Here is a 54,418-nt window from a genome sequence, read left to right on the forward strand (position 1 = left end):
AAGTTGAGCAGCACCTGCCTGACCCTTCCCGGATCCGCGGTGATCATCTGCGGCACGTCGGGTTCGACATGGCAGCCAAGGCCGATATTCTTGGCGAAGGCGCGCGCCGCCAAGAGTTCGACGATGTTGTCGGCGATCTCGCGCACCGACATTGGCTGCGGTTCGGGATCGAAGCGGCCGGCCTCGATCTTGGAATAGTCGAGCAGATCTTCGATCAGCGCCAGCAGCGCGCTGGCCGAGGTCGAGACGGCGCCGACATAGGTCCGTTGTTCGGGTGAGAGATTGGTGTCCGCCAGCAGCCTGGCCATGCCCATGATGCCGTTCATCGGCGTGCGGATCTCATGGCTGACGGTGGCGAGGAAGCGCGATTTGGCCTGGCTTGCATATTCGGCTCGCTCACGGGCGGTGATCAGCGACGATTCGGCATGCTTGCGGGCGGTAATGTCGCGGGCGATGGCGCGATGCGAGACGGCGCCGCTCTCCTTGTCGCGCACGGACAGTTCGATCCATGAGAACCAGCGCGGGCCGCTCGGCGTGCTAATGGCGACGTCGGTGGAGCTCAGGCATTCGTGGTCGGAAAAAGCGGCATCGGGAACGATGCCGACGTCGATGCCGAGTTCGGCCAGGGTCCTGCCGGCAAGATCGCGCTGGTCGGCTCCGACAAGATCGGCGAAAACCTTGTTGGCATAGACGATATGGCCGTTACGGTCGCGGTGGACGACGAGATCGCCAAGCGCGTCGATCAGCCCGTGGAAGCGTTCCTCGCTCTCCTGCATCTCCCACATGCGGTCGGCCAGGGTCTCGACCTCGGCGCGGCTGCGAGCTGCGGTCTCGCCAAGGATGGCAACCGTGCGACGCTCCGTGCGCCTGGCACGCAGATGCAAGGCGAGACCGGCCATGCCGGTCGCCAAGAGGCCAACGGTGATGAAGATCGGCGCGCCGGTCAGGTGCGACAGCCCTGCCAGCACGACGATGCCGACAAGCGTCAGGAACGGCAGGCCTTCGCGATTGGCGGCGGGCAGTTCGGGCGCCAGTGGCGGCGCTGCGATATTCTGCCGCCTTGGCGCCTCCGGGCCGATCTCGTCGACGCTTTCGGCGCTCTCTGTTTCTCTGATGCCGGATTCCGTGATCATGCGGAATCCTTGCCAGACAGAAATTATGGAAAATTGCGGCCGATCGTTCGAATTTTATCGGTCGCGCGGTTTTTTGCCTTTCTTTCGTGCAAAACGGCAGACGCCAGAACTCACATATCCACCACTACGCGGCCACGGATCTTGCCCTCGACGATGTCGTGCGCGGCGTCGATGATGCCGTCAAAGCCGATGGTCGTGGACAGGCTGGCGAGCTTCTGGAGGTCGAGGTCCGTGCCGATGCGGCGCCACGCCTCCATGCGGACCGGCTTTGGCGCCATCACCGAATCGATGCCGAGCAGGCAAACGCCGCGCAGGATGAACGGGGCGACGCTCGCCGGCAGATCCATGCCGCCTGCAAGGCCGCAGGCGGCGACGGCGCCGCCATAGGAGGTCATCGAAAGGACGTTGGCCAGCGTGTGACTGCCGACCGCATCGACGCCGCCGGCCCAGCGTTCCTTGGCGAGCGGCTTTGCCGGCTGGGCAAGCTCGTCGCGCGAAATCACTTCCGCAGCACCCAAGTCGATCAGGTAGGGGCTTTCAGCGCTGCGGCCGGTCGAGGCAATGACATGATAGCCGAGGCTGGACAGGATCGAGACCGCGACCGAGCCGACGCCGCCGGCCGCGCCCGTCACCACCAACGGGCCGCGATCGGGCACGATGCCGTGCCGTTCCAGCGCGATGACGCAAAGCATGGCGGTGTAGCCTGCGGTGCCGATCGCCATGGCATCATGCGGGCTCATGCCCTGAGGCAGCGGCACCAGCCAGTCGCCCTTGACTCGGGCGCGCCCGGCATAGGCGCCAAAATGCGTTTCGCCGACGCCCCAGCCGTTCAATATGACCTTGTCCCCCTTGCGCCAGTCGGCATGGGAAGACGAGATGACGGTGCCGGCGAAATCAATGCCCGGCACCAGCGGCCAGCGGCGGATCACCGGCGCCTTGCCTGATATGGCGAGCCCGTCCTTGTAGTTCACCGTCGTCGCCTCGACGGCGACGGTGACATCGCCTTCCATCAGGTCGGCCTCGGTGAGGTCGGTCACCGCGACCGACTGCTTCTTCTCGGCATCGCGCGAAACGAGGATGGCTTTGAAGGTTTTGGGCATGTCTTCTCCTCGGGCTTTTCGAATGGCCACTGTATGGCGGCAGAAGGCCAGGTCAGTCGCTTGAGGGCTTGGCCTCGCGCCGCCAACCGATGAGTTCGTCGAAGACGACCACCACCGCGCCGACCGCGATGAAGGCATCGGCGAGGTTGAAGATGGCAAAGGACCATACCGGGGTGTGGAACAGGATATAGTCGATCACGTGACCATAGGTAGCGCGGTCGAACAGATTGCCGAGCGCGCCGCCGACGATCAGCGCGAAGCCGATGCGGGTAAGCACGTGGCTGGGCGGGGTGCGCGCCGCCAGATAGAGCACGAATGCGACGACGAAAGCGGCGATGACCACCAGGCCGGTGTCGCCGAAGGACGAAAACATCGAGAAGGCAATGCCGGTGTTGTAGGTGCGGTACAATGCCAGGAACGGCACAAGATCGACCTTTTCCTGGAAGGCGAGGCCGGTCTCGACCAGATATTTCACCCACTGGTCGAGCGCTATCGCGGCTGCGACCAGCAGGATGTAGGGGAACCACGATTTTGCCGTTTGAGATTTCACCATTTGGGATGTCACGGTCTGGCGTCCTCCGGGGCAAGTTTCAGCGCGCCGCGCCGGATCTCGAAAAGCATAATACCGGTGGCAACCGCGAGATTGAGCGAATCGGCCCGGCCGGCCTGAGGAATCCGCAGCAATCTGTCACAGCTTTCGGCTAGGCTTTCGGGCAGGCCCTGCTGTTCGTTGCCCATCATCAGCAGCACCGGGCTTTCGGAAAAGTCGACCGAGCGGTAATCGACCGCACCTTTCAGATGTGTGCCGGCAACGAGGCCAGGAAAGCTTTTTCGCCACGCGAGGAAGGCGTCCGGCGTCGCCTTGGCGACCGGCACGGCGAAGATCGAGCCCATGGTGGCGCGCACGGTCTCGACGGAAAAAGGATCGGTGGTCTCGCCGACCAGTATGACGCCCTTGGCGCCAACGGCATCGACGGTGCGGATGACGGTGCCGAGATTGCCTGGGTCGCGCACGCGGTCGAGCGCCACCCAGACGTCGCCGTCTCGAGCGCGGATGTCCTTCAGCGGCAGGAACTTCTGCGAAAAGACGCCGACCACCATTTGCGGGTTATCGCGGCGGGTGATGGCGACGAGCACTTTTTCCGAAACTTCGAGCACGGTGCCGCCGGCGGCAACCGTGCGCGCCGCGACCTTTTCGACTGCCGCGTTGCCGCGTCCGGCCTTGGCGAAGACCAGCGTCCGGATCGACCAGCCGAGGTCGAGCGCATCGATGACCAGCTTCAGCCCCTCGGCCATGAAGGCGTTCTGCTGGTCGCGGAATTTCTTCAGGGCGAGAGCCTTGATGTCCTTGATCAACGGATTGGCGAGGCTGGTGACCTCTTTCACCTGCCCTGGCGCGCCGGCGTGCCGCTCGCTCATCAGGCCACCCAGCGCGAGAACAGCGACGTCGACAGCGCCCGGCCGGCGGATTTCTCGCGGATGATCAGTTCGCCGGATTCGACCGTGCCGCCCATGCCTGCGAAAGTGTCGCGCATTAAGGCATGGATGGCGAAGAAGGAGGCGCGGATCGAATAGGCGGTCAGCACGACAGCAAGCGGCTTCGGCGTTAGGATCGAGCGGCAGAGGTCGGTCAGATCAGGCAGGTCCTCGAACAATTGCCAGACCTCGCCCTTGGGGCCACGGCCATAGGCGGGCGGATCGAACAGGATGATGTCGTAGCGGCTGCCGCGGCGCTCCTCGCGCTCGGCGAATTTCATGGCGTCATCGATGATCCAGCGGATCGGCTTTTGCGACAGGCCCGCCATCTCCTGGTTCTCCCTAGCCCAGCCGATCGCCTTCTTGGACGCATCGACATGGGTGACCTCGGCGCCGGCGCGCGCCGCCACCAGCGAGGCAAGGCCGGTATAGCCGAACAGGTTCAGCACCTTGACCGGTCGCTTCGCCGCCGCGATCAGCCCGGCCATGTGGTCCCAGTGCGAGGCCTGCTCGGGGAAGACGCCGACATGGCGAAACGAGGTGAAGCGGCCGAGATAGTCGATGCCGTCATGCTTCATCGGCCAGGTCTCGCCGAGCGGCGTCTTGGGGAAGCGCCAGCGGCCGATGCCTTCCTCGTCGGTGTCGCCGGTGAAAATTGCGTCGGCGCGATCCCAGTTTTCGGCCGGCAACGCTTTTTGCCAGATCGCCTGGCCTTCGGGCCGGACGATGCGATAGGGCCCGTACTGCTCGAGCTTTTGACCGGCGCCGCTGTCGAGCAGCGCATAGTCGGCGTTGGGCGCCACTTCGAGGATCAGCGGCAGGTGTTCGGCGGGCAGGGCGCCGTCGCGGCGGGAAATGACGTGCGGCGCGGCTTTCGGCTCGGTGCGGTTGCCCGATGCTGTGCCGGTTGCGCGCGGCGCCTGTTCCGCCCCGCCCTTTGCGAGCTGATGCGAGCGGCTGTCGCGGCGTTTGTCGCGAAAAGGTTTCAAGAAGAGCATCTCCGGGGCGACTTGGCCCGCTTCTGCCACAGCACATTCACCGGTGCAACAAACGCGGTCGCTGGACATTTCCGAAACGGTCAGCCGCGCCTGATCCAAAGCAGGGCGACAACCAGCGATACGAAACCGACGGCCTTGAAGCCGGCGACGATCATATGGCCGGTTTCCCAGCGCAGTCGGATCGCTTCGAAATTTTCCGGGATCGGTCCAGGCACCCAGGTGGCCAGAATATCGTTCGCCGGCTTGACGAGAGCAAACCACATCGCAAGAGACACCGCATAGAGCACGGCAGCGGCCAACGTATACCAGAACGCCGGACGGTCATTGCGCAGCATCCATGCGAGCAGTCCCGGACAGCCGATCGCGGCCACGTCCAATGGCGCGCCAATGACGGCAAACAGCTGGAACTGGGCGTTGAAGACAGTCGTCTCGCGCCAGAGAGAAGGTGACCACTTCGTCAGCCGAGGAGCCGATTCCAGGACATGGGCGAAGGATGGTCCAAGGCTGAGCGCAGCCATGACGCCGGCCAAGATGGACCAGAACAACAGGAACCCGCGTATCTCCATAACGCCCGAACAACGGCTCGACGCCGGAGACGTTCCCGACGATCGGAACAGGGGAGTAGGGGAGTAGGGGAGTAGGGGAGTAAGGGAGTAGGGGAGTAGCGGAGTAAGAGAGTAAGTGAATAGGGGAAACATGACTGGCACGAAGCCGCAAGATTGGTACGGCTTCCCTACTTCCCTACTTCCCTACTTCCCTACTTCCCTACTTCCCTACTTCCCTACTTCCCTACTTCCCTACTTCCCTACTTCCCCTACTTCCCAGCGCCTTGTACACCGCAATGCCGGCGGCGAGGTCTTCGAGGGCTGCGCCGACCGATTTGAACAGCGTGATCTCACCGGGGCTCTGCCGGCCCTTCTTCTGGCCGCGTGCCAATTCATGCAGGTCGGCGACGATGGCTTGCGGCTTCAGCACGCCCGAGGCCAGCGGCTGGACGATATCGCCCGCCTCCTTGGCGGCGCCTGCCCGGGTATCCACGTAGACGCGAGCACGCGCAATCGCATCGTCGTCGCTTTCGCGCATGACCGGCGTGAAGCCGCCGACCAGATCGACATGGGTTCCCGGCTTCAACAGCGCGCCCTTGATCAGCGGCGTGGTCGTGATGGTCGCCGACGAAACGATGTCGGCCTGGCCGAGTTCGGCGTCGAGATCGTTCGCGGCGGTGGCCGCCAAGCCCTCGGCGCGCAATTCCGCCGCAACCTTTTCGGCATTGGCCGGTGTGCGGTTCCAGATGCGGATGGCGGTGATCGGCCGCACCGCCGAATGCGCCCTGGCGAGGAACGGCGACAGCGCGCCGGCGCCGACCACCAGCAGCCGCTCAGCGTCCTCGCGGGCCAGATAGGAAGCGGCCAGCGCCGAGGCGCAGGCCGTGCGCCACTGCGTCAGCCGCTGGCCATCGATCATGGCTTCAGGCTCGCCGGTCGCGCCGTCGAGCAGGAGGTAAAGCCCCATCACAGCGGGTTTGCCTACGGTGTTGTTGTCGGGCGACACCGTGACGATCTTGACGCCGATATGGCCGCCTGCCGACGTGCCGGCCGCATTGAAGTCGGTCCAGGCAGGCATCAGGAGCAGCGTCGAGGCCGCGCCGTCGGGCCGTTCGACCGTATGGTGATGCCTGACCGGTTGTACCGCGCCATCGCGAAAGGCCGCGCGCAGCGTCTCGACCAGGCCGGGAAAGGTCAGCGCTTGATCGACCTCGGCCGCCGAAATGGTCAGCATGGGAAACTCCGTGGAGAGAAATACGCCTAACGCTAACCGAAAATGGTACAGCGTTCTTTGCGCGTCCCAAAGGACGTGCGGCGCTGTGTTGGCTCAGCTGGTCGGCTTCGGCAAGGCGGGGCCTTGTGGCGCCGCCGGTGCGCGGCTGACTGCCTGGCGCAGGTTTTCGGCCTCGACGCCGCGCTGGCGCGCCAGCTTGCGATAGCGGCCCTGCTTGACCCAAGTCGCCAGGCTGCCGACGATCATGCCGATGGCGAGAGCCAGGAACAGGAAGATGAAAAGCGGCAGCGTCACCGTCAGCGCCGGATTGCCGGGGTTGAACGGGTCCAGGGTGAAGGCAACCGGATCTCGGTTGGCGACGGCCAGCGCGATCAGAATGACGGCCAGCGGCACGAAGACCACGATGAGCATGAAGCGATTGAACATGGAATTCCCTGTCGAAGGCGGGCCCTACCGCAGGCCTACTGAAAAGGCCGGCATGCTGCACGAGCTCGCGCGGCGCCTATTTGCCGCCGTTCAGCCTTTCACGCAATTCCTTGCCGGTCTTGAAAAACGGCACCCATTTCTCCTCGACCTCGACGGATTCGCCGGTGCGCGGGTTGCGGCCGGTGCGGGCGGGGCGGTTTTTCACCGAGAAAGCACCGAAACCGCGCAGCTCGACCCGGTTGCCTTCGGCAAGCGCGTCGGTGATCTCGTCGAAAATCGCGCCGACGATGTTTTCGACGTCGCGCAGAAAAAGGTGCGGGTTGCGTGTGGCAATGATCTGCACAAGTTCGGATTTGATCATGAGAAGGCTCCCCGTGAAAACGCTGCAGTCAAAATTATGAGGATGATTTTATTTGCTTTTTTCACTCGTCTCAAGGGTGCCAGACGGAAACGAGACCGTCAAGAAACAAGCGGTCGGCACCAAGTTCGTGAATGATCTCGCCGCCATAGTCGGGCAGGCCGAGCGCACTGCCAATGGTTCGCGCCATCGCTTTCGAGAACAGGAAGCCGCCGCTTTCCGCGTCCTTCCACTCCACCACCTTGAGCTTGGCGTCGACGCCCTTGGTCGCGAGCCAATCGATCGCTTCGGTCTCGCCGCCGACCGCGTCGATCAATTTGTTGGCAACAGCCTGCCGGCCGGTGAAGATCGACCCGTCGGCCAGGGCCAGTGCCTCCGGCTTGGTCATGTTGCGTCGTTCGGCGACGACGCCGACGAACCAGTCGTAGCTATCCAGGATGAGCTTGCGGACCATGGTGCGCTCGTCGTCATTGGTCGGCTTGAAAGGCGATGGCGAGGCTTTCAACGGCGAGGATTTCACTTCCTCGAGCTTGATGCCGAGCTTGTCCATAAGGCCGCTGACGTCCGGATACTGGATCAGCACGCCTATCGAGCCGACGATCGACGATTTGCGCGCGACAATATGATCGGCCGCGGTGGCGATCATATAGCCCGCCGATGCGGCCAGCGTGCCGACCTCGGCCACCACCGGCTTCTCGGCGGCCAGCTTGCGCACTGCCTCGTAGATCGATTCGCCCCCGACGGTGGTGCCGCCCGGTGAATCGATCGACAGGATCACCGCTTTCACCCTCGAGGATTGACGGATGGTCTCCAGTTGTTTGATCAGGTCTTCGTCTTCGGTGATGGTGCCCTCGATCTTGACCTTGGCTATATGGTCGACCGCCGTGCCGGTGAAGTCGTCACCGTAAATCCAGCTCGAAAAGGCAATCAGCCCGGCTGCTGCGACAACGAGCGCTGCAACGCGCCAGAATGTCAGCTTGCGGCGCAAGCGGCGGCGGTCGATCAGGTCGTCGGCTCTCAGTGCCATGGTCAGCCTCATAGTCGGTGGAAGCAGATGCTTTTAAAGCAACCATCCGCGCCCGGCTACCGATTCCTGACGAGCTTGCGCCAAAGACAGGTCTCGACGTTCGCGAACCGGGGTTTCAAGAGACGTCAAGACCAATCCACAGGCCCCTAACGCTGCCCGCCTGTATCTGGTATGACATGCAAGTTGTGCCGGTTTCATTTTCGTTTGTGCAACAGCAACCGTCACACTTTTGCGGTTTTCCTCCGCTTGTGCTTGCTTGAGGGCGCCGGCATCCCACCTATAGGGGTGCTTGGCGGCAGGGGTTTAAAAGAAAGCAGTTATGTTAGCGCGACCGATCGAACCGACCAACACCGAGACGGAGTTGGCTCCCCCGGACGTAGGCCCGGCGCGGGTCGACGCCTTCGGCATTGCCCAGCGCCATTCGCGCCGCGTGCGGATATTGAAGCTGGCGGTGCCGATGGCCGCTGCCGCGATCGCGGTCGCCTTCCCGGTCTATTCCTATCTCGCGGCGCCTGGCTCAATCCAGGTCCAGGCCGACGGCAGCGCCTTCGCCAATGGCAAGCTGGTGATGGCCAATCCCAAGCTCAACGGGTTCACCAAGCAGAAACTGCCCTATTCCATGACGGCTTTGCGCGCCATACAGGACGTGACCAAGCAAGGAATCATCAACTTGGAGGGCATCGACGCCAAGCTGCCGATATCGACCGACAATGTGGCGGCCATCAATGCCTCGCACGGCACCTATAATCGCGACGGCAACACGATGAGCCTGACCAGCGATGTCACCATAACCACCACCGATGGCTTGGCGGCAAAATTCAAATCAGTCTTTCTCGATATGGGCAAAGGCACTATGAAGACGAACGATCCGGTCGACGTCAGCCGCGGCGGGTCGCGGATCACCGCAGAGTCGATGTCGATCCAAGACAACGGCAAGATCGTGGTTTTCGAGAACAGAGTGCGTGTCAACATCGATCCCGCCAGCTTGAAGGCGGCAGAGGCAATGAGCGGAGAATCCAATGCGGTTCAGTAGTTCGACACGGCTCATGGCCGCAGCTTCGGCGTTGCCGGCCCTTGGGTTGGCTTTGGGGCTGGTCCTGGGGTTGGGGACGGCGCCGGCTCTGGCGCAGTCCAAGGCCACCAGCCAACTGTCGGGCCTCAAACTGTCCGGCGACAAGCCCATCCAGATCGAAAGCGATAAGCTCGAGGTCCGCCAGGCGGATAGCGTCGCGGTGTTCACAGGCAATGTAAGCGTCGTCCAGGGTCCGACCTTGCTCAAGGCCGGCAAGATGACGGTCTATTACGTCAAGGACGCCGACGCTGACGCCAAGGATGCGCAGGCCGCAGGTGCCGCGATGACCGGCTCGGCCAACATCGACCGCCTGGAGGTCGCCAACAAGGTCTATATCAAATCGGACGACCAGGTCGCCACCGGCGACAGCGGCACCTTCGACATGAAGACGGAAGTGCTGGTGCTTTCAGGCAGCAAGGTCGTGCTTTCGCAAGGTGACAATGTACTGGTCGGCTGTAAGCTCACCGTGCAGATGAAGAGCGGCCTGGCTCAGGTCGACGCCTGCGGGGGCCGCGTGATGATGTCGATCACGCCGCCGGCGAAGTCGGGAGCGGCGAACCCCTGATGGTCGACGTAGCATCGCTGATGGCGCGTCTTCCAGGACGCGTCGCCAGCAAACTTGCGGCACCGGCCACGGTCAGCGTCGACCAGGTAAAGTTCAAGGGAACCTTGATCGCCAAGGGCCTGACCAAGAGCTACAAGGGCCGCAAAGTTGTCAGCGGCGTGACGATCGGCGTGCGCGCCGGTGAGGCGGTCGGACTGCTCGGTCCCAACGGCGCCGGCAAGACGACCTGTTTCTACATGGTCACCGGCCTTGTGCCGGTCGACGAAGGCACAATCGAAATCGATGGCTTCGATGTCACCTCGATGCCGATGTACCGCCGCGCCCGCCTCGGCATCGGCTATCTTCCTCAGGAAGCGTCGATCTTTCGCGGCTTGAGCGTCGAGCAAAACATCCGTGCCGTGCTCGAAGTGGTCGAAAAGAACCGCGAAAAGCGCGAACACAGTCTCGACGAACTGCTCGATGAGTTTCACATCAGCCATCTGCGCAAAGCCCCGTCGCTGTCGCTTTCCGGCGGCGAGCGGCGGCGCCTTGAAATCGCGCGCGCACTGGCGACCCGCCCCGCATACATGCTGCTCGACGAACCTTTCGCTGGCATAGATCCGATCGCCGTCGCCGATATCCAGCAACTCGTGCGCCATCTGACGGCGCGGGGCATCGGCGTGCTCATCACCGATCACAATGTTCGCGAGACGCTCGGCCTGATCGATCGCGCCTACATCATCCATGCCGGCCAGGTGCTGACCCATGGCCGGGCCGATGAAGTGGTCGCAAACCCGGATGTGCGGCGGCTTTATCTCGGTGAGGGATTTACACTCTAAGCGGGAAAGCTCACCTCAAAACGCGATTTTGGCGCGAGACGAGCCTTTTTCTCCGATTTCTCGTCCAGATAAAGCACCGACAGGCGAGTTTTGATCGCCGTCGCCTTGACAAGCAAAAGCCGGGCCAGTTTCTATGCCCGACTCCTTCCGGCAGTCCGGATGCGCAGACAGGGCGTTAGAAACCGAACCATGGCGTTGGCGGCAAAACTACAACTACGACAGTCCCAGTCGCTGGTGATGACGCCGCAACTCATGCAGTCGATACGGCTGCTGCAGTTCACCCACATCGAACTGGAACGCTTCATTGACGACGAGATCGAGCGCAATCCTCTGCTCGATCGCGCCGAGCCGCAGGACGATGCCGTCAACGACCAGGCGACCCAGAAGATCGATGCCGCGCCGGAAACGGCTACCGACGGCGACTGGTTCGAGAAGGAAACGGCGTGGAGCGCCGAGGCGATCTCGGAAAAGCTCGATACTTCGCTGGAAAACCTGTTTCCCGACGACCCCGGCGCCAGCGAGCGGCTCGGTCCCGACCTGACGGCTCAATGGAAGTCGGTCTCCGGCAACGGTTCCGCGTCCTCTTCCGACGGCTTCGATGTCGGAGACATGGCCGCCGCCGCCATCACGCTGCGCGAGCATGTCGGCGAACAGGTTGCGCTTGCCTTCGCCGACCCGGCAGCACGCCTGATCGCCAGCGAACTGGCCGATGGTCTCGACGAGGCCGGCTATATGCGCGCCGACATGGCCGAGATCGCCGCCCGTCTCGGCACCGACCGAGCGGCGGTGGCGAATGCGCTCGCGGTCTGTCAGACATTCGAGCCCGCCGGCATCTTCGCCCGCGACCTCGCCGAATGCCTGTCGCTGCAGCTTGCCGTCCGCGACCGGCTAGACCCGGCGATGAAGGCTTTGATCGCCAATCTCGAACTCTTGGCGCGGCGCGATTTCCAGACCCTGAAACGGATTTGTGGGGTCGACGAGGAGGATCTGCTCGACATGCTGGCCGAGATACGTGCGCTCGATCCGCGCCCGGGCATGGCGTTTTCGGGGGGCGCCAGCGACGCGATCATCGCCGATGTCGAAGTGCGGACGGCTAATGACGGAAGCTGGGTGATCGATCTCAACCCCGAAACGCTGCCGCGCGTGCTGGTCGACCATATCTATTTCGCCCAGGTTTCACCGCATGCGAAAAACCAGACGGAAAAGGATTTCCTGGCGGAATGCCTGCAAAACGCCAACTGGCTGACGCGCAGCCTCGACCAGCGGGCAAAGACCATTCTTAAGGTTGCCTCAGAAATCGTGCGCCAGCAGGACGCCTTCCTCGTCCATGGCGTGCGTCACCTGAAGCCGCTCAACCTGCGCACGGTGGCCGACGCCATCGGCATGCACGAATCGACCGTCAGCCGGGTCACCGCCAACAAATACATGCTTACGCCGCGCGGCGTGTTCGAACTGCGCTATTTCTTCACCGCCTCGATCGCTTCGTCGGGTGGCGGCGATGCGCATTCGTCTGAAGCGGTGCGCGACCGCATCAAGCAGTTGATCGATGAGGAGAAACCTGCCGACGTGCTTTCCGACGACGCGATTGTGGATATGTTGCGGGAAAGTGGCGTCGATATCGCCAGGCGCACGGTCGCCAAGTATCGGGAGGGCATGAATATTCCCTCGTCGGTGCAGCGGCGGCGTGAAAAACGCGCTTTGGCCAGCGCCGGACGTTGATCTCCGACGGAATTTCCACAACTTTCGCACTTCATTGACAAGCCGCAATGAAGTGGCTAGAAGCCCGCCCGCATGGGACGGGCTACTGCCCGCATGCGGATGGTCCGTCACGACTTCGGCCACGGGACGGTCAAGTAGGCGGCTTGTGATCAACCGGAAAGTTCGGATTTAAAATCGGCGCAAGTGACGCCGCAAAGCTTGTGCGCACAGACCACGGGTATAAACTCGGGACAGTTTGAAGCCTGAGCAAGGAAGGTCAGTTTTCAGATGACACTGCGCATATCAGGAAAACACATGGACATCGGCGATGCGTTCCGTACGCGCATCAACGACCGTGTCGGAGAAGTGATCGGGAAATATTTCGATCGGGGCTTTTCAGGGCAAATTGTAGTCGTCAAATCGGGGTCGCGCTACACGGCCGATTGCATGATCCGGCTGGATTCCGGCGCTTCGCTGCAGGCGACCGGTGAAGCCCAGGATCCGACGCTCGCTTTCGAGGCGGCGGCGGATCGCCTCGAAACCCGCCTTCGGCGCTACAAGCGTCGGCTGAAATCACATAATTCAGGCAATGCCAACGGCGAGCTCACCGACATCGCCTATACGGTGATGGCGCCGCTTGCCGACGACGACGAGGAAATACCGGAGAATTTCGCGCCAGCCATCGTCGCCGAATCAACCATGACGCTGCGGACCATGTCGGTGGCGTCAGCCGTGATCGAGCTCGACACCAAGGACAGCCCGGTTCTCGTCTTCCGCAATGCCGGAACCGAGCATCTCAATATCGTCTATCGCCGGCCGGACGGAAATATCGGCTGGATCGACCCGTCTACGACCAAGGTCGCGCAGGGATGACGGCCAAGGCCGCACTGGGATAAGGCACCAAGCCGCACGCGAGAGTGAGGGCTGGCGACGGTAGGCGAACAAGGGATTTCAAGTATGGATCTGAGCGATCTTATCAACGTTCCGGCAATCTTGCCGGCGTTGAAGGCGAACTCCAAGAAGCAATTGCTGCAAATGCTGTCTGAAAGGGCGGCGGCGATTGCCGGCATTCCGGAACGGGAGGTGTTCGACACCATCCTGCAGCGTGAACGGCTGGGCTCGACCGGTGTCGGCAACGGCATTGCCATTCCGCATGGCAAGCTGGCGGGGGTGAAGCGGATCGCCGGGGTTTTCGCCCGGCTGGAGACGCCGGTTGATTTCGAGGCGCTGGACGACCAGCCGGTCGATCTGGTGTTCCTGCTTTTGGCGCCCGAAGGCGCCGGCGCGGACCACCTCAAGGCGCTGTCGCGCATCGCGCGGGTGCTGCGCGACGCCGACACGGTGGCCAAGATAAGGGGCACCCGCGACGCCGCCGCGATCCACGCGCTTTTGTCGGACACGCAGGCCTCGCATGCAGCCTGAGCTTTTTTGATCAGATCCGTTGAAGGGCCGCCGTGAGCGGCCCTGTCCGTTTCCAACCAGATCGCTGCGCCGTTAGTGGATGGCGACGGGGGTCAGGTCGTTTTCCAGGGCGCCAGCCAGCGCTCTTTCACGAGCGTCTGAAAGCAGGATCGGCTGGCCATTGGCGGCAAACAGGGCCCACAGTTCCAGGCCGGGCGCGATTTCGCCGAGGCCCGGGAAACGGCCACGGAGATCGTCGCTCGACACTTTCCTGAGATAGGCGACCGAGCCCTCGCCGAGATGGGCGAATTCACCGCTGGTCATGATGAGGTTTTCGTCAGTTCTGGTCATTTAAGCCTCCTTGCCGCGAGGACGCCGTTCAAGGCCGCCTCGCATGAGAGCCATTAGAGCGCCGTGTGTCCAATTGGACGCTCTAACACTTCAATTTGCTGCATCGTGCTTTCGGAAAATCGACTCCGATTTTCCGGCCGATGCAGTGGTAAAGATCAGTCTTTCACCGATATGTTTATTTTTCGTACCAGCCGTTCGGACTCAGGCCGATCGAGATCGATCGACAAAAGGCCGTTCTTCAGCTCCGCCGCGATCACCCGCATGCCGTCGGCCAGCACGAAACAGCGCTGGAACTGGCGCGCGGCAATGCCGCGATGAAGAAATTCGCGCTCGGTATCGTCGTTCTGACGGCCGCGCACCACTAACTGGTTCTCCTCCGTGGTCACATCGAGATCGATTTCCGCGAAACCGGCGACAGCGAGCGTGATACGCAGCCTTTCGGCCTTGCCGTCGGCACCGCTGAGGCGCTCGATGTTATAGGGAGGGTAGCTGTCACCCGACTTCGCCAAACGTTCCAGAGTCTTTTCCATGGCGTCGAAACCCAGGAGCAGCGGGCTGGAAAAAGGCGTCATTCGGCTCATGTTACACTGTCCTCTCAAGAGCGACATAAAGTGGAAAAACCCAGATGGCATTTTTCCCGATGGTCTTGATATGGTCCGCCCCGCGGTCAAGTTCAAGCCGTTAAAAGCCCCGCCCAAAAAGACTCCCCAAACAAGGAATTGAAATGCCCCAATCCCGCAAGATCATCATCGACACGGATCCCGGCCAGGATGATGCCGTCGCCATATTGCTGGCACTCGGCAGCGCCGAGCTGGAGATCGTCGGTATGACCGCCGTTGCCGGCAACGTGCCGCTGAGGCTCACCGAAAAGAACGCACGCAAGATCTGCGAACTGGCCGGCAGGCCAGACATCAAAGTCTATGCCGGCGCCATCCGCCCGCTGGCACGTGAACTGGTCACCGCCGAGGAGGTGCATGGCGAGACCGGTCTCAATGGACCGCAATTGCCCGAACCGACAATGAAGCTGCAGGACCAGTATGCCGTCGATTTCATCGTCGAGACACTGATGAAGGAAGAGAGCGGCACGATCACGCTCTGCGCGCTCGGACCGCTCACCAACATAGCGCTGGCGCTGATCCGCGAGCCGAAGATCGCGCCGCGCATCAAGGAAATCGTGCTGATGGGCGGCGGCTTCTTCGAAGGCGGCAATGTCACCCCGACCGCCGAATTCAACATCTATGTCGACCCGCATGCCGCCGATGTCGTGTTCAAATCCGGCATTCCGATCGTCATGATGCCGCTCGACGTCACCCACAAGGCGCTGACCACGGCCAAGCGTACCCAGGCCTTCCGCAAGCTCGGCACCAGGGTTGGCACGGCCACTACAGAGATGCTGGAATTCTTCGAGCGCTTCGACGAGGAGAAATACGGCACCGATGGCGGACCGCTGCACGACCCTTGCGTCATCGCCTATCTGTTGAAACCGGAGCTGTTCAGCGGCCGCAACTGCAACGTTACCGTGGAAATCACCTCGGAACTCACCATGGGCATGACCGTGATCGACTGGTGGGGCGTGACCAAGCGGCCCAACAACGCCATGGTGATGCGCGACATCGACCACGATGCGTTTTTCGCGCTGCTGCTGGAAAGGCTGGGGCGGCTTTAGGGCCGCTCACTCACTCATCAAGCAATTGGTATGTTTCGGTGCCATTGCGACGGTACTGCCGCTCGATCGAAACTTCTGATCCGATAGCTCGCGGCGTTGCTGCGTTACCATATACGAATACCAGGAGGTCATTTTCGTTGAGACGGATTCCGTACTGATAACGGAATCCTCTTCCGATCCACGCTTCCGGACTCGGAGGAACATTGAGAACGTTGACCACAGTGCCAGTCGTAGACTCCACATCGATGATTGGGCTGCTCCGCCTTGCAATCAGTGCGCCGATTGCCAGAATGCAGACACCGACCACAAGGCTGGTGATGACGATGCCCCGGAGATTTTCCCGCAGGAGCATGAAGGTGAGGGCGAACCGCGCTTTTGCCTTGGGGTTCAATGTGCAAACCGGTAGGACACGGAACCGTTGTTGCGTGTAACGCGCTCAAGCCTGGCGTTCGAGCCGATCAGGTGCGGTTGCTCGTCTTCAACGAGTATCAACGAACCGTTGTCGAGGAACAGCGCATAAGTGCGGCCATAGCCCTTGCCCCAATAGACCGTTTTGATTGTGGCATCGACCGCGTCAACGGAGCGGATTGGGCTTGCTTCATTTACCCACTTGTTTAGCGCGACCGTGATTGCCATTGCGAAAAACCCGCCGATGAAAACCATCCAAAACGTGCCCCACAGCAACTGCCAATGAGTACGCGACACTGGTTCCGTCCCTCCACCCAGATCCATATGGTGGCCAGAAAGCGGGCTTTCAATTAGGTGTTGTCCAAATGATGTTCGTTCTGCAAGCTACAAAGATGCGAGCATTCAACAGGTTGCCCATTCGGGTCGAGCTGAGATTTCATCTAATAAGAGAATTAACGAAGAAAAAAACAGGCGATTACGCCGAAAATCATGACGATCGTGCAATACTCCACGAGGCGCAAGAATCGATTCTTCGGGCGGAAGGATGCTCCAATTCCGCCGCTTAGAATTTCCAGACTTTCGAACATCGTAAATTCTGTCTCTCAACTTTGCGGTGTTTCTACAGCCGTTTATTTGAGTAGAGCAGATGTCGATTTCAATAGGTCGGCACTAACGATGCCACTGATTACTTCGCCTTAGAAAACGCCAGCCACAGGCCGCCGCCGATCAGGAAACTGCCGCTGATTCTGGACATGAGCTTGATGCGGCCGGCCGAGAGCAGGCGTCCGGCGCGGCCGGCGGCCAGCGCGAAGGTCGAATCCGACACGGCGGCGAAGATCAGTGCGGTGAGACCCATGACGACGATCTGCAACGCGTAGTTGCCTTCAGGGGCGACGAACTGCGGAAAGAAGGCGCCGAAGAACACCAGCGTCTTGGGATTGCTGATCGCCACCAGCAGGCCTTGGAGGAAGAAGCCGCCGCGCGGTGCCTTCGCCGATCCGTCGGCGTTCAGCTTGCCCTTGGAGCGGAACATCTGCACACCCATCCAGATCAGATAGGCAGCGCCGATCAGCCTCACCCATTCGAACCAATGGCCCATGCCCGCGATCAGCGAAGTCAATCCGATGCCGACAATGGCAATCATGATGGCCAGCCCGGCCTGCGTGCCGGCGACGTTGGCGAGGCCGGCGCGGGAGCCATGGCGGATGCTGTTGGCGATGATCAGCGTGACCGTCGGTCCAGGCACCAGGACAATGACGATACAGGCAACGACATAAGTAGCGTAGAGTTCCAGCGACATGGTTTTCCTCGACAGTATGCGGCTTGCGACGCGACCGACCGTGATCAATGCATGACAGTAACGCAGGTGCAAGCCGGCAGCACATGTCGCTGGCAGCCCTGACCTGGATTTTAGGCTCCGGCCTGCCATGGCAGCGTCGTCTCGTAGGCCGCCGCCGCTCTCAGCACGGCCATGTCGCCGCGCGGCCGTCCGATCAATTGCATGCCCATCGGCCGGCCTCTGGCATCGAAGCCCGCCGGTACGTTGACCGCAGGGCAGCCGCCCAGCGTGGCGAACGCTGAAACCTGCATCCAGCGGTGATAGCTGTCCATGGCACGCCCGGCCACTTGCGTCGGCCAGTGGGTGGAGACCTCGAAGGGGAAGATCTGCGCAGTCGGCAATGCGACGAGGTCGAAGCGGTCGAAGAGCGATAGTAGGGTTTTGTGCCAGGACGAGCGCCTCACCGTGGCGGCGTGGATTTGCGGCGCCGCGAGCTGCAGCGCATGTTCCACCTCCCACACGGCCTCCGGCTTCAGAAGACTGCGTTTCAGGGGATCGTCGTAATGCGCCTTGAGCGCACAACCGCTGCTTGCCTGGCGCAGCGTCACAAAGGCTTGCCACAGCGCTTCGTAGTCGAAATCCGGTACCAGCGCTTCGGTCTGAAAGGATACGTCGGCGAACCGGCCGAGAGCGGCCTCGCAAAGATCAAGGATGTCGGGTTTGACCGGCAGATGACCACCGAGATCGCCAAACCAGGCGATGCGGCCGCCGGGCGCTCCCGTTTGCAGGCCTTCGAGGAACGAACCGTGCTTGTGATGTGAGAGCGGCGCGCGAGGGTCGTAGCCAGCCTGCTCGTCGAGCAGCAGCGCCATGTCGCGCACGCTGCGGCCCATTGGCCCTTCGACGCCCATCTGCGCGTGAAAGACGTCGAGGTCAGGGCCGGCAGGGACAAGTCCCTGGGAGGGACGGAAGCCATAGACATTGTTATAGGCGGCCGGATTGCGCAGCGAGCCGCCAAAGTCGCTGCCGTCGGCCAGGGGAAGCATGTCGAGCGCAAGTGCGACCGCCGCGCCGCCGCTCGAACCGCCGGCGGTCAGGGCCGGATCGAAAGCGTTGAGCGTCGGACCGAACACGGTGTTGTAAGTGTTGGAGCCAAGCCCGAATTCGGGAACGTTGGTCTTGCCGATGATGATGGCGCCGGCCTTGCGGATGCGTTCGACGAAAAAGTCGTCTTCCTCAGGCAGGAAATCGGCGAAGATCGGCGAGCCGAAAGTGGTCCTGAGGCCCTTGGTCTGCGCGAGATCCTTGATGGCGATCGGCAGGCCGAACAGGGGCCCGGCATGTTCTGCACGCGCCAGATGGGCGCCTGCCTCGTCGGCCTCTTGCAGGATGTTGGCACGGTCGCGCAGCGAGACGATGGCGTTGACCAGCGGGTTCACTGCTTCGATCCGGTCGAGGAATGCCGTCACCACCTCGCGCACGGAAAGCTGACGGCGCCGGATCGCGTCGGCAAGCTCCACAGCGGACAGACGGCAGATATCGCCGGCGGGCGGCACGGCGTGTTTCGTGGCAGGGCGCACGGCTCTCACCTAGCTGGCGGATTTTTGCAGCGCCGCGTCGACTTCCTTCGCCAGCGGGATCGCCGGCTGGGCGCCGGGCTTCAGGCAAGCGAGCGAACCAGCGGCTGAGGCGCGGGCGAGCGCCTGATCGAGCGGCAGGCCGGATGACAGCCCGGCGGCGAAATAGCCGCAAAACGTGTCGCCGGCGCCGACCGTATCGACCGGAGTGATCATCAGCGCCGGGACCATCAGAAGATCGGCTGGCGTGGCAGCCAGAACGCCGTCACCGCCGAGCGTGACGACAATTGTACGACCAGTCTTCCCGGCGTAATCGCGCATCCGCGCCGGGCGATCGCGGCCGCTCAGTGACAGCGCCTCGCCATAGAGGTCGAATTCGCTTTCGTTGGCGACGACATAGTCGGCCTTGCCGAGGAGGGCGGCCGCCTCGCCGCGGAACGGTGCCGTGTTGAGCACGGTAACCGCGCCTGCCGCCCGTGCCGCGTCCAGTGCTGCATCGATAGTCTGTAGCGGGATCTCCTGCTGCAGGAGCACGACGTCGCCCTTCTTCATGAAAGCCTTGGAAAGGTCGCCGGTCACGACCGAATCATTGGCCCCCGGCACCACGGCAATGACGTTCTCGCCGTCGTCGGCGACCATGATCAATGCCGTGCCGGTCGAGGCGAAGGTTTCACCGACACCGGACAGGTCGATCTTGCCATCCCGCAGCAGCGCCAGCGCTTCAGTGGCGAAGTTGTCCTTGCCGACCGCGCCGACCATGCGCACCTTGGCGCCGGCGCGCGCGGCGGCCAGCGCCTGGTTGGCGCCCTTGCCGCCGGGTGCGGTGGTAAAGCCGGAGCCCCGAACCGTCTCGCCCGGTGCCGGCAAGCGGTCGACATTGGCGATAAGATCGAGGTTGATCGAGCCGATAACGATGATCAAGTGGTGCCTCCCTGCTGACGCATCGTGCTTTCCGAAAATCGGAATCGGTTTTCGGAAAGCACGATGCATAGAATTAAAGTGTTAGAGCGTACTTTGTGCGTCCGAATGGACGCACGTCGCTCTAATTGCGCGGGAAGCTACTCCGTTAGGCCGCTGCTTGCCAGACCGGCGCGACATGAAACCCGCGCGCTGCTGGCCCGAACCTTTGGGCGCATCATCAAGACCCGACCTGTCCCGCTTCCCAGCCAAGGATGGCGCGCTTGCGGGTCAGGCCCCAGTGGTAGCCGGTGAGCGCGCCGGACTTGCCGAGAGCCCGGTGGCACGGCACCACGAAGGACATCGGATTGGCGCCGACCGCGGCGCCCACCGCCCGGCTGGCGCTCGGTGCGCCGATGCGGGCGGCGATCGAGGAATAGGTGCAGGCCTTGCCCATCGGAATGCGCAGCAGAGCCTCCCAGACGCGGACCTGAAAGTCGGTGCCGATCAAGACGACGCGCAGCGGCTGGTCGGCGCGCCACAATGCCGGGTCGAAGATGCGCGCGGCATAGGGCGCCGTCGCCGCCATGTCCTCGACATAGTTTGCGTTCGGCCAGCGGCCGGACATGTCGGCGAAGGCCGCCCGCTCGTCGCCGGCATCGCTGAAGGCGAGGCCGGCAAGCCCGCGGTCGGTGACCATGATCAGGGCGATGCCGAAAGGCGAGATGTGGTAGCCATAGCGGATCGTCAGCCCGGCGCCGCGCGTCTTGTAGTCACCCGGCGACATCGCCTCGTGGGTGACGAAAAGGTCGTGCAACCGGCCAGGGCCTGACATGCCGACCTCGAAAGAAGCCTCGAGCAGCGGCATGCCGGAATCGAGCAGTTTGCGCGCATGGTCGAGCGTGACAGCCTGGAGGAAGGCCTTGGGCGACAGGCCGGCCCAGCGGGTGAAGAGCTTCTGCAGACCGGTCGGCGTCTCGCCAACTTCCTCGGCCAGGACCTCAAGCGAGGGCTGGTCGCGGTAGTCGAGGCTGATCTTCTCAATGGCGTGACGGACGATTTCGTAGTCGCCGCCTTCGGGCGTGATGTCTTTTTCAAGAATAGCTGTCTGCGCGTTCATAGGACTATCTCCTTGAGCATGAATATCGTCCTTCGCGGCTCCGATCACCACCCGAAACTTGCCTTCTCGCCTTGTGCACCCAGATAGATTTGGCTTCGAGGAGGGAGCCGACGATGGCTGGCGAAAAGGTGCATCTCACCAAGGAGAAGGAGACGCTGCTAATTACCGTTTATGGCAAGGCACTGGAGAGCCGGTTGCCTCAATCGCTGCTGAAAAACCCGTTTCGCGGACGAGGCGGTTCGCTCACATTCAGCGCGCTTTCGCGGTCGCCAGGGCACGCGAAAAGGCTGACGCAAAACTCTCGCGGTCGTCGGGATTGAGGAAGCCGCCGATCGGCACATTCTGCCCTTGTGCTTCCACCGCCATCCTGGTGATGCCGATCTCGGCGTGGCGGGCGACCGAAAAACGCGCCCAGAACGGATTGAAGCGATGCGCTTCCGATTTGCCTGACGGCGCGGTCTTGCGGATGTCGAGGCTGGTGCGCGAGACCGACACTTCCTCGCGGGCGCGGGCGGCACGATAATTGGCGCGAAAGGCGATGTAGACGGCAATCACATCGAGGCCGAAGAAGCCGAATACCGGCCAGGCGCCGCGCGACAGGAAAAACGCTCCGGTCACCAACGAGCCGAACAGCAGAGCGCCCATCAGGATGGCAAAGCCGGTTTTGCCCAGCGACCGATGCGGTATCAGCAACGCCTGGAAGAATGGCTCGTCGGCCTGAAATGAGGCGTTTGTGTCGCTCATGACGGGATATTATAGGAAGGGGATGACGAGCCCCAAGCCCAAAAATTCCTCTACACCCAAAAATGAACCGCTCCCCGGCCGACGCGACGGCGCGAACGTCAAACCGCGTGCCCGGCGGGTGCGGTCCCCCTACAGCCCGGCCGAGGTGCACGAGATTTTCCGACGCTTTTCCGTTCAGCGGCCCGAGCCGAAGGGCGAGCTCGAACATGTCAACGCCTTCACGCTGCTGGTGGCGGTGGTGCTTTCGGCACAGGCGACCGATGTCGGCGTCAACAAAGCAACGCGGGCGCTGTTCAAGGTCGCCGACACGCCGCAAAAGATGCTGGCGCTCGGCGAGGCCAAGGTCGGCGAGTATATCCGCACCGTCGGGCTTTGGCGCAACAAGGCCAAGAACGTCATTGCGCTGTCGGAAGCGCTGATCCGCGACCATGGCGGCGAGGTGCCTGATGACCGCGACCAGCTGGTCAAGCTGCCGGGCGTCGGGCGCAAGACCGCCAATGTCGTGCTCAATATGGCCTTCGGCCAGCACACGATGGCGGTCGACACGCATATCTTCCGCATCGGCAATCGGCTGGGACTGGCGCCCGGCAAAACGCCGGAGCAGGTCGAGCAGGGGCTGTTGAGGATCATTCCGGACGAATATATGCGCCATGCGCATCACTGGCTGATTCTGCATGGGCGCTATGTCTGCAAGGCGCGCAAACCGGATTGCCCGCTCTGTGTCATCGCCGACATCTGCAAGGCCGAGGAGAAGACGAATAATGTTCCGGCGCCGCTGGTCGAAATTGCGCCGCTCGAACCGGTAGGCGAAATTCAGTAGCCGTAGCCGCGCGCCATCGCCGCGGCGAAGACCGGGATCAGCAGGAAGATGAAAGCTTCGGCGCGGACATAAGTTCGAACGGATGCAAGTTGCGCCGCCGGCACTTGAAAACCGGGGCTGGCCGAGGCCTGCCTGTTCCAGGAAACAAAGCGGATCGTCGGGATAATCGACAACAGGCCGACGGTGACAAAGGCCGCCATCTTTGCCCAGAACACCCAGTTGTAGACGTAGAATTCCCAGCCCTTCAGGCCGTAGATGACGCGGCCGATGCCGACGACGATGATCAGCATGGCGATGATGCCATAATGGCGATCGATGCCGACAAGCCGCCGGAGCGTCGCGGCGGGCAGATCGCCGCGGATCAGGACAAATTCGGCGCCGATGATGCCCGCCAGCGAAAACACCAGCAGATGATGAAAGATGGCAAGCAGAAGATCGGTGGTATCCATGCCCTTTTCCCTCCGTCGGACGGCACAGCGGACGCTGAATCAGCTGCTGGTAAAGTAGCACCGCTGGGCAGGATTCACATTGGACTGGAAGATGATCTGCACAGGCTTTGGCACTTGTCTGGTGCAGGCAATTTGGATCTCTGTCGCATATCGTTTTTCCCAAAACCGCCGAGCATCCTCGGTCAAGCCCAAGGGCAGGCTTCCTGGGCGACATGCACTAAGCACAGGCAAACGCAACCGAGGCATGACACATGATCAATCCACAGGCGCTCGTCGCTCCCGTCATTGAAACGCCGCGCACCGTGCTGCGACCACACCAGCTCGACGATTTTGATACCTATGTCGCCATGTGGGCCGATCCGGCCGTCACTCGCTTCATCGGCGGCAAGCCGCGCACTCGGGAGGAAAGCTGGATGCGCATCCTGCGTCATGCCGGCCTGTGGTCGCTGCTGGGCTACGGCTTTTGGGCGATCGAGGACAAGGCATCCGGCCGCTTCATCGGCGAGGCCGGCTTTCACGATCTGAAGCGCGACATGGTGCCGTCGATCGAAGGCGTTCCGGAAGCCGGTTGGGCATTGGCCCCGAGCGCACATGGCAAAGGGTTCGCCAGCGAAGTCGTCGGACGGGTTCTCGCCTGGGGCGACGATGCATTCGGGCGCGCAAGGACCGTCTGCATCATCGATCCGGAAAACACCGCGTCATTGAACGTCGCGGCAAAATGCGGCTACAGGGAGGTGCTGCGGACCACCTGTCACGACGATGCGACGATCCTGCTGGAACGGCAGGCTTGAGGATGCTGCCTGTCATCTTGTGGTTCTGGTCAGGCTGAATCGAGGCTTTTTACGCCTTCCGTCTCGGCGCCGGCTTTGCGGGCCGCCTGTTCGAGCATCGAGGCGTCTTCGCCAAAAGCGCGGGTGGCGCGTGCGGCTGCCTCGATCAGCGGGTTTTTCATGCGCTGGAGAAAGGCCGCGTCGACGCGCGTGCTCGGGCCGGACAGCGTCAATGCCCCGAGCAAGGTCGGCCCCGGCCCGAACACCGGTGCCGACACGCCCGCCGTCTCGGGGTCGCGGTCGCCGACCGACAAACAATGGTAGGTTTTGCGGATCGTCTCGTAAGGCTCGCCCTGCTGACCGGAAAACGCCGCAAGCACGCGGCCGCCCGAACCGGCCAGCAACGGCAGCACGTCGCCTTCCCGTATGGTGTAGCGGATGGGATGCTTGGACTCGACGCGGTAGAGACAGGTGCGCACGTCGCCCGAACGGACATAGAAAGCGACGCTTTCCCAGCTTCGCTCGGCCAGATCGCGCATTATCGGCAGCAGAATGTCGATCGCCACAACCGAACGCTGGTATAGGGCACCCAGCCGAAAGGTGGCAGGGCCGACACGGTAGCGGCCATCGTCGAGACGCTCCAGCAACTGCCCGCGCAGCAACGAGTTGGCCAGCCTCAGGATCGTGCTCTTGTAGAGGCCGGTCCGCGCCGCGATTTCGGCCAGGCTGAGCGACCGGTCGGCAGTAGCGAAAGCATCGAGGATGGCAATCGCACGATCGAGCGCGGCAACGCCGTTGGTCGACGCGGGCTTGGATTGTGTTACGGTTATCTGCTTGACCACGTCGTTCCGTTCCCAGTTGGACAGAAGGGCCGATCGGAACAATTGTGTCGCATGCAACTGGTTCTGTCCAGTAGAATGCCATTCCGGTTGACAGAACGAGGCAAAGACTGCATGAATTTTTGTCGAGCGGGTCTGAATTCAGGCTACGTTGCTGGCAGGCACCAGAGGAGGTGTCGTGATTGGAGGAATCCCATGCTGAATAGACGCAGATTTTTAATGAGCACCGCTGCCGCCGGCGCCGCCGGTTTCGCAGCGTTGCATCTCTCGCCCGCTTTCGCGCAGGATGCACCGCAGATTCAGATTTTCGTGCCGGCAGCGCCCGGCGGCGGCTGGGACCAGACGGCGCGCACGATGGACCAGGTGCTGCGCAGTGAGAAGCTGATCTCCGGTTCGCAGATCACCAATGTCGGCGGCGCCGGCGGCACAGTCGGCCTGCCGCAATTCATCAGCCAGTGGAACGGCAAGGGCAATTCGCTGATGGTTGCCGGCATGGTCATGGTTGGCGCCATCATCGCCAACAAATCCGCCAACAATCTCACCGAAGTCACGCCGATTGCCCGCCTCACCGGCGAATTCGAGGCGCTTGTGGTGCCGGCGGCCTCGCCGTTCAAGACAGCAGCGGATTTCGTCGCCGCCCTCAAGGCCGATCCGACCAAGGTTCCGGTGGCTGGCGGTTCGGCCGGCGGCTCGGACCACATATTGTTCGGCCTTATCGCGAAGACGGCCGGTGTCCCGGCAGCCAACCTCTCCTACGTGCCGTTCGCCGGCGGCGGCGAGGCACTGTCGGCGCTTCTCGGCAACCAGGTCGCGGCCGGCATCTCCGGCTATGGCGAGTTCTCCGAACAGGTCAAGGCAGGCGCGCTTCGGCTGCTCGCCATTTCCGCGGACAAGCGCCAGGAAGGCATCGACGCACCGACGCTGAAGGAAGCCGGCATCGATGTCGAGCTGTTCAACTGGCGCGGCGTCTTCGCACCGCCGGGCGTTTCCGACGCCGACAAGGCGGCGATGATCACGCTGGTCGAGACCATGGCCAAAAGCGATGCCTGGGCCACCGAGTGCAAAAACCGCAACTGGACGCAGATCCTGCTCACCGGCGACGACTATGCGAAATTCCTCGCCGAAGACACGACCCGGATCGCAGCCATCCTCAAGGACCTCGGCCTTGCCTGATTTCCTCGGAGAGGGGCGGTCTGCACTGCCCCTTTCCGAAGTTCGCCAGCCGCATGGACATGCGATCCAGCGCAAGTGAAACTGCGGTAAGGTCGGCTGTGGGAGACCGGCCTATCCAGGGAGAACGATCATGAGCACCAGCGACCAGCAGGCGGCGCGGCCGCGCCTTGCCGTGCCCGAATTGCTGATCGGCATCGGGCTTCTCGCCTGCGCCGGCGCGGTAGCATGGCAGACGCTATCGATTCCGGTATCGCCGCTCTACTCCAAGGTCGGCCCGACCGTCTTCCCCTACATCACCATGGTCGGCATGACGATTCTGTCTCTTCTGCTGATCGTCGCCGCCCTGCGGGGCGGCTGGCAACCGGAAGAAGAAAAGGAAACGCCGACCGACTGGAAGGCGATGGGCATCGTCGCTGTCGGACTGGTCGCGAATCTTGTTCTGATCCAGCCGCTTGGCTTCACCGCAGCCTCGGTGATCATGTTCGTTCTCATCTGCCACGGGTTCGGCAGCAGACATCCGCTGCGTGACGTGCTGCTCGGCCTGATCCTGGCGCTTGCCGCCTATTTCGGCTTCGCCAGGGCGCTCGGCGTCAACATCGGCGCCGGCTTCATCGAGAACCAGCTGAACGCGGTTCTCGATTCGATTATCGGTATGTTGAGAGGCTGAAGCCATGGAAACGCTCAGCCATCTCGCGCACGGATTTTCGGTCGCTTTTACGCCGGTCAATCTCATGTGGTGCCTGCTCGGCACGACACTGGGGACAGCGATCGGCGTGCTGCCCGGCCTCGGACCGGCGCTGACCATCGCGCTGCTTTTGCCGATCACCTACCAGGTCGCGCCCGAAGCATCCTTCATCCTGTTTGCCGGTATCTATTACGGCGCCATGTATGGCGGTTCGACGACATCGATCCTGCTCAACACGCCGGGCGAAAGTGCGACCATCGTCACTGCGCTGGAAGGCAACAGGATGGCCCGTTCCGGCCGCGGCGGCGCGGCACTTGCCACCTCGGCCATCGGCTCCTTCGTCGCCGGCACACTCGGCACGCTGGGCGTCGCTTTCCTGGCCCCGGTCGTTGTCAAGTTCGCGCTGTCTTTCGGCCCGGCCGAATATTTTTCGCTGATGGTGCTGGCCTTCATCACGGTTTCGGCGGTGCTCGGCTCGTCGTCGGTGCGTGGCCTGACCAGCTTGTTCGTCGGCTTCGTCATCGGCATGATCGGCGTCGACCTGCAGACCGGGCAGCCGCGCTTCACCTTCGGCATGAGCCAACTGCTCGACGGCGTCGACGTGATCGTCGTCGCCGTCGGCCTCTTTGCGGTCGGCGAGACGTTCTACATGGCCTCGCGCCGCTATGCCGGCAAGGACGAGATCGTGCCGCTGAAGGGCTCGCTCTACATGACGGCGGCCGAATGGGCACGCTCGTGGAAGGCTTGGCTGCGCGGCGCCTTGGTCGGCTTCCCGATCGGCGCTCTGCCGGCCGGCGGCGCCGAAATCCCGACGTTCCTGTCCTATGCGATGGAGAAGAAGCTCTCCAAACACAAGGAGGAGTTCGGCACGACCGGCGCCATCGAAGGTGTTGCCGGCCCGGAGGCCGCCAACAACGCATCGGCTGCTGGCGTGCTGGTGCCGATGCTGACGCTCGGTCTACCGACCTCGGCGACGGCCGCGATCATGCTGTCGGCCTTCCAGAGCTATGGCATCAATCCCGGGCCGATGCTGTTCATGACGCAGGCCAATCTGGTCTGGGGGCTGATCGCCAGCCTGTTCATTGCCAATGTCATCCTCGTCATCCTCAACCTGCCGCTGATCGGGTTGTGGGTGCGGCTGCTGAAAATCCCGGCGCCACAGCTCTATGCCGGCATCCTGGTGTTCGCCACGGTCGGCACCTACGGTATTTCGCAGTCGCCGACCGATCTCGTCATCCTTTATCTGCTCGGCGGGGCCGGATTCCTGATGCGGCGCTTCGATTTCCCGACGGCGCCGGTCATCATCGGCATGATCCTGTGGCCACTCGCCGAGACCCAGTTCCGCCGGGCAATGACCATCTCGAACGGCGACTGGTCGGTGTTCTACACGCATCCGCTGTCGCTGACGCTGCTGACGCTTGCGTTCATCGGGCTGATCGGGCCGCATATCTGGGCCTACATCGAGCACAAGCGCAGGCGTGGACCCGAGCATGTGCCGGGCGATGCCTGACCTGTCTGGAACATCATGACCGATCTGCTGTCCGGTATCCGCGTCCTCGACCTGACCAATGTTCTGGCTGGCCCCTACTGCGCCTATCAGCTGGCGCTGCTCGGGGCCGACGTGATCAAGGTCGAGGCGCCGCAGGGCGGCGACCTGGCGCGCCAGCTCGGCGGCTCGCCGGAACTCAACAGTGCCGGAATGGGCGCTTCGTTCCTGGCGCAGAACGCCGGCAAACGATCGGTGGTGCTCGATCTCAAGCAAGAGGCCGATCGCGAACGCTTTCTCGATCTGGTCGGCTCCGCCGACGCGCTGGTCGAGAATTTCCGCCCCGGCGTGATGGACCGGCTCGGGCTTGGCTTTGCGAGGCTGAAAGAGGTCCGCCCCAGCCTTATCTATTGCGCGATTTCGGGCTTCGGCCAGACCGGGCCGATGCGCGACAATCCGGCCTACGACCAGATTATCCAGGGCCTTTCAGGAATCATGAGCATCACCGGCACACCGGAGACCGCGCCGCTGCGTGTCGGTTATCCCGTCGCCGACACGCTGGGCGGGCTGGTCGGGGCGTTCGCCATCGCGGCAGCACTCGTGAAGCAGAAGACGACGGGCGAGGGCGCCTTCCTCGACGTGTCTATGCTCGAATGCACGCTTTCCGCGCTGGGCTGGCCGGTCTCCAACTATCTGACGGCTGACGTCGAGCCGCAGCCCATGGGCAACGAGAACATGACGGCGGCACCTTCCGGGACGTTTCGCACCGGCGACGGTCTGCTCAACATCGCCGCCAACAAACAGGAGCAGTTCGTGGCGCTCTGCCGGCTGGTCGGGCTGCCGGAGCTGGCGTCGGACCCGCGCTTTGCCGAGCGCGAGACGCGCAAGCGCAACCGCATCGCCCTGAAGGCACTGATCGAGGATGCGCTGGCGAACGGCTCGGCCGCGGCCTGGGAGGAGACGCTCAATCGCGCAGGCGTGCCGGCGGGCAGGGTGCTGACGATCCCGCAGGTGCTGGCCGAGCAGCAAGTGATCGAGCGCGAGATGACCACCCGTTTCGATGGCATGCCGAACATCGACCGGCCGCTGACCGTCGTGCGCGGCGGGTTCATGGTCGATGGTGCGGCACCCTTGCCGACCAAGCCGCCGCCGGCGCTGGGCGAGCATATGGACGAGGTGTTTGCCAGCCTGCCGCCGCGCGTCAAGAAAAGGGCGCAGGCATGAGCGACGCGAGAACATGAGCAACGTTGGGAAGAAAACCGGCCGCGAGCGCGGCGAGGAATGGTGGCAGACCGATATCATCGAAATGCACCCTGGCGTGATCCGGCTGCGCGGCTATGAGATCCAGGACCTGATCGGCCGCGTCAGCTTTCCGGCGGTGATCTGGCTGATGCTGCGCGGCGAACTGCCTGGTGAGGAGCAGGCGGCACTGCTCGGCATCGCGCTCGGTGCCGCCGTCGATCATGGGCCGCAGGCGCCGTCGATCGCCATTGCCCGCATGGCGGCTACCTGCGGCGTCGGCATCAACAGCGCCATGGCCTCAGCCATCAATGTGCTTGGCGACGTGCATGGCGGCGCCGGCGAGCAGGCGCTTGCCTTCTACGGCGACATCGCCGCGGCACTGGACGCAGGAGTGACGCTTGCCGATGCCGTCGCGGCGCGGCTCGATCGTTTCTTCGCCGAGGAAAAATCCTATGTGCCGGGGCTCGGGCACCGCTTCCACCCGGTCGATCCGCGGGCGCCGCGCCTCATCAAGCTGACCCGCGATTTTGCCGCGCGGGGCATCATCAGTGGACGTTTCGCCGACATCGCCGAGGCTGTTGAGGCCGAGGTCACGCGGCGCAAGGGCAAGAAGATCCCGCTCAACATCGACGGCGCCACCGCCGTCATCTATGGCGAGCTCGGCTTTCCGCCGCCGCTGACACGCGGCCTTTTCGTGCTCTCGCGCTCGGTCGGCATATTGGCGCATGCGTGGGAACAGTCGCAACAGAGCGGCCGCAACAAGGGACCACTGCCACGCGAATGGTTGTGGGCTTACACCGGCACCCCGGTGCGGCCTTTTCCTCAGGGAGATGGCGACTCCAAATGAGGCCTTGGTTCTAGTTCGCCAGCGGGCGCTGGTTGGGGAATTTCAAGTCCTTCAGCAGCGTTGAAAGGTCGGGCTCGTCGATGAGCACTGCTGCGTCTGCCGGCGTCAGCCATGCTCGCTGCCGCCTTTTGGCTTCCTGCCAATTGGCCAGCTCCTCCGTCACCGCCAGCAGGTAGACGATGACATCGACGCGGACGAAGCGGTTTGTCAGCCGCTTCCAGTAGGAATAGGTGCCGGCCGGCTGCTTCAGCGTCTTGCCGAGGACGCCGGCTTCCTCCTGCGCTTCGATGGTGGCTGCCTTGCGCCCACTCTTGCCCTTCATCGGCCAGCCCTTGGGCACGATAAAGCGCCTTGTCGATATCGAGGTGACCAGCATCACCTCGACGTTGCCATGCTCGCCCAGCCGAAAAGGAATCGCCGCGACCTGACGGATCCGCTCGCCCTTCCTCGCCTTGCGTACAACCTTCTTCTTGGTGGCTGCCATTCCCGAGATCCAATCAGGGCAGTGCCAAGCACAAAGGCACGTTGCGAAAATCAAAACCGCCTTTGATGCTACTTAAAGTGGAGCGGTATTCAAGGCGATAAGCCGGCTAAATAAATGAAAAGCGTCGGCTCATCAGCGGCAGGTGCTGATAAAGCGGCTGCCCGACCGCCGCAACTGGCACGTAGGCCTCATCTGCTGAACATCAGGCCGTTGCGGCACGACCTCGCGATCCTGGGCACGGAACTGCTGTTGCTGCTGCTGATATCGCTGCCGCCGCAGCCTGTTCTCCAGCATCTGCAATTCGTTTTGCTGGACCAGCGCGTTGCGGTTGGCGGGAGTGACGATCTGCGCGGAGACAGCCGCGTCCGACAGCATCGCTGTTGCCAGCATTGCCGACATGAAGATCATCGATGGGCGAAGCGGCGACATCCATTCATTCCCGCACCAAACTGAGCCTCCAATCATATAGGGCATTTGCCCGGTGATGCCATGGCTAAAGCCTCGCGGGGCGGAATTGGCGGGTTGAGTTACCGGAACTCAAAGCCGGTCGACCCATGTGTGCCGGGCAAGGGGATCAATTTCGAGATCGGCGACAAAAGCTGGAGGGCATCCTGCAGTTCAGCACCTGTGAGACCGCCGGTTGCCCGGTGCCGGCGGCATTCGACGCGAAAATCACGCCGCTGCTCAAGGCCGCCACCATTTTTGAGAATTAATGCGCTCGCGCTCGATACAGGCCAGCCGATCAGCTTTCCCACCTCATTGACCGGCTTCAGCGGCGCGCTTGCCCGCACCGCGGAACTCTCGGCCGATTGAGCGTTGTCCACCAGGATTATATTCAATCCACTTCGCGCAGGCGGTATCCGACACCAGTTTCGGTGGTGATATAGCGCGGCTGGTCGGGCGTTTTCTCGATCTTTTGCCTGAGCTGCCGCACATAGACCCTGAGATACTGCACGTCGGTCGAATCGCCCCAGACCTGCTTCAAAAGAAACTGATGGGTGAGAACCTTGCCCGCGTACTGCACGAGGATGCGCAGGATGTCGTATTCCTTCGGCGAGAGCTTTATCTCCCTGCCCTCGATCGTGACGATGCGCTTCACCAGGTCGACCGTGAGATCGCCGGTGTGGAAGACCGGCTTCTCGCCTTGCTGCTGGAACTTGTGGCGGAGCGCCACGCGGATGCGCGCGACAAGCTCATTCATGCCGAAAGGCTTGGTGAGGTAGTCGTCGGCGCCGAGTTCAAGCGCCGAGACGATGCCGGCCTCGTCGGTCCGGCTGGAAAGGATGACGACGGGAACATCCAGGCCGTCGTCCCGCCATTTGCGCAGCAGATCGTGGCCGCCCATGCCGGGCAGGCCGAGATCGAGCAGGATCAGGTCCGGCCTTTCCGTTTCCATGAGTTCGATCGCCGCCTTGGCGTTCGGCGCCTCGTTGATTGCATAGCCCTGGCTGCCAAGGCCGACGCGGAGCAGCTTGCGGATCGGCGGTTCGTCATCGACGACCAATATCCTGACGTCCAGGTTCGTCATGGCAGGTCATCCATGTCGGGGTCGTTCACATGTTGGTTTGCCGGCACCGGCATCCTGATGGTGAAAACCGCACCCGAGCGGTCGGTCCTGTTGGCCGCCGAAATCGTGCCGCCCATCGCCTCGATGAAGCCGCGGCAGATCGAGAGCCCAAGCCCGGTGCCGGCACGGACTTGATCGCCCTTGCGCACCCGGTGGAATGTGTCGAAAATGCGCTCCAGGTCCGCTGGCGGAATGCCTGGCCCCTCGTCCATGACCTGCACGATGACGGAACCATTGTCGGCCCAGCCCTGCAGGCGGATCGTCGAAGCTGGCGGCGCGTATTTAGCGGCATTGTCGAGGAGGTTGAACAGCGCCTGCTCGAACAGGACGGGATCGACCCTCAACATCGGCAGATCCGTGGGAATGTCCATTTCGGTCTTGTGTTCGCCGATGATTTTCCTGGCTCGATGCAAGGCGGTGCCGACAATGTCGCCGACATAGTGGAATCCGTAATTCGGCTCCATCGCACCGGATTCGATCTTGGTCATGTCGAGCAAGTTGGCGATGAAGCGGTTCAGCCGTTCCGATTCGTCGAGCACGGTCGACAGCAGGTCCGCCCGGTCCGCTTCGGGAAGCGCCGGCGCAAATTCCCGCAAGGTACCGGCGGCGCCCATGATCGCGGCCAGCGGCGTTTTCAGATCATGGGAAATCGAGGTCAGCAGCGCCGAGCGCAGGCGGTCCGCCTCGGCCTCGAGCTTGGCCCGGTCGACGTCGGCAACAAGCTGGATGCGTTCGATGGCGACTGCCGCCTGATCGGCGAGGGCGTCGAGGAGGCGCTTCTGTTCGGGAGTCAGCAGCGGGCCTTGCTTGTCGTTGTCGAGGCCGACGACGCCGACAGCGGTGCGCCCGGTCCGCAGCGGAAGATACAGGCGTTTTGCCCCGGGAAGCGTATCGGCGCCACGGCCCGCAGCGCGATCGTGCTCCCAGGCCCAACGGGCGGCTGCGATGTCTGCCTCGGCCAGCGTGTCGTCAGGCGGATAGCCGGCCTTGACGGTGATCGAACCATTCTCCGGCAAAAGCAGCACCACGCGCAGCTTCAGCATCGAGGCAATCTGGAAGGCTGTGGCCCACAGCACGTCGTCCAGCGTGCCGGCGCCGGCGAGCTTCTTTGAGAAGAGATAGATATCTTCCGTGGCGCGTGCCCGTGAGCGGGCGGCGACCGCCTGCCGCTGCACACGCGCCGTCAGATTGCTGGCAATGACCGCAACAACCAGGAAGACAGCCAGCGCAACGATGCTCTCCGGATCCTGGATCGTGAGCGTGTAGCGTGGTTCCAGGAAGAAATAGTTGAAGGCAATGGCGCTGATGAGGCAGGCATACAAAGCCGGCCAGAGACCGCCGGTCACCGCCGACGTCAGGACCCCGATGAGAAAGATGATCGCCAGATTGCGGACGTCGAGAAACTGGTGGAGAAGGAGGGCGAAGGCGAGCGAGCCAACAACATAGGCCGTGGCCTTGAGATAGGGCCAGATCTCGAATTGCCACTGCTCGTCCGCCGCCTTGACGGTCCTCGACGTCGCCTCGGCGTTGCGTTCGTTTCCCGAAATGACATGGACGCTGATGTCGCCGGCATTGCGGATGAGATCATAAGTGAGCGAGCCTTCGATCAATTCCCGCCAGCGCGATCGGGTCGGCCTGCCGATCACGATATGGGTGAAGTTGTTCGCGGTCGCATGGCGAACGATGTCCTGCGCGACGTTCTGACCTGGAATGGTCGTTACCTCGGCGCCGAGCTGCTCGGCAAGGCGCAGCAGCGTCGCCAGCCGATCCTTGTCCTCCTCCGACATCGCGGCTGAACGAGGGGTATCGACATGAAGCGCCGTCCAGGGGGCGCGGAGCCGGTCGGCCAACCTCCGCGCATAGCGGACACGGGCCGCCCCGCCCGGACGCGCATCGACGCAGACGAGAACCCTTTCCCCCGCCGCCCAGGGTCCGGGTATGGCGTGGGCCTGCATGTGGATCAGCAACTGCTCGTCGACGCGCTGGGCGGTGCGGCGGAGCGCCAGTTCCCTGAGCGCCGTCAAATTGCCCGGCGAGAAATAGTTCTCGATGGCGCGCTGGGCGGTGCTGGGGATATAAACCTTGCCCTCCTCGAGCCGCTTGATCAGGTCGTCGGGAGTGAGATCGATGATCTCGATGTCGTCGGCTTGGTCGATGACGGAGTCTGGAACCGTCTCGCGCACTCTGACGCGCGTGATCTGCGCCACGACATCGTTCAGGCTTTCGACATGCTGGATGTTGAGCGTCGTGTAGACGTCGATACCGTGCGTCAGGATTTCCTGAACGTCGAGATAGCGCTTGGGATGGCGGCTGCCCGGCGCGTTGGTATGGGCGAGCTCGTCGACGAGGACCAGCGCTGGACGCCGGGCAAGGATGGCGTCAATATCCATCTCATCCAGCATGCGCCCCTTATACTCAACCCTGCGGCGCGGGATGACCTCATAGCCGTCGACCAGCACCTGGGTTTCCTGGCGGCCGTGCGTTTCGACGACGCCGATCACCACGTCCATCCCGTCGGCCAATCTTGCACGGCCCGACATCAGCATTTCATAGGTCTTGCCGACACCGGGCGCTGCGCCCAGGAATATTCGCAGGCGACCGCGCGCCTCCCGCTCCGCACGATCAAGCAGCGCGTCGGGTGAGGGCCTGGTTTCAGTGTTGCGACTGTCGTCCGGCATCAGGTCCGATCATGATCGGTGCCGGGGATCGTGTCGATCCCCGGCGCTTACCATTCATTGCTTCGTGGCATCGTCCAGTGCAAGGTTGAGGGCCAGCACGTTGACAATGGGTTCGCCCATGAAGCCGAGTTCGCGGTCCTCGATGTGGCTGTCGACAAGCGATTTGATGCTGGCGTCATCGACGCTCCTGGCCTTGGCCACCCGGGCGACCTGGAAATAGGCGGCTTCGGGGCTGATATGCGGATCGAGGCCGCTGCCTGAGGTCGTGACCAGATCCATCGGCACCGGTTGGCTTGGATTTTCCGCCTTCAGCTTTTCGGCATCGCCCTTGATGCGATCGATCAGCTTGGCGTTGGTCGGCCCTAGATTGGAGCCGCTCGATGCGGCGGCGTCGTAGCCGTCGCCGGCAGCCGATGGGCGGCCATGGAAATAGCGGTCGCTGGCGAAGGCCTGACCGATCAGTTCGGAGCCGACGATCTTGCCGTCCTTCTCAATCAGGCTGCCGTTGGCCTGGCGCGGGAACAAGGCTTGGGCGATGCCGGTCATGCCGATTGGATAGATCAGGCCGGTAAGGATGGTGAAGAAAACGATCATTACGATCGCGGGTCTGATTTGCTTGAGCATGGAGGTAATTCCTTATGCGAGACCGAGGGCGGTGATGGCCAGGTCGATCGCCTTGATACCGACGAACGGGACAATGATGCCGCCGAGGCCGTAGACAAGGAGGTTGCGGCTGAGCAGCGCGCCCGCGCCGATCGCGCGATATTTGACGCCTCTCAGCGAGAGCGGGATCAGCGCGATGATGATCAGCGCGTTGAAGACGATGGCCGAGAGGATGGCGCTCTGCGGCGTTGCCAGATGCATGATGTTGAGCGCCTGCAGCGGGCCGGCGGTTTGCCCGGGCGCGATGTAGAAGACGGCGAATATGGCCGGGATGATAGCGAAGTACTTGGCCACGTCGTTGGCGATCGAGAAGGTTGTCAGCGAACCGCGCGTCATCAGCAGCGCCTTGCCGATTTCGACGATCTCGATCAGCTTGGTCGGATCGCTGTCGAGGTCGACCATGTTGCCGGCTTCGCGCGCGGCGACCGTGCCGGTGTTCATGGCGACGCCGACATCGGCCTGCGCAAGGGCCGGCGCATCATTGGTGCCGTCGCCGCACATGGCGACCAGCTTGCCCTTGGCCTGTTCGTCGCGGATCAGCTTCAGCTTGTCCTCGGGCGTCGCCTGGGCCAGGAAATCGTCGACGCCGGCTTCCGCCGCGATCGCCGCCGCCGTCATCGGATTGTCGCCGGTGATCATCACAGTTCGGATACCCATCTTGCGCAGTTCGGCGAAACGCTCTGAGATGCCGCCCTTGACGATGTCCTTGAGGTGGACGACGCCGAGCAAGCGTCCGTCGCGCTCGACCGCCAGCGGCGTGCCGCCGGATTTGGCGACATCGTCGGCGATTGCCTGCAGGTCGCGGACGGTGTCGCTGCTGGGGCGCGCAGCATGCGTGGCGACGGTCGATCGGTTGACGTGGGCGAGAACCGAATCGACAGCGCCCTTGCGAACCGACGAGCCGTCGATATCGACGCCACTCATGCGGGTCTGCGCGGCGAAGGGCACGAAAGCGGCATGCAGTGTCGCCATGTCGCGGGCGCGGATGGCGTATTTCTCCTTCGCCAGCACGACGATCGAGCGGCCTTCCGGCGTCTCATCGGCAAGCGAGGCAAGCTGCGCCGCGTCGGCCAGCTCCTGCTCGGTGACGCCCTTGACCGGGCGGAATGCCGTCGCCTGGCGGTTGCCGAGCGTGATCGTTCCGGTCTTGTCAAGCAGCAGCGTGTCGACGTCGCCCGCCGCCTCGACGGCGCGGCCCGACATGGCCAGCACGTTAAACCGCACCAGGCGATCCATGCCGGCAATGCCGATGGCCGACAGCAGGGCGCCGATCGTCGTCGGGATCAGGGTTACGAACAGGGCGACCAGCACGGTGACCGAGATATAGCCGCCCGAATAGGAGGCGAAGCTCGGGATCGTCGCGGTGGCCAGCACGAAGATCAGCGTCATGCCGACGAGCAGGATGTTGAGCGCGATCTCGTTGGGTGTCTTCTGGCGCTCGGCGCCTTCGACCAGCGAGATCATGCGGTCGAGGAACGTATGGCCGGAGGCCGCGGTGATGCGCACGCGGATCCAGTCGGACAGAACCTGCGTGCCCCCGGTTACCGCAGAACGGTCGCCGCCGGATTCACGAATGACCGGCGCGGATTCGCCGGTGATCGCCGCCTCGTTGACCGAAGCGACGCCTTCGATCACCTCGCCGTCCGACGGAATGATGTCGCCGGCCTCGACGAGGACGGCGTCGCCGACCTTCAGGCTGGTGCCGGGCACCAGCTTGAATTTGGTGCGGTCGTCGCCGCTCAACAGCTTGGCCTGGGTCTCGGTGCGCGCCTTGCGCAGCGAATCGGCCTGCGCCTTGCCTCGGCCTTCGGCGACCGCTTCGGCGAAGTTGGCGAAAAGCACGGTGAACCACAGCCAGATGATGATCTGCAGCGAGAAGCCGAGATTGCCGCCACCAGTGACAAGATCCTTGACGAACAGGACTGACGTGAGCGCCGAGACTACAGCGACGACGAACATCACCGGATTGCGCATCAAGGTGCGCGGGTTCAGTTTCCTGAAGGCCCCGCCGATGGCAGGCAGCAGGACGCGGGCATCCATGATAACAGCGGATTTGGACTGGCTCATTTAGTGGCTCCAGTGTCGATGTTGTTGGATGGCGCCGATCGATCGGATGCCGAAAGTAGATGCGGAAGCCCGGAGGCCAGCAACCAGATCACGATCATGACTGCCGCGATGCCAAGGAAGGTGGACATGGTCGGGAAAGGAGGCGGGGTTGCCTCCCCCTTCTGATCGGCTCGATGCCGAATCTTGCCGCGTATGGTTTCGAACCGGGCCATGACATTGATCCAAAGTGGGGCGGTTTCAGAATGTCTGCCCGTGGATGCCAGCCAGGTGCTCGACGATCGGTCCGACCGCCAGCGCCGGGAAGAAGGTGAGGCCGCCGACGATCAGAATGACGCCGACCAGCAGCCCGACGAACAGCGGCCCGTCGGTCGGGAAGGTGCCGGCGGAGGCGGGCACTGTCTTCTTGGCGACCAGCGAACCGGCGATCGCCAGAGCCGGGATGATGACCAGGAAGCGGCCCATGAGCATGCCGATTCCGAGCGTGATGTTGTACCAGGGCGTGTTGCCGGTCAGGCCGCCAAAGGCCGAGCCGTTGTTGGCGGCGGCCGAGGTGTAGGCATAGAGAACCTCGGAGAAGCCGTGCGGGCCGGCATTGGCCATCGAAGCGACGCCTGTCGGCAGCACCACCGCGATGGCGGTGAAGATCAGCATCGCCAGCGGCAGGCAGAGAATGGCCAGCATTGCCATCTTGATCTCCTTGGCCTCGATCTTCTTGCCGAGATATTCGGGCGTGCGTCCGACCATCAGTCCGGCGACGAACACGGCGATCACGATGTACATCAGGATGCCGTAGAGGCCGGCGCCGACACCGCCGACAATGACCTCGCCGAGCTGCATGTTGATGATCGGGATCATGCCGCCAAGCGCCGTGAAGCTGTCATGCATCGCGTTGACGGCGCCGCAGGACGCGGCCGTGGTGATGACCGCAAACAGGGCCGACAAAGCGATGCCGAAGCGCGTTTCCTTGCCTTCCATGTTGCCGCCGTCGATGCCCAACGCATGAACCAGCGGATTGCCTGACGCCTCCGCCCAGTAGCAGACGGTGACGCCAGCGATGAACAGGAGGCCCATCGCGGTCAAGATCGCCCAACCCTGGCGCTGGTTGCCGTTCATGCGGCCGAAGACGTTGGTCAGCGCCGCACCGATGGCGAAGATCGAAACCATCTGGATGAGGTTCGAGATCGCGTCGGGATTTTCGAAAGGATGCGCGGCATTGGCGTTGAAGAAGCCGCCGCCATTGGTGCCGAGCATTTTGATGGCGATCTGCGAGGCGGCTGGCCCGACCGCGATCGTCTGCCGCGCGCCCTCCAATGTTGTAGCGTCGAGATAGGCGCTGAGCGTCTGCGGTATGCCGAGATAGACATAGACCAGCGTCAGCACGATGCAGAGCGGCAACAGCAGGTAAAGGGTGCACCGGGTCATATCGACCCAGAAATTGCCGATCGATTTGCCGGAGGCCTTGGTGAAGCCGCGGATCAGCGCGATTGCGATGGCGATGCCGGTCGCCGCGGACAGGAAGTTCTGCACGGTGAGGCCGGCCATCTGCACGAGATAGGACATCGTGCTTTCGCCGCCGTAGTTCTGCCAGTTGGTGTTGGTCATGAAACTGGCGGCGGTGTTGAAGGCGAGCCCGGGTTCGACGGCGGTCATACCGGCGGGATTGTAAGGGAGGCTGCCTTGCAGCCGCTGCAGGACGTAGAGCACCAGGAAACCGGCCAGGTTGAAGAACAGCAGGGCCGCCGCATAGGTGGTCCAGTGCTGCTCCTCACGCTCGCTGGTTCCCGAGATGCGATAAAGGCGTCGCTCGACAGGACCCAAAATCGGCGACAGGAATGTGCGGTCGCCGCTGAAAACGCGATACATGTAGCCGCCGAGCGGCTTCACGAGCAAAAAAACGGTCCCGCAATAGACGAGGATCTGTATCCATCCGTTGAAAGTCATAGGTTTAGCTTTCCGTGCCTTCGCACAGTTGCCGTTAGAAACGTTTTGGGCGAACGAGGGCGTATGTCAGGTAGGCGAGAAGGAACAAGGTCACAGCGCCACCGAGGATACAGTCGACAAGCATGTTGCGATCCTTCCGCCTAAAGACTGTCGCAGGCTCTGATGAAAGCGAAGAACAGGGTAAAAAACAAAAACCCTATTCCGAGAACGATGATGTCCATCGCGCGTGTTCCTTATTTTTCGCTTTATTCTCGCTTCACCTGCAGACGGCAGGTCCGAAATCATACGGAAGCACCCCGCCACAACGGCAGAGTGACCGAGATGCGTGTTTCAGGTAGAATATGGCTCGAGACACCATAAAGGTTCGAGACGTGGCGAAGAGGAAAGAAATAAAAATTCTATAGGGATTTTCCCGCCGGGATCTCGGCGCGGCGTTTAAAGACAAGTCGTGCGCCGGCGCGAAGCCGCCGAAAATCAGCGATCGCGCGTATAGATCACGGCATAGTCGTCGGCATACGCGCGCTTCCAGCCCAGGTCATCGAAGAATGGAATGCGGCTGTCGTCCGGCGTCAGCAAGGCCCAGTCTATCGCATGCTTCTTTAGCTGGGCTTCGAGGACAGGCTTTCCACCGCTGCGTCCTGTCTCGGCATCTGTCTTCATAAAGCCGTTGAGAAAGAGCTGATCTGTCCGGCCGTCGATGAATGTTTTGATTCCATGGAAGATTAAGCTGCCACCGAAGTTGTAGGAATTCAGGACATTGCCTGACAAATGATTATTTTCGACGAATGCGAGCGCATCCTTGGCCGAAGTCTTCTGGCTCGGCTCGACCTGATAGGCGCTCGCGAGCATTGCGGTTGCCCCCACCAGCAAAACGCCTGCCACGCCGCAGATCCGGTAGAATCGCTCTGCGAAAAACCGTTCCAGCCCGTCGCGTCTGTCGGACACCCATTTCCCTAGGGAAAGCGCGGGATATTGCTCGGCAATCTCGGCCGCAAGCACGATCGGGACCAGCAGAAAGAACAGGTACATGAAGCGCAGATGGGTGAGATAGATATGCCAGGCAAAGACGATGAAAAGCGCCTTTGCCCAGCCGACGCGAAGTCTCGACACAAGCAGCGCGAAAAAGAACAATAGGATACCCACTTCCTGGAACGGTTGATCCGAGGCGTCGAACGGTTTCCACTCGATGATCAAGGGAACCGCTTCATTGCCATAGGCTACCGTGAAAGTGGCAAGGATGGCCTTGATGCCATAGGGATTGATCAAGCTGACCACTGGGCAGAGCAGTCCGAAGGCAACCCATTTGCCAAGGAGTACGGGGTTGGACAGGCGGGTTCGCACAAGAAGATCGAGGCCGGCGAAGGCCGCGATGACGAAGCCAAGGGTAAAGGTCGCGTGGAGATTGGCCCACAAGACAAGCAGGGCAAGCAGCCACAGAGGCGGTTCCTGCTCATTGCGCGCTGCGCGGAAAAGCATTGCGGTCCAGATCACGATGATGGGCAGGGTAAAGATGTGCGGACGCGCGGTGTAGATCGGGGAGATCAAGGCCGCCGCGAACAAGGCCAGTCCCACTGCCGCCATCGGTCTCAACCAGGTGCTGAGACACCATGAGAGCAGCGCGCCCGTCAGGGCGATGGTTGAGATGATCAGCAGCGCCACGCCGTTCCAGCGGCCTGTCGTGTAGGCGAGCGCGAGGAGAACCTGTCCAAGCCATTCCTTGGCGATCCACGGCTGGCCGGCGAAAGTATGAGAATAGCTGTCGACAAGCGGGAACCTACGATTTGCCAGCAGATCGAGCCCCACCTTGACCTGCCACCAACAGTCGGGGTCCTGCAGGATGGCTTGGGCGTGGGCGGAAAGCGCGAATGCCACGAGAGGTGCGACGAGCAGGCAGAGCATCGCCCTGGCCCGCTGCGCGTCGTCGACCGACGACGCGGTCGCAACGGTCGCCTGAATCCCGTTCATATCATAGCTCCAAGCCGCTCTGCGGCGTATCGATTGGCGGTTTCAGCTTGTCGCTCATCCGAGGGCAGGGCGTCCGCTCAAACGGCAGGCTTGACCGCATGCACGAAATATTGGGCTCCCATAGGCATCCTGGTCAGGAAGCGCTCCAAGGGTCGCAATTTTGCGAGCACGCGTGGGAAAAAGATCCGGTAGACGACATCGGATTTGGAGAAGCCGGCCGCAGCCATTCGCTTGCGCAAATCGCGGCTGTTGATCAGAATTGCGTTCTCGTCGAAAGCACAGTTTCGCACCGCGTGCGTCGTCAGCGGATTCCAGGGATTGTGCTCGAATAAAAAGAAGCTGCCACCACCGGTCAGCACTCTCTCGATCTCCTTGATCAGGCCGACATGGAGGTCTTCAGGGATGTGATGGAACACGCATGCGGCGAAGGCGAGATCGAAACTTGCGTCGTTATAAGGGATCGTTTCGCCGTCGAAGTGCCTGAAATCGGCTTGGCCGGGAAAGCGCTTGCGGGCGATGTCGAGCGACTGGGAGGAGGGATCGAGCAAGGTGATTTCGCTGTCGGGAAATGCGGCGCGCATGGGCCCCAGCGAATTGCCGACGCCCGCACCGAAGTCGAGTATCCGCCGCGGCTTCACGTTGGAGTGAGCCAGCCTTGCGGCGACGTCGTCGATCTTGTACTGCGCGAAGAAATCCGGGGTTTCGCCGCTCAGCCGGATACTTGCGGCATGCTGCTGCTGATATTCCAGCGCGAACTGATCAAACTCGGCCTGAAGCACGCGCGGCTCCCTTCGCCAGTTCATGGGCCATTTCCTGAAGACGATGGACGGGCAGTTTCCCGGCGGCAGGATCATGGGCAGCAATCTCGTTTATGAGGTAAAGCGGCCGCCGCTTGGTCTCCATATACATGCGCCCGAGATATTCCCCGAAAATCCCAAGGACCAGAAGCTGAACGCTGCCGAGGATCAGGACGATTGCCGCCAGGCTGGTCCAGCCGGGCAACACGCTGCCGGCAAACCATGAGAAGAGCGTGTAGCCGAGCGCAGCAAGACCGAGAAAGCCGAAGATCAAGCCGAGATGCGAGGCGAACCGCAAGGGCACGATGGAGAAGCTCGTCATCGCATCCATTGCCAGAAGCACCATCTTCTTCAATGGGTAATGCGTGGTGCCTGCGAAACGCTGGTGCCGCTCATAGGCAAATGCCACCTGCTTCAGGCCGATCCAGCTCACCATGCCGCGAATGAAGCGGTAACGCTCGGGCATCGCATTGAGATGATCAAGCGCGCGGCGGCTCATAAGTCGAAAATCCCCGGAATCGAGCGCCATGTCGACGTCCACCATCTTGCGCAGCAGACGGTAGAACAATGCGGCGGTTGCGCGCTTGAACCAGCCTTCGCCCTGGCGCTTCACCCGCTGGCCATAGACGACGTCGAACCCCTCATCCATCTTTGCCATCATGGCTTTGAGCAATTCCGGCGGGTCCTGGAGGTCGGCATCGAGAATGAGAATGCGCTGGCCGCGGCAGAACTCCAGGCCCGCGCTGAGCGCAATCTGGTGGCCGTAATTTCGGGCGAGGTCTATGCCGACGACGTGGCTGTCCTGTTTGGCGAGTTCGAATATGGCCTCGCGGGTGCCGTCGGTGGCTCCGTCGATGACCAGCACGATCTCGTAGGAATGCCCCGCTTGTTCATGGCAAACGGCTGTGACGCGCCGGTAAAGTTCGGCGACCCCACCGATTTCATTATAGCACGGTACGACAACCGACAGCGCGACGGCGCGTCGCGCCGCGATTTTCTCTGTTTGCGCCAAAAGCCCAGCTCCCATGGTTAGAACGGGAATAGGCCGAATTTGTTAGAAAATTGATAAGCCGCTCGGCATTGCCGGCCGTGACGCCAGCGTAGGACCCTGGTGCGGGCATGGCAACGCTCCGCCAAATCGGCGGCTCAGCCTTCGGCCTTGAAGTTCTTCGCTTCCTTCTCGACCTTGGCGCTGTCCTTGCCGTGCTTGTGCATCAAATCCTTGGCTTGGTTGGGCGAAACGTCGGTCGTCTCGGCCAAGCGCAGGGCTTCCTCGTCGTCCGGTTCGCGTTTCTTCCGATCGGCCATTGCGTTTCGTTTTTCAGCCATCACAGCGCCTTTATGCTCTTGGCGATTTCGTTCAGCACCTTGCGATCGGTGCCGTGGCGCTTAATCAGCGTGCGCGCCTGGTCGGGAGTGATGCCGGCTTCCTCGGCGAAATGCCTCACCTCATAGTCTTCGTCACCGGCTACTTGCGAGCGATCGCGATCGTCGGTCTTGGTCCTGTCGTCGGGCATGGCAGTTCTCCTCGTTGACCTAGAGCATAACGATGGAGATTTCGTGAGGTTCCTTAAAGCGCGTCGCGTGTGAACGCATTCATGCGACGCGCTTTAAGGCGTGTTTCTATGCATGTCGTTCTCGCAAAACCGCTGCACACGTTTGCGCGACATGCACTAGTGCCGGCCTTCGCGCACAAACACATGGGCTTCCTTGGCGGCGGCCGTGAACGCCCGCCGCGCACTGCCAACCGCCCGCCGCTGCTCCATTGCATCCATCATGGCTTTCAAGGCCGCGCGATATTTCGGCCCGCGCTTTTCGTCTGGCCATTTGTCGACCAGAAGCGAGGCCGCCTGGACCGTCCTCGTCACAGAGAGGGGGCGGCCGATCCGTCCGCTCTCGATCGTCACCGGAACGTCGAATTCTTCATCACGCATCACCGCCACTCCTTGACTCGAAGGACTGCAACGGCGCAGCGGGTTATACGTTCCGATGGCGAATGGCGTGATCCATCCCGATCACAATTTATGGTTACTGAGGAGCTTACGTCGCCGGTAGTTCAGACACTGCGCAAGCTGGGGCGGCAATGCATCAGCGGGACCGATGGTCGAACACGATCCCCATGGTCCTACCAATTGCGGTCATGACGATAAGCTCGACCAGATGGTCGTCGCTGTCCTCAAAAGCCGGGGCTGCCCGGCGGATGGCGTCTATTGCGGCTCTGGTCGATATAGTGTCGCCGGCGCGAAATCTTGAAAGCGCAGATGAAACAAGTTCCTGGGCCGTCACGTCAACGACAGGCACTCTCGAAACGATGTTCATTGGCCTCCTCCGCCATGAACCCTGCCCCGCGAGAATGATACGCCGAATGGCGGTTTCCGCCAGCGAAATAGTGGTCCGACCAGAGGCCAATCGGACCGGGGACAGCAAGCCGTGGAGAACGTGGTTCGGAAGGCAAGGTGAGCCCCTATTTTTGGCTTCGCACCAAATGACATATGGTGCAGCGGTAATTTTTTTGTCGAGATTCGACGAACGTCACTGCTTCTCCCGATACAAGATCATACCCGCGTGATGCAGCACGCCGTCAATGAACGTTCCGTCAGCGGTAAAGCCGGTATCGTCCCAATAGTCGATGTGATTTCCTCGGATCTCATAGCGCCCCTGGTACGCGCTCTCACGGTTTCCGCGCGCTTCGTCATAGCGACCGTTTGGAAGCAAGTTGTGGCGGATATAACCATCGGCCGTGACCCACATCCCGACATAGGGGTGGCTTCCCGAAGGTTGGGTAACCGTATTTTGCTCGACATTCATCTGGGCGAGACCTTTCTGTACGGGTAAAACGGCGGCGCCGGCAAGAAGCACGGCAGCGGCAAGCATCCAAATCTGCTTCATGCGACAGCTCCTCAGGGTTGTTTTCCGGGAGCGGCGCGACGCTCCGTGAACAACTCGGAGAGCGTTTGCGATGCTGCGATCGCGCGACGAGGTGTGAAAACGAAAACCCATTTTCGCCTCCCTACTTGCTGGCTGTCGGCCGGATGACGATCTCGTTCACATCGACATCGTCCGGCTGTTCGACGGCAAAGCGCACGGCACGGCCGATCGCGTCGGGCTGCAGCGCAATGGCGCGATAGGTTTTCATCGCTTCCACCGCGACCGGATCGGTGATCGTGTCGGCGAGCTCGCTCTCGACCACGCCGGGATGGATGCAGGTGATGCGGATGTTGTCGTGCTCTTGCCGCAAGCCATCGGAGATGGCGCGCACCGCGTATTTGGTCGCGCAATAGACCGCGGCGGTCGGCGACACCGAAAGTGCGCCGATGGAGGCGATGTTGACGACATGGCCGGAACCTCGGGCCGTCATCTCCGGCAGCACCGCGGCGATGCCGTAGAGCACGCCCTTGATGTTGACGTCGACCATCCGGTCCCATTCATCGACCTTCATCGAGGCCATCAGCGACAACGGCATGACGCCGGCGTTATTGACGATCACGTCGACGCGTCCCCAGGCCTGGCGTGCCGCCTTGGCAAAGGCGGCGACATCGGCGCGGTCGGTTACGTCCAGGCGGCGTGTCATTGCATCCCCGCCCTTTGCCCTGATCTCTTCTGCGAGTGCGTCCAGCCGATCGGTGCGGCGCGCACCGAGCATGACCTTTGCTCCGGCAGCGCCGAGCTCCCGGCCGATGGCGGCGCCAATGCCGCTCGAAGCCCCGGTAATGAGCACAACTTTGTTGAGGGACATGTTTCGTCTCCGTCTGGTTGATCCTGCGAACCGCCATGCACGCGGTTGCCACGAAGATGGATCTGTTTCACTGTTGCGATAAGACGACTATTTGTTCACAGCGTGGAAAGCACAGCTAACCAATGCAGCCGGATCTCAATGCGCTTGCGGTGTTCGCCCTCGTGGCTGAAAAGCGGAGCTTTCGTGCGGCCGCGGATCGCATGGGCGTCACCCGCTCGGCTGTGAGTCAGACGATGAAGCGGCTGGAAGAGACGCTCGGTATTGCGCTTGTCCAGCGCACGACGCGAAGCGTCAGCCTGACCGAGGCTGGCGAACGCCTCCACGCCGGGATAGCGCCCGCCATTGCCGACATGCGCGCGGCAATGGAGACCACCGGGGACCTGCGTGGGCGTGCGCGCGGGCAGTTGCGGCTCGCCGTCTCGTCGATCGCCGAGTGCTTTCTTTCAGGGCCGTTCCTGGCCACCTTTGCCGAAGCCAATCCCGAGGTTCAGATCGACATCACGGTGACGGACGAGGAGTTCGACATCGTCGCCGAGGGATACGATGCCGGCGTCAGGCTCGGCGAGGTGATCGAGCAGGACATGATCGCGGTGTCTGTCGCCGGTGACGAGCGGCAACTCGCCGTCTGCGCGCCGGCCTATCGCGATCGGTTCGGGGCGCCTTCGCATCCGAGGGAGCTTGCAGGCCATCGCTGCATTGGCTGGCGCCGTGCACCGAAGGTCGCGCCTTATCGTTGGGAATTTGCAGAAAGCGGCAAGGAGTTCAGCGTCGCCGTTGCGCCGGAGATCACGACCAACGACATGGCGTTGATGATAAAGCTCGCCATCGCCGGCGCCGGCATCACCTTCGGCATGGAGGAGAGCTTTCGCCCGTGGATCGATCGGGGCGAACTGGTGCCAGTTCTCGAGGAGTATTGCCCGCGCTTTCCCGGCTTCTACCTCTATTATCCGAGCCGTCGCAACGTAGCGCCGAAGCTGCGCGCCCTTGTCGATCACCTGCGGCGCCTTGGTTAGTGTTTTCTGCCCAGCACGTCGGTCATGTCGATGTTGCAATTACATTAGCGTGAGCGCATGTTTTCGTCAGCCGGCGCAAGCCGGTTAGGCCCGGTGGCTGGCCGGTCACCCCCATAGGCTGCCGGGCCGCCTGCAACGGCTTGGGGAGGACATGACGGTCGTGATGTTGCCGGCTCTCTACGTGATGCTGCATGGAAATCCAGCCCTTGAGCCGATCGTCGCCACCGACTCCATGATCGTCCGCTGTCAGCGTGCTCATCTTTGCCTTCGTGGTTTTCTCCACCGAAACGGCGCGCTCAGTTTCGGGAATACCTGCGGTTCCACGCTAGACGGCATCGAGATGTGCTGAGCCACCAAAAGGCTCGCGCCTCCGAGAGTTTGGTCATCATTGTGCCGGCAATGCCTTCGCGGCGGCGGTCAGGGTCGCCCGATCGTTGCCGTGCTTGCGGATCAGCTCGCGCACCTGCTCCGGCGTGATGTTGTTCTGCAGAGCGAAAAAGTTCACCTCATAATCGTCGTTCGCCGATATCTTGTTGCGGTCGCGAAAGTCGCGTTTGCTTTTGTCGTCTGCCATATCGCACGTCCTTTTGGAATTTCGTCATATTCACTATGGCTAATATACGCCGGTGACCTAGACTAGGTTCCATGCGTAGGCGGGCAGTGGCCGGCACCGGCCGGCTAGAGTTCATCCTCCCGATGGAGCCCAAGCTGGTGGCCAAGCCGCCCGAGGGTGACAACTGGATTCATGAGATCAAGCTCGACGGCTATCGTGCCCAGATCATCATCAACGGCCCCGAGGATATCCGCGTCTATGCCGAAACCGGTAAGGACTGGACGCGTAAATATCTGGGCATCGTGGAAGCGGCGACGGAGCTTGAGGTCAAGAACGCCATCATCGACGGCGAGGCGGTCGTCACCGACAAGGCCGGTATGCCCGACTTCAACGCGCTCCAGAACGCCGTCCACAACAATCCCTATGGCATGTACCTCTGCGCATTCGACATTCTGCACCTGAATGGCCATGATTTGCGCGACATCGGCTGCAAGGCGCGCCGCGAAATTCTCTGCGGCATCATCAAGCCGAACAGCCGGATCCAGTTCAGCGAGGCCATGCCTGGTGAGGCCAAGTCGATCTTCTATCTCGTCGAGCAGGTCGAGCTTGAGGGAATTGTCTCGAAGCGCGCCGACAGCAAATACCGCAGCGGCCCGACCTCGAACTGGCTGAAGACCAAGAGCTTCACGGTCGACGAATTCGAACTGCTGGGCATCGAGCGCGAGCCTGGCAAGGCGGCCTTCGCCCTTTTGGCACAGCCAGGAACTGGGAAATATCTCGGTACCGCTTTCATCACCTTGGGCCGGGACATGAAGGAGCGGCTGTTGAAACGGGTTCGAGAGTATGCCGGGCCGCCGCCAGAGGCCATGAAGAAACGGCCGGCGACCCAATGGGTCAGGCCCTGGTGTAAGGCTGCGCGTCAAGCATCTCCGTGGCGACCACACCCACATACGCCAGGCGTCGCTGCTGGGTTTCAGTGACGAGAGCTAGTGCGCCTTGTCTGCGCTCTTTGAGCGTCGACGAGACCTGACTTCCTCGAGCAGCTCGCGCTCGTTGGTAGTTACGTTCCGAAAGATTGCGACAATCGTCACCGCTAAGGCTTCGGCATCCCGGCCAAAAGGGTCGATGAGTTCATCTGCGCAAACCTGATCAAAGACGCGTTCACAAATAGCCAAATCGTGAGGGCTGAGGCAGGTGCGAGTGAAACGCCGGCGCGGCATTTGCGAACCTTCGCGGCCCGCTGTCCATGCAAAAAGATAGTGGGCCTTCACAGCCAGACCAAGGGGAACGAGAGTCCGGCCTCGCGCAAGAAACGCGAGTCGTTGACCGTTTGTTCCCGGCTACCAAAATTGGTTAATTCCGTACAAGTGAGCGGGCGGTGCAAATGGATGCTCAACCGGCGTCAAAGCCACCTCCGACCATCGGGATGATGTATCAGACCTTCAGCTTCCCGATGGCGCTGTGGACAAGTTGAACCGGACGTATTCGCCGTTAGGCTTGCTTGATCATCAGCGCCCCACCGATGGGCGGTCCAGTATGCGGCGGCATGTTTCCCGATTTCGCGGCTTTTCCGGTGCTCGGCAATCCGGTCCAGAAGTGCTTCGCTGCCCACCGGCCGCCCAGATGCCGACATCGGCTGCGCGGCAATGCAAGTCGAGCCATGCTTTCAATCTACACACAGCCGAGCAAACATGGCAAAAAGCGCACTATCACCCTAATTTATGTCACCGTAATTTAATTCCAGCTTTGGCCGGCTGATTTTTCTGCGTACTGGATCTTCCGATTGACTCGGATGCTCCCACAGTCCTTCTCCCCTCGTGGGCATAGGCGTCATCCCGTTGGCCCGATGCGTTGGTCGTGGAATGCTCGCGCGCTCCACCAGAGGCGCGCGTCTTTCATCTGTTCGGCCGATGCGCCGCTCCGTTGGAGGGTAGAGATTGAGAATCTGCCTTAGCTCTGGACCACCTCGTGCTGGCCGTGACCTCTGGACTTCGGATGAAGGGGCTGACCTATATTGTTGCGCGCAGGTTCATATCCGATCGCGGCAAGGGTTGCTTTCCTTGTCGCGTTGGCCGGCGTTCTCCTGCTCGCCCTTTTTCCGGAGTGGCTCCTGCAGAATTTGGGAGTGACCTTCACGCATCATGGCAAGCTCATCCACGTCGCCGCATTCACCGTTTTGGCGGCCTTGGGAAGTCTCGGCTGGACGGAACACAAGACAAAGCTGATTGTTCTCCTCGCATTTTCGGGCCTGGCGATTGAAGTTGTTCAGGGCGCGCAACTGATAGGGCGCGGTCCGGATGTATTCGACTGGATTGCCGACTGTGCTGGCATGGCCTGCGGGATCACAATCGCAAGCTGGACAAAGTGGCTCGCTGGAGGGCTGCCATAGGTCGCCCGTTGGCCCAGGTTAGTGGTGTGGCCAAATAAACCAAATACGGCGCTAAACACTTGTTTGATGGCGGAGAGAGCGGGATTCGAACCCGCGTTACGGTTTCCCGTAAACACACTTTCCAGGCGTGCGCCTTCAACCACTCGGCCACCTCTCCGTCTTAGCATTTTCGCCGCGGCCGGTTTCGCCGCGCGGGTTGGGGAGATGCGTCTCCCTTCGGGGATTCCGGTCCGGAACTCCGAACCGTGGGCGCCGTCAACCAGCGGATACCCTTCCCCCGCACCTGAGCCGTCAAAGCAACAGGCGCGGGGCTCATCTAGTCGATCCGGTGCCGAATGCCAAGACATAACGGCACTCTATTCGCTTTGTCGGACAGGGATGCTCTGTCCATGCCATCAGTGCTGCCCTGGTAGCCGATCGCCGCAATCGGCGGCGGTGTCTTTGCCGACTGGCGCCTCAGCGGCGCAAACCGGCGTGGGTTCAACTTCGCGTGTCGCGATTGCGGATAAAGCGGGCAGATCCTATTTATCAGGCCGATACAGACATTTCTGATAAGCTTCCGGGGAGGTAAGGTCTGGATGTTCCGCTTCGTCTTCCGTCTCGCGGCACTGGTTGCGCTTTCGGTTTCCGTCATCATGGCGGTGATCGACGCGACGCGCTCGGTGGCGGCCTCCGCGCTGGTCATGACCCCGCTCAACACGAGCTGGCTGGCCGTCTCGCCGGATACGCGAAGCACCTTCGAAAGCTTCGTCCGCGACAAGGCCGGTCCGCTGCTATGGGACGGCGCCATCGCCTGGGTGCTAAACCAGCCCGGCTTTGCCGTGTTCGCGGTGCTTGCCTTCATTCTCTATATGATCGGCTACAGGCGGGAGCGGCCGACCGGGCGGTTCGCCTAGACTTGATAACTTTCCAGCGTCCCCAAACAAAGCGAAAGGGAGACCGCACATGTTTCTCAGCGACATGCTGAACAAGAAGCTCAATCTGCCGAAGTCTGGCGAGGCGCTGCCGGGCCGCGCCAAGCCTATCCCGACGGCATCCAAGCACTTCGTCTCGAAGCGGCCGCTCAAGGGGCCGTATCCCGAGGGGCTGGAGACGGCGATGTTCGGGCTGGGCTGCTTCTGGGGCGCCGAACGCCTGTTCTGGCAGGTCGAGGGTGTCTGGGTCACGGCCGTCGGCTATGCGGGCGGCGTCACCCCCAACCCGACCTATCAGGAAACCTGCACCGGCCTTACCGGCCATGCCGAAGTCGTGCTCGTCGTTTACGACCGGAGGATCGTCTCCTATGCACAGCTTCTGAAGCTGTTCTGGGAAAGCCACGACCCGACGCAGGGCATGCGCCAGGGCAACGATGTCGGTACCACCTACCGCTCGGCGATCTACACGTTCGGTGATGCGCAATACCAGGCGGCGATCGCCTCGCGCGACGCCTACGAGGCCTCGTTGCACGGCGCCGGCCGCGGCAAGATCACCACCGAGATCGCGCCGGCACCGGAGTTCTACTTCGCCGAGGAGGACCACCAGCAATATCTGGCGAAGAATCCCTACGGCTATTGCAATCTGCAGGGCACCGGCGTCACCTGCGCTATCCCGGCGGCCGCCTCCGCTTGAGGCCTTTGGTGAGACGATGATCCGTGGCGCCGCATCCCGGCGCCACGCTTTTCCAAAGGTCAAAATTCCGCGTGAATTTTGTTTCGGGCCGTGCCAGATTGCCCGGAAGCGGGAGGACGACACTCCCGTCTGACGTCGCATGCCGGCCGGAGAACCGGGTTGGCAGGCGGTGCATAACGGAAAAATAACCGACAGGGTGTGGATCATATGAAACGTATCGTTCTCGGCCTCCTGGCCGCAACTGCAATGGTTCTTCCGGCCTTCGCCGCGGACATCCAGCCAGCACTTCTCTACGATCTCGGCGGCAAGTTCGACAAGTCGTTCAACGAGGCGTCCTACAATGGCGCCGAAAAGTTCACGGCCGAAACCGGCATTGCCTATGTGGAATTCGAGGTCAGCAACGCAACCCAGCGCGAGCAGGCGCTGCGCCGTTTCGCCGAGGACGGCCGCAATCCGATCGCCATGGCGGGCTTCTCCTGGGCAGATGCGCTGGAGAAGATCGCCGTCGAGTTTCCAGAGACCAAATTCGCCATCATCGACATGGTCGTCGACAAGCCCAATGTCCGCTCCGTCGTCTACAAGGAGCAGGAAGGCTCCTACCTCGTCGGCGTGATGGCCGCGATGGCCTCGAAGACCAAAAAGGTCGGCTTCATCGGCGGCATGGACATTCCGCTGATCCGCAGATTCGGCTGCGGCTATGTCGGCGGCGCGAAGGCGGCCGGCGCGACCGATGTCATCCAGAACATGACCGGCGATACGCCGGCAGCCTGGAACGATCCGGCCAAAGGCGGCGAGATCGCCAAGACGCAGATCGACCAGGGCGCCGACGTGATCTACGCGGCGGCAGGCGGCACCGGTGTCGGCGTGCTGCAGGCAGCGGCCGACGCCGGCAAGCTCGGCATCGGCGTCGATTCCAACCAGAACGGCCTGCAGCCCGGCAAGGTGCTGACCTCCATGGTCAAGCGCGTCGACGTCGCCGTCTACAATACCTTCATGGACGCCAAGAACGACAAGTTCACCGGCGGCATCAACGATCTCGGCCTGAAGGAGGGCGGCGTCGACTATGCCATGGACGACAACAACAAGGCGCTTGTCGACGACGCGATGAAGGCGGCGGTCGAAAAGGCCAAGGCCGACATCATCGCCGGTACCATCAAGGTGCACGACTACATGTCGGACAACGCCTGCCCCTATTGATCGTGAGATTGCCGATCTGATCGAAGCCGCCGGGTGAAAGCCCGGCGGCTTTGCTTTCTCAGTAGGCTTACCAATGCGGTGGCTTGGTCACCGGCACGTCGGGTGCGGCCTGTTCCTCCAGCGCCAGGAAGCGATCGGTCAGCGCATCGAGCTTGCGCTGCATGCGCTCGATCACCTTCCACTGCTCGGCGATCTGGCCGGACAGTTCCTCGATGGTCTTCTCCTGCTCGGCGGCGCGGATTTCCAGCGTCGTCAGCCGGTCGGCGGGCATGGTCATCTGAAAAAACTCGGTTTCTTGCTGCGCAACTCTCAGGAGATGCGAATTTCGGGATTCGCCATATTAGAGCGACATGCGTCCAATTGGACGCCGAAAATACGCTCTAAGCCTTACAATCTTCGCGTCGTGCTGCTGAAAATCCAACCCGATTTTCAGGCCGATGAGATGTGAAGGCCGCGGCCACGTTCGAAATTGACAAGCGCGCGGTGATTTGTCGAGAGTGAACGCTGCTCCGGCCAATTGGCACAGACGGGGCGTCATGCTAGGCGTTTTGACCAAGCGATAAAAAATAAGAGTGGGACAGGCTGCATGGCGCAGGCCGCAATCGAGCTGATCGGCATCAACAAGAGTTTTGGCGCCGTGCGCGCCAACCGCGACATCAATCTGGAGATCGTGCGCGGCACCATCCACGGCATTGTCGGTGAGAACGGCGCCGGCAAGTCGACGCTGATGTCGATCCTCTATGGCTTCTACCAGGCCGACAGCGGCGAGATCCGCGTCGGCGGCCAGCCGGCGTCGATCAAGTCGCCCAACGACGCCATCGCGCTCGGCATCGGCATGGTGCATCAGCATTTCATGCTGGTCGACAATTTCACGGTGCTGGAAAACGTCATTCTCGGCGCCGAAAGCGATGCACTGCTGAAGAAAAGCATCGCCAAGGCGCGATCCGAACTGGAACGCCTCGAGCGCGAATACGGGCTGGAGGTCGATCCCGATGCGATCATCGAGGAGTTGCCGGTCGGCCTGCAGCAGCGTGTCGAAATCCTCAAGGCGCTGTATCGCGGCGCCGAGATCCTGATCCTCGACGAGCCGACGGGCGTGCTGACGCCCGCAGAAGCTGACCATCTGTTCCGCATCCTGAGGCAGTTGAAGGAGCAGGGTAAAACGATCGTGCTGATCACCCACAAGCTGCGCGAGATCATGGCGATCACCGACACGGTCTCGGTCATGCGCCAAGGCACGATGGTGGCGACCAGGGAGACCAAGAAGACCACAGTCGAGGAACTGGCCGAGCTGATGGTTGGGCGCCGCGTGCTGCTCAGGGTCGAGAAGGGCGAGGCGGAAGCCGGCGGCGTCAAGCTCGCGGTGAAGAACCTGACAGTAAAGGATTCCCGCGGCGTCACCATGGTCGACGACATCTCCTTCGATGTGCGCGCCGGCGAGATCGTCGGCATCGCCGGCGTCGCCGGTAACGGGCAATCCGAAATGCTCGAGGCGATTTCCGGCATCAGGCGCGCCGTCTCGGGCTCCGTCATGCTCGACGGCAAGCCGATCGATC

Annotated in this window: 64 protein-coding genes and 1 tRNA gene (2 of these 65 cut by a window edge); 22 read left to right on the top strand and 43 right to left on the bottom strand. The window is 62.0% G+C overall.

All coding sequences use genetic code 11. The features are described from left to right. The 10 genes from EN807_RS09095 to sppA form a co-directional block, all read right to left on the bottom strand. Positions 1-1,133 carry the beginning of a PAS domain-containing hybrid sensor histidine kinase/response regulator gene (locus tag EN807_RS09095; protein WP_135934679.1) on the bottom strand. Its footprint begins 1,156 nt before the window's first position, so 1,133 of the gene's 2,289 nt are visible here — the first part of the coding sequence; it begins with the start codon at positions 1,131-1,133; the stop codon falls past the left edge of the window. Positions 1,134-1,243: 110 nt separating this feature from the next. Next, on the bottom strand, positions 1,244-2,233 hold the full coding sequence (locus EN807_RS09100) for an MDR family oxidoreductase (protein ID WP_135934680.1): 990 nt from the start codon (positions 2,231-2,233) through the stop codon (positions 1,244-1,246). A gap of 52 nt (positions 2,234-2,285) precedes the next feature. Further along, the gene (gene lspA, locus EN807_RS09105) at positions 2,286-2,786 is read right to left on the bottom strand and encodes a signal peptidase II (RefSeq protein ID WP_135934681.1); all 501 of its coding nucleotides are present in this window, start codon (positions 2,784-2,786) and stop codon (positions 2,286-2,288) included. An 8-nt stretch (positions 2,787-2,794) separates the two neighbouring features. Next, positions 2,795-3,652: an RNA methyltransferase gene (locus EN807_RS09110; protein WP_135934682.1), complete on the bottom strand. Its 858-nt coding sequence runs from the start codon at positions 3,650-3,652 to the stop codon at positions 2,795-2,797. After that, positions 3,652-4,698 (bottom strand): class I SAM-dependent rRNA methyltransferase, encoded by a 1,047-nt coding sequence (locus EN807_RS09115; protein ID WP_135934683.1) that lies wholly within the window; start codon positions 4,696-4,698, stop codon positions 3,652-3,654. The genes EN807_RS09110 and EN807_RS09115 overlap by 1 nt, the downstream gene beginning before the upstream one ends. An 89-nt stretch (positions 4,699-4,787) precedes the next feature. Then, positions 4,788-5,225 (bottom strand): DUF1772 domain-containing protein, encoded by a 438-nt coding sequence (locus EN807_RS09120; RefSeq protein ID WP_246684041.1) that lies wholly within the window; start codon positions 5,223-5,225, stop codon positions 4,788-4,790. A 271-nt stretch (positions 5,226-5,496) separates the two neighbouring features. Continuing rightward, positions 5,497-6,486, bottom strand: a complete 990-nt coding sequence (locus tag EN807_RS09125) for an ornithine cyclodeaminase family protein (protein WP_135934685.1) — start codon at positions 6,484-6,486, stop codon at positions 5,497-5,499. 93 nt (positions 6,487-6,579) lie between these two features. Further along, entirely contained in the window at positions 6,580-6,912 is a 333-nt protein-coding gene (locus tag EN807_RS09130) for a LapA family protein (RefSeq protein WP_135934686.1), read from the bottom strand. Between the two features lie 76 nt (positions 6,913-6,988). Further along, positions 6,989-7,273, bottom strand: a complete 285-nt coding sequence (locus tag EN807_RS09135; RefSeq protein ID WP_006200394.1) for an integration host factor subunit beta — start codon at positions 7,271-7,273, stop codon at positions 6,989-6,991. A 70-nt stretch (positions 7,274-7,343) separates the two neighbouring features. Continuing rightward, positions 7,344-8,297: a signal peptide peptidase SppA gene (sppA, locus tag EN807_RS09140; protein ID WP_135934687.1), complete on the bottom strand. Its 954-nt coding sequence runs from the start codon at positions 8,295-8,297 to the stop codon at positions 7,344-7,346. A 319-nt stretch (positions 8,298-8,616) separates the two neighbouring features. On the opposite strand from sppA, the gene lptC reads away from it, so the two are divergent. From lptC to ptsN, 6 genes are all read left to right on the top strand, one after another. Next, positions 8,617-9,330 carry an LPS export ABC transporter periplasmic protein LptC gene (gene lptC, locus EN807_RS09145; RefSeq protein WP_135934688.1) on the top strand — a complete coding sequence of 238 codons (714 nt, stop codon included), beginning with the start codon at positions 8,617-8,619 and terminating at the stop codon, positions 9,328-9,330. After that, positions 9,317-9,934, top strand: a complete 618-nt coding sequence (locus EN807_RS09150) for an LptA/OstA family protein (RefSeq protein WP_127315953.1) — start codon at positions 9,317-9,319, stop codon at positions 9,932-9,934. Before lptC ends, EN807_RS09150 begins: the two co-directional genes overlap by 14 nt. Then, positions 9,934-10,752: an LPS export ABC transporter ATP-binding protein gene (lptB, locus tag EN807_RS09155; RefSeq protein WP_135934689.1), complete on the top strand. Its 819-nt coding sequence runs from the start codon at positions 9,934-9,936 to the stop codon at positions 10,750-10,752. Before EN807_RS09150 ends, lptB begins: the two co-directional genes overlap by 1 nt. A gap of 189 nt (positions 10,753-10,941) precedes the next feature. After that, complete coding sequence (gene rpoN / locus EN807_RS09160) at positions 10,942-12,471, top strand: RNA polymerase factor sigma-54 (protein ID WP_135934690.1); 1,530 nt, start codon at positions 10,942-10,944, stop codon at positions 12,469-12,471. 267 nt (positions 12,472-12,738) lie between these two features. Then, complete coding sequence (raiA, locus tag EN807_RS09165; protein WP_065010135.1) at positions 12,739-13,323, top strand: ribosome-associated translation inhibitor RaiA; 585 nt, start codon at positions 12,739-12,741, stop codon at positions 13,321-13,323. A gap of 84 nt (positions 13,324-13,407) precedes the next feature. Continuing rightward, positions 13,408-13,872 carry a PTS IIA-like nitrogen regulatory protein PtsN gene (gene ptsN / locus EN807_RS09170; protein ID WP_023797448.1) on the top strand — a complete coding sequence of 155 codons (465 nt, stop codon included), beginning with the start codon at positions 13,408-13,410 and terminating at the stop codon, positions 13,870-13,872. Between the two features lie 72 nt (positions 13,873-13,944). Here the strand turns inward: ptsN and EN807_RS09175 are convergent, their stop codons facing one another. Further along, positions 13,945-14,202: a DUF1150 family protein gene (locus EN807_RS09175; protein WP_127315950.1), complete on the bottom strand. Its 258-nt coding sequence runs from the start codon at positions 14,200-14,202 to the stop codon at positions 13,945-13,947. A 155-nt stretch (positions 14,203-14,357) separates the two neighbouring features. Further along, the gene (locus EN807_RS09180; RefSeq protein WP_127315949.1) at positions 14,358-14,783 is read right to left on the bottom strand and encodes an Hsp20 family protein; all 426 of its coding nucleotides are present in this window, start codon (positions 14,781-14,783) and stop codon (positions 14,358-14,360) included. Positions 14,784-14,926: 143 nt separating this feature from the next. Here EN807_RS09180 and EN807_RS09185 point away from each other — a divergent pair, with 143 nt between their 5' ends. Continuing rightward, positions 14,927-15,868, top strand: coding sequence for a nucleoside hydrolase (locus tag EN807_RS09185; protein WP_135934691.1), 942 nt, complete (start codon positions 14,927-14,929; stop codon positions 15,866-15,868). A gap of 10 nt (positions 15,869-15,878) precedes the next feature. Here the strand turns inward: EN807_RS09185 and EN807_RS09190 are convergent, their stop codons facing one another. The 7 genes from EN807_RS09190 to EN807_RS09225 all read right to left on the bottom strand — a co-directional run bounded on the left by EN807_RS09190 (position 15,879) and on the right by EN807_RS09225 (position 21,893). Further along, positions 15,879-16,259, bottom strand: a complete 381-nt coding sequence (locus EN807_RS09190) for a hypothetical protein (protein WP_135934692.1) — start codon at positions 16,257-16,259, stop codon at positions 15,879-15,881. Continuing rightward, positions 16,256-16,573 carry a hypothetical protein gene (locus EN807_RS09195; protein ID WP_246684042.1) on the bottom strand — a complete coding sequence of 106 codons (318 nt, stop codon included), beginning with the start codon at positions 16,571-16,573 and terminating at the stop codon, positions 16,256-16,258. Before EN807_RS09195 ends, EN807_RS09190 begins: the two co-directional genes overlap by 4 nt. Positions 16,574-16,961: 388 nt before the next feature. Beyond that, the gene (locus tag EN807_RS09200) at positions 16,962-17,576 is read right to left on the bottom strand and encodes a LysE family translocator (protein WP_135934693.1); all 615 of its coding nucleotides are present in this window, start codon (positions 17,574-17,576) and stop codon (positions 16,962-16,964) included. A 110-nt stretch (positions 17,577-17,686) separates the two neighbouring features. Further along, on the bottom strand, positions 17,687-19,144 hold the full coding sequence (locus EN807_RS09205; protein ID WP_135934694.1) for an amidase: 1,458 nt from the start codon (positions 19,142-19,144) through the stop codon (positions 17,687-17,689). After that, positions 19,145-20,053, bottom strand: a complete 909-nt coding sequence (locus EN807_RS09210) for a ribokinase (protein WP_135934695.1) — start codon at positions 20,051-20,053, stop codon at positions 19,145-19,147. Positions 20,054-20,270: 217 nt separating this feature from the next. Beyond that, on the bottom strand, positions 20,271-21,149 hold the full coding sequence (locus tag EN807_RS09215) for a methylated-DNA--[protein]-cysteine S-methyltransferase (RefSeq protein WP_135934696.1): 879 nt from the start codon (positions 21,147-21,149) through the stop codon (positions 20,271-20,273). A 249-nt stretch (positions 21,150-21,398) separates the two neighbouring features. Further along, a complete protein-coding gene (locus EN807_RS09225) occupies positions 21,399-21,893 on the bottom strand; it encodes a DUF2244 domain-containing protein (RefSeq protein WP_135934697.1) in 495 nt (164 codons plus the stop codon). Positions 21,894-21,915: 22 nt separating this feature from the next. Here EN807_RS09225 and nth point away from each other — a divergent pair, with 22 nt between their 5' ends. Then, entirely contained in the window at positions 21,916-22,713 is a 798-nt protein-coding gene (nth, locus tag EN807_RS09230) for an endonuclease III (protein ID WP_135934698.1), read from the top strand. Here nth and EN807_RS09235 read toward each other — a convergent pair. Further along, complete coding sequence (locus EN807_RS09235) at positions 22,707-23,162, bottom strand: DUF2214 family protein (RefSeq protein ID WP_135934699.1); 456 nt, start codon at positions 23,160-23,162, stop codon at positions 22,707-22,709. The two genes, nth and EN807_RS09235, sit on opposite strands and share 7 nt — an antisense overlap. A gap of 251 nt (positions 23,163-23,413) precedes the next feature. Here EN807_RS09235 and EN807_RS09240 point away from each other — a divergent pair, with 251 nt between their 5' ends. After that, on the top strand, positions 23,414-23,953 hold the full coding sequence (locus EN807_RS09240) for a GNAT family N-acetyltransferase (protein ID WP_135934700.1): 540 nt from the start codon (positions 23,414-23,416) through the stop codon (positions 23,951-23,953). A gap of 29 nt (positions 23,954-23,982) precedes the next feature. Here EN807_RS09240 and EN807_RS09245 read toward each other — a convergent pair whose 3' ends face one another. After that, a complete protein-coding gene (locus tag EN807_RS09245; RefSeq protein ID WP_164783782.1) occupies positions 23,983-24,762 on the bottom strand; it encodes an IclR family transcriptional regulator in 780 nt (259 codons plus the stop codon). 204 nt (positions 24,763-24,966) lie between these two features. On the opposite strand from EN807_RS09245, the gene EN807_RS09250 reads away from it, so the two are divergent. The 5 genes from EN807_RS09250 (at position 24,967) to EN807_RS09270 (ending at position 30,204) form a co-directional block, all read left to right on the top strand. Beyond that, complete coding sequence (locus EN807_RS09250; RefSeq protein ID WP_095496841.1) at positions 24,967-25,944, top strand: tripartite tricarboxylate transporter substrate-binding protein; 978 nt, start codon at positions 24,967-24,969, stop codon at positions 25,942-25,944. A 130-nt stretch (positions 25,945-26,074) separates the two neighbouring features. Further along, positions 26,075-26,611: a tripartite tricarboxylate transporter TctB family protein gene (locus EN807_RS09255; RefSeq protein WP_135934701.1), complete on the top strand. Its 537-nt coding sequence runs from the start codon at positions 26,075-26,077 to the stop codon at positions 26,609-26,611. A 4-nt stretch (positions 26,612-26,615) separates the two neighbouring features. Beyond that, on the top strand, positions 26,616-28,139 hold the full coding sequence (locus tag EN807_RS09260; RefSeq protein ID WP_135934702.1) for a tripartite tricarboxylate transporter permease: 1,524 nt from the start codon (positions 26,616-26,618) through the stop codon (positions 28,137-28,139). Positions 28,140-28,154: 15 nt separating this feature from the next. After that, positions 28,155-29,339 carry a CoA transferase gene (locus EN807_RS09265; protein ID WP_135934703.1) on the top strand — a complete coding sequence of 395 codons (1,185 nt, stop codon included), beginning with the start codon at positions 28,155-28,157 and terminating at the stop codon, positions 29,337-29,339. A 13-nt stretch (positions 29,340-29,352) separates the two neighbouring features. After that, the gene (locus EN807_RS09270) at positions 29,353-30,204 is read left to right on the top strand and encodes a citryl-CoA lyase (protein WP_135934704.1); all 852 of its coding nucleotides are present in this window, start codon (positions 29,353-29,355) and stop codon (positions 30,202-30,204) included. A 10-nt stretch (positions 30,205-30,214) separates the two neighbouring features. Here EN807_RS09270 and EN807_RS09275 read toward each other — a convergent pair whose 3' ends face one another. The 19 genes from EN807_RS09275 to EN807_RS09365 form a co-directional block, all read right to left on the bottom strand. Continuing rightward, positions 30,215-30,688 (bottom strand): NUDIX hydrolase, encoded by a 474-nt coding sequence (locus EN807_RS09275; RefSeq protein ID WP_135934705.1) that lies wholly within the window; start codon positions 30,686-30,688, stop codon positions 30,215-30,217. A gap of 132 nt (positions 30,689-30,820) precedes the next feature. Beyond that, on the bottom strand, positions 30,821-31,117 hold the full coding sequence (locus EN807_RS09280; RefSeq protein WP_135934706.1) for a hypothetical protein: 297 nt from the start codon (positions 31,115-31,117) through the stop codon (positions 30,821-30,823). A 98-nt stretch (positions 31,118-31,215) separates the two neighbouring features. Then, positions 31,216-31,512 (bottom strand): hypothetical protein, encoded by a 297-nt coding sequence (locus EN807_RS35460; RefSeq protein WP_189522378.1) that lies wholly within the window; start codon positions 31,510-31,512, stop codon positions 31,216-31,218. Positions 31,513-31,523: 11 nt separating this feature from the next. Next, positions 31,524-32,216, bottom strand: coding sequence for a response regulator transcription factor (locus EN807_RS09290; RefSeq protein WP_135934707.1), 693 nt, complete (start codon positions 32,214-32,216; stop codon positions 31,524-31,526). Beyond that, positions 32,213-34,933, bottom strand: coding sequence for a sensor histidine kinase KdpD (locus EN807_RS09295; RefSeq protein WP_135934708.1), 2,721 nt, complete (start codon positions 34,931-34,933; stop codon positions 32,213-32,215). The genes EN807_RS09290 and EN807_RS09295 overlap by 4 nt, the downstream gene beginning before the upstream one ends. A 54-nt stretch (positions 34,934-34,987) precedes the next feature. Then, positions 34,988-35,557, bottom strand: coding sequence for a potassium-transporting ATPase subunit KdpC (kdpC, locus tag EN807_RS09300; protein ID WP_135934709.1), 570 nt, complete (start codon positions 35,555-35,557; stop codon positions 34,988-34,990). Positions 35,558-35,569: 12 nt separating this feature from the next. Then, a complete protein-coding gene (kdpB, locus tag EN807_RS09305; protein ID WP_135934710.1) occupies positions 35,570-37,663 on the bottom strand; it encodes a potassium-transporting ATPase subunit KdpB in 2,094 nt (697 codons plus the stop codon). Continuing rightward, positions 37,660-37,875, bottom strand: coding sequence for a hypothetical protein (locus EN807_RS09310; RefSeq protein WP_135934711.1), 216 nt, complete (start codon positions 37,873-37,875; stop codon positions 37,660-37,662). The genes kdpB and EN807_RS09310 overlap by 4 nt, the downstream gene beginning before the upstream one ends. 25 nt (positions 37,876-37,900) lie before the next feature. Then, on the bottom strand, positions 37,901-39,604 hold the full coding sequence (gene kdpA, locus EN807_RS09315) for a potassium-transporting ATPase subunit KdpA (RefSeq protein ID WP_135934712.1): 1,704 nt from the start codon (positions 39,602-39,604) through the stop codon (positions 37,901-37,903). Between the two features lie 34 nt (positions 39,605-39,638). Beyond that, complete coding sequence (gene kdpF, locus EN807_RS09320) at positions 39,639-39,728, bottom strand: K(+)-transporting ATPase subunit F (protein ID WP_135934713.1); 90 nt, start codon at positions 39,726-39,728, stop codon at positions 39,639-39,641. A 350-nt stretch (positions 39,729-40,078) separates the two neighbouring features. After that, positions 40,079-41,263, bottom strand: a complete 1,185-nt coding sequence (locus tag EN807_RS09325) for a hypothetical protein (protein WP_246684043.1) — start codon at positions 41,261-41,263, stop codon at positions 40,079-40,081. 383 nt (positions 41,264-41,646) lie between these two features. Further along, positions 41,647-42,372 carry a class I SAM-dependent methyltransferase gene (locus EN807_RS09330; RefSeq protein ID WP_245477519.1) on the bottom strand — a complete coding sequence of 242 codons (726 nt, stop codon included), beginning with the start codon at positions 42,370-42,372 and terminating at the stop codon, positions 41,647-41,649. Further along, a complete protein-coding gene (locus EN807_RS09335; RefSeq protein ID WP_246684044.1) occupies positions 42,329-43,378 on the bottom strand; it encodes a glycosyltransferase family 2 protein in 1,050 nt (349 codons plus the stop codon). Before EN807_RS09335 ends, EN807_RS09330 begins: the two co-directional genes overlap by 44 nt. A 134-nt stretch (positions 43,379-43,512) precedes the next feature. Beyond that, positions 43,513-43,695 (bottom strand): hypothetical protein, encoded by a 183-nt coding sequence (locus tag EN807_RS09340; protein WP_135934716.1) that lies wholly within the window; start codon positions 43,693-43,695, stop codon positions 43,513-43,515. Further along, complete coding sequence (locus EN807_RS09345; RefSeq protein ID WP_135934717.1) at positions 43,695-43,883, bottom strand: DUF3606 domain-containing protein; 189 nt, start codon at positions 43,881-43,883, stop codon at positions 43,695-43,697. The genes EN807_RS09340 and EN807_RS09345 overlap by 1 nt, the downstream gene beginning before the upstream one ends. A gap of 156 nt (positions 43,884-44,039) precedes the next feature. Further along, a complete protein-coding gene (locus EN807_RS09350) occupies positions 44,040-44,300 on the bottom strand; it encodes a DUF982 domain-containing protein (protein WP_135934718.1) in 261 nt (86 codons plus the stop codon). Positions 44,301-44,454: 154 nt separating this feature from the next. Beyond that, positions 44,455-44,685 carry a hypothetical protein gene (locus tag EN807_RS09355; RefSeq protein WP_135934719.1) on the bottom strand — a complete coding sequence of 77 codons (231 nt, stop codon included), beginning with the start codon at positions 44,683-44,685 and terminating at the stop codon, positions 44,455-44,457. Between the two features lie 213 nt (positions 44,686-44,898). Continuing rightward, entirely contained in the window at positions 44,899-45,174 is a 276-nt protein-coding gene (locus EN807_RS09360) for an Atu4866 domain-containing protein (RefSeq protein ID WP_246684141.1), read from the bottom strand. A 202-nt stretch (positions 45,175-45,376) separates the two neighbouring features. Continuing rightward, the gene (locus EN807_RS09365; protein WP_135934720.1) at positions 45,377-46,102 is read right to left on the bottom strand and encodes an SDR family oxidoreductase; all 726 of its coding nucleotides are present in this window, start codon (positions 46,100-46,102) and stop codon (positions 45,377-45,379) included. A gap of 122 nt (positions 46,103-46,224) precedes the next feature. Here EN807_RS09365 and EN807_RS09370 point away from each other — a divergent pair, with 122 nt between their 5' ends. Then, on the top strand, positions 46,225-47,115 hold the full coding sequence (locus EN807_RS09370) for a LysR family transcriptional regulator (protein WP_135934721.1): 891 nt from the start codon (positions 46,225-46,227) through the stop codon (positions 47,113-47,115). Positions 47,116-47,266: 151 nt separating this feature from the next. Continuing rightward, complete coding sequence (locus EN807_RS09375; RefSeq protein ID WP_135934722.1) at positions 47,267-47,464, top strand: hypothetical protein; 198 nt, start codon at positions 47,267-47,269, stop codon at positions 47,462-47,464. 36 nt (positions 47,465-47,500) lie between these two features. Here the strand turns inward: EN807_RS09375 and EN807_RS09380 are convergent, their stop codons facing one another. Beyond that, entirely contained in the window at positions 47,501-47,689 is a 189-nt protein-coding gene (locus EN807_RS09380) for a DUF3606 domain-containing protein (RefSeq protein WP_127315913.1), read from the bottom strand. Between the two features lie 71 nt (positions 47,690-47,760). On the opposite strand from EN807_RS09380, the gene EN807_RS09385 reads away from it, so the two are divergent. Then, positions 47,761-48,648, top strand: a complete 888-nt coding sequence (locus EN807_RS09385; protein WP_246684045.1) for an RNA ligase family protein — start codon at positions 47,761-47,763, stop codon at positions 48,646-48,648. Positions 48,649-49,682: 1,034 nt separating this feature from the next. Next, complete coding sequence (locus tag EN807_RS09390) at positions 49,683-50,057, top strand: VanZ family protein (protein WP_135934723.1); 375 nt, start codon at positions 49,683-49,685, stop codon at positions 50,055-50,057. Positions 50,058-50,124: 67 nt separating this feature from the next. On the opposite strand, the gene EN807_RS09395 is transcribed toward EN807_RS09390, so the two are convergent. Beyond that, positions 50,125-50,214 (bottom strand) — tRNA-Ser (locus tag EN807_RS09395). A 421-nt stretch (positions 50,215-50,635) separates the two neighbouring features. On the opposite strand from EN807_RS09395, the gene EN807_RS09400 reads away from it, so the two are divergent. The 3 genes from EN807_RS09400 (at position 50,636) to EN807_RS09410 (ending at position 52,862) form a co-directional block, all read left to right on the top strand. Then, a complete protein-coding gene (locus tag EN807_RS09400) occupies positions 50,636-50,953 on the top strand; it encodes a hypothetical protein (protein WP_135934724.1) in 318 nt (105 codons plus the stop codon). Between the two features lie 49 nt (positions 50,954-51,002). Beyond that, the gene (msrA, locus tag EN807_RS09405) at positions 51,003-51,665 is read left to right on the top strand and encodes a peptide-methionine (S)-S-oxide reductase MsrA (protein ID WP_135934725.1); all 663 of its coding nucleotides are present in this window, start codon (positions 51,003-51,005) and stop codon (positions 51,663-51,665) included. A 207-nt stretch (positions 51,666-51,872) separates the two neighbouring features. After that, positions 51,873-52,862: a BMP family ABC transporter substrate-binding protein gene (locus tag EN807_RS09410; RefSeq protein ID WP_135934726.1), complete on the top strand. Its 990-nt coding sequence runs from the start codon at positions 51,873-51,875 to the stop codon at positions 52,860-52,862. A 67-nt stretch (positions 52,863-52,929) separates the two neighbouring features. Here EN807_RS09410 and EN807_RS09415 read toward each other — a convergent pair whose 3' ends face one another. After that, positions 52,930-53,139, bottom strand: a complete 210-nt coding sequence (locus tag EN807_RS09415; RefSeq protein ID WP_095488524.1) for a SlyX family protein — start codon at positions 53,137-53,139, stop codon at positions 52,930-52,932. Positions 53,140-53,448: 309 nt separating this feature from the next. Here EN807_RS09415 and EN807_RS09420 point away from each other — a divergent pair, with 309 nt between their 5' ends. Further along, positions 53,449-54,418: the 5' portion of an ABC transporter ATP-binding protein gene (locus EN807_RS09420; RefSeq protein ID WP_135934727.1), read on the top strand. It continues 563 nt past the right edge of the window; the window shows 970 of its 1,533 coding nt (coding positions 1-970); its start codon is at positions 53,449-53,451; its stop codon lies beyond the right edge, outside the window.

Source organism: Mesorhizobium sp. M5C.F.Ca.ET.164.01.1.1 (assembly GCF_004792125.1).
In the GTDB taxonomy this organism is placed as follows: Bacteria; Pseudomonadota; Alphaproteobacteria; order Rhizobiales; family Rhizobiaceae; genus Mesorhizobium; species Mesorhizobium wenxiniae.

Bases quoted from the DNA above. Each gene is read 5' to 3' on its own strand.
- EN807_RS09100 (WP_135934680.1), bottom strand. From the start codon at position 2,233: ATGCCCAAAACCTTCAAAGCCATCCTCGTTTCGCGCGATGCCGAGAAG.
- lspA (WP_135934681.1), bottom strand. From the start codon at position 2,786: ATGGTGAAATCTCAAACGGCAAAATCGTGGTTCCCCTACATCCTGCTG.
- EN807_RS09110 (WP_135934682.1), bottom strand. From the start codon at position 3,652: ATGAGCGAGCGGCACGCCGGCGCGCCAGGGCAGGTGAAAGAGGTCACC.
- EN807_RS09120 (WP_246684041.1), bottom strand. From the start codon at position 5,225: ATGGCTGCGCTCAGCCTTGGACCATCCTTCGCCCATGTCCTGGAATCG.
- EN807_RS09125 (WP_135934685.1), bottom strand. From the start codon at position 6,486: ATGCTGACCATTTCGGCGGCCGAGGTCGATCAAGCGCTGACCTTTCCC.
- EN807_RS09130 (WP_135934686.1), bottom strand. From the start codon at position 6,912: ATGTTCAATCGCTTCATGCTCATCGTGGTCTTCGTGCCGCTGGCCGTC.
- EN807_RS09135 (WP_006200394.1), bottom strand. From the start codon at position 7,273: ATGATCAAATCCGAACTTGTGCAGATCATTGCCACACGCAACCCGCAC.
- sppA (WP_135934687.1), bottom strand. From the start codon at position 8,297: ATGGCACTGAGAGCCGACGACCTGATCGACCGCCGCCGCTTGCGCCGC.
- lptC (WP_135934688.1), top strand. From the start codon at position 8,617: ATGTTAGCGCGACCGATCGAACCGACCAACACCGAGACGGAGTTGGCT.
- EN807_RS09150 (WP_127315953.1), top strand. From the start codon at position 9,317: ATGCGGTTCAGTAGTTCGACACGGCTCATGGCCGCAGCTTCGGCGTTG.
- lptB (WP_135934689.1), top strand. From the start codon at position 9,934: ATGGTCGACGTAGCATCGCTGATGGCGCGTCTTCCAGGACGCGTCGCC.
- rpoN (WP_135934690.1), top strand. From the start codon at position 10,942: ATGGCGTTGGCGGCAAAACTACAACTACGACAGTCCCAGTCGCTGGTG.
- raiA (WP_065010135.1), top strand. From the start codon at position 12,739: ATGACACTGCGCATATCAGGAAAACACATGGACATCGGCGATGCGTTC.
- ptsN (WP_023797448.1), top strand. From the start codon at position 13,408: ATGGATCTGAGCGATCTTATCAACGTTCCGGCAATCTTGCCGGCGTTG.
- EN807_RS09175 (WP_127315950.1), bottom strand. From the start codon at position 14,202: ATGACCAGAACTGACGAAAACCTCATCATGACCAGCGGTGAATTCGCC.
- EN807_RS09180 (WP_127315949.1), bottom strand. From the start codon at position 14,783: ATGAGCCGAATGACGCCTTTTTCCAGCCCGCTGCTCCTGGGTTTCGAC.
- EN807_RS09185 (WP_135934691.1), top strand. From the start codon at position 14,927: ATGCCCCAATCCCGCAAGATCATCATCGACACGGATCCCGGCCAGGAT.
- EN807_RS09200 (WP_135934693.1), bottom strand. From the start codon at position 17,576: ATGTCGCTGGAACTCTACGCTACTTATGTCGTTGCCTGTATCGTCATT.
- EN807_RS09215 (WP_135934696.1), bottom strand. From the start codon at position 21,149: ATGAACGCGCAGACAGCTATTCTTGAAAAAGACATCACGCCCGAAGGC.
- EN807_RS09225 (WP_135934697.1), bottom strand. From the start codon at position 21,893: ATGAGCGACACAAACGCCTCATTTCAGGCCGACGAGCCATTCTTCCAG.
- nth (WP_135934698.1), top strand. From the start codon at position 21,916: ATGACGAGCCCCAAGCCCAAAAATTCCTCTACACCCAAAAATGAACCG.
- EN807_RS09235 (WP_135934699.1), bottom strand. From the start codon at position 23,162: ATGGATACCACCGATCTTCTGCTTGCCATCTTTCATCATCTGCTGGTG.
- EN807_RS09240 (WP_135934700.1), top strand. From the start codon at position 23,414: ATGATCAATCCACAGGCGCTCGTCGCTCCCGTCATTGAAACGCCGCGC.
- EN807_RS09250 (WP_095496841.1), top strand. From the start codon at position 24,967: ATGCTGAATAGACGCAGATTTTTAATGAGCACCGCTGCCGCCGGCGCC.
- EN807_RS09255 (WP_135934701.1), top strand. From the start codon at position 26,075: ATGAGCACCAGCGACCAGCAGGCGGCGCGGCCGCGCCTTGCCGTGCCC.
- EN807_RS09260 (WP_135934702.1), top strand. From the start codon at position 26,616: ATGGAAACGCTCAGCCATCTCGCGCACGGATTTTCGGTCGCTTTTACG.
- EN807_RS09265 (WP_135934703.1), top strand. From the start codon at position 28,155: ATGACCGATCTGCTGTCCGGTATCCGCGTCCTCGACCTGACCAATGTT.
- EN807_RS09270 (WP_135934704.1), top strand. From the start codon at position 29,353: ATGAGCAACGTTGGGAAGAAAACCGGCCGCGAGCGCGGCGAGGAATGG.
- EN807_RS09275 (WP_135934705.1), bottom strand. From the start codon at position 30,688: ATGGCAGCCACCAAGAAGAAGGTTGTACGCAAGGCGAGGAAGGGCGAG.
- EN807_RS09280 (WP_135934706.1), bottom strand. From the start codon at position 31,117: ATGTCGCCGCTTCGCCCATCGATGATCTTCATGTCGGCAATGCTGGCA.
- EN807_RS09290 (WP_135934707.1), bottom strand. From the start codon at position 32,216: ATGACGAACCTGGACGTCAGGATATTGGTCGTCGATGACGAACCGCCG.
- EN807_RS09295 (WP_135934708.1), bottom strand. From the start codon at position 34,933: ATGCCGGACGACAGTCGCAACACTGAAACCAGGCCCTCACCCGACGCG.
- kdpC (WP_135934709.1), bottom strand. From the start codon at position 35,557: ATGCTCAAGCAAATCAGACCCGCGATCGTAATGATCGTTTTCTTCACC.
- kdpB (WP_135934710.1), bottom strand. From the start codon at position 37,663: ATGAGCCAGTCCAAATCCGCTGTTATCATGGATGCCCGCGTCCTGCTG.
- EN807_RS09310 (WP_135934711.1), bottom strand. From the start codon at position 37,875: ATGGCCCGGTTCGAAACCATACGCGGCAAGATTCGGCATCGAGCCGAT.
- kdpA (WP_135934712.1), bottom strand. From the start codon at position 39,604: ATGACTTTCAACGGATGGATACAGATCCTCGTCTATTGCGGGACCGTT.
- kdpF (WP_135934713.1), bottom strand. From the start codon at position 39,728: ATGCTTGTCGACTGTATCCTCGGTGGCGCTGTGACCTTGTTCCTTCTC.
- EN807_RS09330 (WP_245477519.1), bottom strand. From the start codon at position 42,372: ATGAACTGGCGAAGGGAGCCGCGCGTGCTTCAGGCCGAGTTTGATCAG.
- EN807_RS09340 (WP_135934716.1), bottom strand. From the start codon at position 43,695: ATGGCTGAAAAACGAAACGCAATGGCCGATCGGAAGAAACGCGAACCG.
- EN807_RS09345 (WP_135934717.1), bottom strand. From the start codon at position 43,883: ATGCCCGACGACAGGACCAAGACCGACGATCGCGATCGCTCGCAAGTA.
- EN807_RS09350 (WP_135934718.1), bottom strand. From the start codon at position 44,300: ATGCGTGATGAAGAATTCGACGTTCCGGTGACGATCGAGAGCGGACGG.
- EN807_RS09355 (WP_135934719.1), bottom strand. From the start codon at position 44,685: ATGAACATCGTTTCGAGAGTGCCTGTCGTTGACGTGACGGCCCAGGAA.
- EN807_RS09360 (WP_246684141.1), bottom strand. From the start codon at position 45,174: ATGAATGTCGAGCAAAATACGGTTACCCAACCTTCGGGAAGCCACCCC.
- EN807_RS09365 (WP_135934720.1), bottom strand. From the start codon at position 46,102: ATGTCCCTCAACAAAGTTGTGCTCATTACCGGGGCTTCGAGCGGCATT.
- EN807_RS09370 (WP_135934721.1), top strand. From the start codon at position 46,225: ATGCAGCCGGATCTCAATGCGCTTGCGGTGTTCGCCCTCGTGGCTGAA.
- EN807_RS09375 (WP_135934722.1), top strand. From the start codon at position 47,267: ATGACGGTCGTGATGTTGCCGGCTCTCTACGTGATGCTGCATGGAAAT.
- EN807_RS09380 (WP_127315913.1), bottom strand. From the start codon at position 47,689: ATGGCAGACGACAAAAGCAAACGCGACTTTCGCGACCGCAACAAGATA.
- EN807_RS09385 (WP_246684045.1), top strand. From the start codon at position 47,761: ATGCGTAGGCGGGCAGTGGCCGGCACCGGCCGGCTAGAGTTCATCCTC.
- EN807_RS09400 (WP_135934724.1), top strand. From the start codon at position 50,636: ATGTTCCGCTTCGTCTTCCGTCTCGCGGCACTGGTTGCGCTTTCGGTT.
- msrA (WP_135934725.1), top strand. From the start codon at position 51,003: ATGTTTCTCAGCGACATGCTGAACAAGAAGCTCAATCTGCCGAAGTCT.
- EN807_RS09410 (WP_135934726.1), top strand. From the start codon at position 51,873: ATGAAACGTATCGTTCTCGGCCTCCTGGCCGCAACTGCAATGGTTCTT.
- EN807_RS09415 (WP_095488524.1), bottom strand. From the start codon at position 53,139: ATGACCATGCCCGCCGACCGGCTGACGACGCTGGAAATCCGCGCCGCC.